The organism is Streptomyces sp. PL-25 (assembly GCF_058344915.1).
Genome location: NZ_CP136997.1, coordinates 4,548,473 through 4,604,332, shown reverse-complemented (window position 1 = coordinate 4,604,332; position 55,860 = coordinate 4,548,473). Strand labels below are relative to the sequence as shown.

The window sequence follows — 55,860 nt, the reverse complement described above, 5'->3', positions numbered from 1 at the left end:
ATCTCCCGGACGGCGCCGTGGCCGCCGGGGACGGTGGTGACGGCGCGGGCGGCGGCGCGTACGGCGTCATGGGCGTCGGCGACCGCCACCGGCCAGCCGACGAGGGCGAGGCACGGCAGGTCGTTGACGTCGTTGCCGACGTAGAGGACGCGCCCGGGGGCGATGCCCTGCTCCTCGCACCACTGCTGGAGGGCGAGGTCCTTGCGGTCGACGCCGTGCAGCACCGGCAGTCCGAGCTTGCGGGCGCGGGCGGCGACGACCGGGTTGCGCTCCGTGGAGAGGATCAGCATCTTCAGGCCGCTCCTGCGCAGCGCCGCGATGCCGAGTCCGTCGCCGCGGTGCACGGAGACGAACTCCCGCCCGTCGGAGTCGATCAGCACCCGGTCGTCGGTCTGGGTGCCGTCGAAGTCGAGGACGACCGCGTCGATGTCGGCGGCCGTCGGGAGCGGGCCCGCGGGCACCGCGTCGGCGTCGAACAGGGGCGCGAGGGCGCGGGCGCGGGCCAGGTCGTGCGGGTCGTCGATCTCCAGGACGCGCGCCGGGTCGGTGCGGACCGGCTCGGTGCGGCCGAAGAAGCGGTGCCGGTGGACACGGAAGCCCGCCGCGTCCATCGCGTAGGCGGCACCGGTCTCCAGCAGGTCCTGCGGGCGGTCCTGGCGGCGGGGGCGGAAGGACTTGTCGTGGTTGACGCCGTAGCCGCCGGTGGCGGGCTCGATGGTGACGGTACCGGCGCGCGGAGCGTCCGCGCCGTGCGCGCCCCCCACCGCGGCCGCGCCGGTGTACGCGGGATCCGCCCCGCCCGCCCCGCCCGCCGCGTCCTCGGCCGACCGCCACAGGAACCCGTGGAAGGCCGCCACGGTCACCGCCGTGTCCGCGCCGTCCTCGACGACCGCGCGGGCGACTCCGTCGATGTCCTCGCGGGTCAGGAACGGGCTGGTGCACTGCACCAGGAGCACCACGTCGACCGCCGCGCCGCGCAGCGCCTCGTGGGCGTCCAGCGCGTGCAGGACGGCCGCCTCGGAGGTGGCGGTGTCGCCCGCTATCGCGGCCGGCCGCAGCACCACCTCGGCGCCCGCCTCGCGGGCCACCGCGGCGATCGCCCGGTCGTCGGTGGAGACCACGACGTCCGTCACGAGCCGGGCGGCGCGGCACGCGCGCACCGCCCGTGCCACCAGCGGGACGCCGCCGACGGGGGCGAGGTTCTTGGCGGGCACGCCCTTGGAGCCGCCGCGCGCGGGGATCACCGCGAGGACGCGGTGCGCCGGGGCGCCCTGGCCCGCTTCCGGGTGGGACATGGCTTCTGCTCCTTGACGTGGGGCCGGGCCGTTCGCGTGCGGGACCGGACGGCCGGGGCGGGGGGCCGGGCCGTTCGCGTACGGGACCGGACGGCCGGGGCGGGGGGCCGGGCCGCTCACAGCTCGCCCATCCGCCGGATCACCGGTGCCACGCGCTGCACACCGTGGCGGTAGGCGCCGCGGGCGGCGCGGCGGAGGGTCCGCCGGACCGCTCCGGGCTCCCGGCCGGCGGCCGGTGCGCCCCGGCAGCGGCGCGCCGTCGGGCCCGAGGTGGTGGCGGGCGAGGAGGCCCGGCAGATAGCCGGGCGCGGTCGCGGGGGTGTAGTAGGGGGCGAGCGGGGGCAGCGCGCCGCGCTCGCCGAGCAGGCCGGCGATCTTCTCCCGGGCCTCGTCGAAGGCGGTGGCGTACGCGTCCTCGCCGGGGGTGCCGGGCCCGGCGGGGCGCGCCCCTCGGGGCGACGCCCTGCCGGGCCAGCCAGTCCTCCTCGGGCACGGGCCGGTACCCGGCATCCAGCCGGTCCCAGGAGGCGAGGCAGCCGGAACCGGTGAAGTGGTGGTTGCCGAGCGCCTCGCGCACCCCGAGGTCGGTGAGGACGGCGGTGGGTACCCGGCGGTGCAGCGCCTCCAGAGCGGCGGTGGAACTGACCGTCACCAGCAGGTCGGTGCGGTCCAGCACCTCCCCCATGTGCCCGTGGACCAGGCGCAGGTTGGGCGGCAGCGTGAGCCGGCGCGCCAGCTTCTGGTACGGCAGTTCCTCGATGTGGGTGGTGTGCTCGCCCGGCTTGGAGCGCAGCTTGAGCAGCACCTCGCGCCCGGGGTGCAGCCGGGCGTGCCGGATCAGCCGCTCCAGCAGGTAGGCGCGGTCCCGGCGGCTCTCCGGCACGGAGGGCTGCGCGGCGAACACCACGGTGTACGGGTCGTGCGCGCCGGTGTAGGGGGCGCCGCCGAGGAAGGGCAGGGCCGCCTCGGTGACCGCGGCCGCGTCGGCGCCCACACCCTCGTAGACGGCGCGGAAACGCTCCGCGTCCTGACGGGAGTTGGCGAGCACGAGGTCGGCGCCGTGCCGCAGCAGCAGGCCGTCGGTGAGCTTCTCGTAGACGACGCCGACATAGCCGGTGACGACCACGGGCCGCCGGGCGGCGCCCTGCCAGGTGTGCCGCAGCCCGTGCAGCACGGCCTGGACGCCGCCGCCGACGAGAGCGAGGACGAGCAGGTCGTAGGGCTCGGCTGCGGTGTCCTGCCGCAGCCCGTGCAGGAACTCGGCCGCGCTCACCTCGCGGAGCGAGTCGGCGCGGACGCCGACCTCCGTCAGCTGGCGGGGGGTAGGGGTGGCACGGCCCCGCAGGAGGTAGCCGTCGAGCCGGACGGCGGCGCCGGCGGGGGCGACGCGCTGTGCGGTGAGCGCACCCCATTTCCATCTGGTGTCAGAATCGGCGAGAACGGCGGCCCGGAGGGAGTTCGTTGCACTTGCTGCCACGACGAAAACGCTAGGAAGGCATTTCTAGATCCGGCCCAACCTGAATGCAACAAACAGTGAAGAGCACGTCTACGAATGCCGAATCGGCGCCGTGCGCGTGCGCCGGGGAGTCCGGTTCACACCATCGCCACAAGCCGTTCACCCCGGGGCGAACCGGCGGTCAGGACACGGGCGGGAGCCGCGCCCTAACGTCACACACGTGGTCAAGCTCTCCGTCATCGTGCCGTTCTACAACGTGCGGCAATACGCACCCGACACCTTGAAGAGTCTGCATTCGAACGCACGTGGAGATTTCGAATTCATACTCGTCGACGACTGTTCGAGCGATGGAACCCCGGATGTCCTCGCCCGTGCGGAACGCGAACTGCCCGGTGCGGTCCTCGTCCGGCGCGAGCGGAACGGCGGTCTGGCGACCGCGCGCAACACGGGGCTGGACCGGGCACGCGGCGAGTACGTGACGTTCCTGGACGGCGACGACTGGCTGGCCCCCGGCTACTACCCGCGGCTGCTCGCCGTGATCGAGGAACTGGGCTGCGACTTCGTCCGCGCCGACCATGTGCAGTGCGCCGGGCGGGCGCGCAGCGTGCACCGGGTGCCGCACGGCCGGCGCGGGGTGGTCCTCGACCCGCGGGCGGCGATCCTGCCCGCCGACCGCACCACGCCGGTCGACTACGCCTACGCGTGGGCGGGCGTCTACCACCGGCGGCTGCTGGAGCGGGGCCTGCTGCACTTCACGGACGGGCTGCGCACGGCCGAGGACCGGCCGTGGATCTGGAGGCTGCACCGGGAGGCGGAGTCCTTCGCCGTCTGCGGTCTGCTGGGCGTCCACTACCGGCGGGGCGTGGCCACCTCGCTCACCCAGATCGGCGATGTGCGCCAGCTCGACTTCCTGCGCGCCTTCGACCAGGTCCTAGAGGAGACCGCCTGGGACCGGGATGCGGAGCTGCTGCTGCCCAAGGCCGTGCGCACCTACTGCGCGATCCTCGCCCACCATCTGGGCTCCGCCGAGAGGTTCGAACCGCCGGTGGCACGGAGACTGAGGTCGCTCGGCGCGCGCGCCCTGCGCCGGATGCCGCAGGGCGTCCTGGACGAGGCACTGGACTCCATGGACGTCCGGCGCGCCACCCGGCTGCGCCGGCTGCGCCGCCGCCCGGCCGCCATCACGGGGGCCGCCGCGTGACCACCCGGATCTTCCTCGCCTCGACGCTGTACGGCGCCGCCACGCTCGCCGCCGCCCTCGACGCCGGCTGCTTCGGCCCGGCCGGCCGGCGCATCCTGCTCGTCTGCAACACCACGGCGAACCCGGAGACCACACCGTCCCTGGACGAACTGGCCGGGTTCGCCCGGCTGCGCCACCGGTTCGACGACGTGCTGTCCTGGAACGAGACCGTCTCCCCCGCCCACCCGGGCGGCTGGTCCCCGCGCCCGGACGACGTACCGCTGTGGGAGCGGCATCTGCGGCTGCTGTGGAACCTGGGGGACGACGACGTCGAGCTGGCCGTCGAGTCGATCCAGGTCGACCCGGCGCTCGCGGTCTGCCGGATCTTCACCGGCGCGCCGGTCACCGTCTACGCCGACGGCCTGATGAGCTACGGCCCCACCCGCAACAAGCTCGACCCGCTGGTGGGCACCCGCATCGACCGGCTGCTCCACCTGGACCTGGTACCGGGCCTGCGGCCGGTGCTGCTCACCGAGTTCGGCGTGGCGCCGGAGGTGATCCCCGCGGACGCCTTCGTCGAGGTGCTGGCCCAGCTCGCCGACGCCGCCCCGGAGCTGCCGGACCTGCCGGACGGACCGGCCCTGCTGCTGGGGCAGTACCTGGCCGCGCTGGGCATCCTCACCGCCGAGGAGGAGGAGGCCCTGCACGTGCGGATGCTGCGGGGCGCCGTGGCGCTCGGCCACAGCCGGGTCGTCTTCAAGCCGCACCCCTCCGCACCGGCCCACTGGTCGCGGGCGCTGGAGCGGGAGGCGGCGGAGCTGGGCGCCGAGCTGACGGTGCTCGACGTGCCGGTCCTCGCCGAGGTGCTGTACCAGCGGGCGCGGCCCGCGCTGGTGGTCGGCTGCTTCTCCACCGCGCTGCTCACCGCCTCCACGCTGTACGGGCTGCCGGTGGCCCGTACCGGCACCGGCATGCTGCTGGAGCGGCTGACGCCGTACGAGAACAGCAACCGGGTGCCCGTGACGATCGTCGACGCGCTGCTGCCCGACCTGGCCGACGCGGCGGCGGTGGCCGGGCAGGAGCCCGGCGCGGGGCCGGCCGCCCCGGCGGCCGTGGCGGCGCTGGCCGACCTGGTCCGGGCGGTCTCCTTCGCGATGCGGCCGAGGATCTGCCCGGAGCTGCGCGGGGACGCGGAGCGGTATCTCGCCGCCCACCCGGGTCCGCGCACCCTGCGCTACTTCAAGCGCCGCCGGCTGACCGCCCTGGGGCTGCCCGGCGTGGTGCCAAGGCAACTGGCGTTCATCCCGCGCAACAAGACCCTGCGACGGGTGGCCCGGCGGGCGCGGGCCCTGCGGCGCGGGGCGGGCCGCGGAGCCTGAGCCGGCCGGCCGCCGGGCCGCGCGAGCGGGTCCGGCGGGCGGCTACGCGCCGGCCAGCGACAGCTTGACCGCGAAGCCCAGGAACAGCGCGCCCGCCGCCGAGGTCGCCCCCGCCGACAGCCGCTTGCGGCGGCGGAAGGCGGCGGCCAGCCTGGTGCCGCTGAAGATCAGGGCGCTCAGATACAGGAAGCTGGCCACCTGGGCGAAGGCGCCGAGCACGACGAAGGAGAGAGCGGGGTAGGCGTAGCCCGGGTCGACGAACTGCACGAAGAAGGCGACGAAGAACAGGATCGCCTTCGGGTTGAACAGACTGACGACCAGGGCCCGGCGGAAGGGCCGCTCGTCGGCGGGGCCGCCCGCGTCCGGGCCGGCCTCGGCGGTGCGCTCGCGCCGGGTGCGCCACATGGCCCAGGCGGCGCGCAGCATCCCGATCGCCAGCCAGGTGAGGTATCCGGCGCCCGCGTACTTCACGATCCCGAACAGCAGGGCGTTCCCCTTGAGCAGGGAGGCGACCCCGGCCGCCGACAGGGTCATCAGCACGGTGTCCCCGCACCAGACGCCCGCCGCCGCGGTGTACCCGGAGCGGACGCCGCGCCGGGCGGCCACCGACAGCACATAGAGCGAGTTGGGCCCGGGGAGCAGCACGATGAGGACGAGGCCCGCCAGATAGGTGGGGAGATCGATGACGCCGAACATGGCTGGAGTGTCGCACGGCAGTACGACACTCCGGGAGATGTCCCGGGGGACGAGACGGGCGGCCCCGGCCCCCGCTCAGTACGCGTCCGGCGGCCTGTGGCTCCCCCACACCTCGCGCAGCGCGCCGCACACCTCGCCCACCGTGGCGCGCTCCCGCAGCGCCTCCTTCATGGGCGGGAGGACGTTGCCGTCGCCCTCCGCCACCCGCTTCAGGGCGGACAGGGCGGTGTCCACGGCCGGCTGGTCGCGGGCGGCGCGGAGCGCGGCGAGGCGCTGCGCCTGCCGGGCCTCGACGGCGGGGTCGACGCGCAGCGGCTCGTACGGTTCCTCCTCGTCGAGCCGGAAGCGGTTGACGCCGACGACGACCCGCTCCCCGGAGTCGGTCTCCCGCGCGATGCGGTACGCGTTCCGCTCGATCTCGCCCTTCTGGAAGCCGCGTTCGATCGCGGCGACCGCCCCGCCCAGCTCCTCGACCCGGTCCATCAGGAGCCGGACGGCCGCCTCGATGTCGCCGGTCATCCGCTCGATGGCGTAGGACCCGGCGAAGGGGTCGACGGTCGCGGTCACATCGGTCTCGTGGGCCAGGACCTGCTGCGTCCGCAGCGCCAGCCGCGCGGAGGTGTCCGTGGGCAGCGCGAGGGCCTCGTCGAAGGCGTTGGTGTGCAGCGACTGCGTGCCGCCGAGGACGGCCGCCAGGCCCTGCACCGCCACCCGGACGAGGTTGACCTCGGGCTGCTGCGCGGTGAGCGCCACCCCCGCCGTCTGCGTGTGGAACCGCAGCATCCACGACCTCGGGTCCCGCGCGCCGAACTCCTCCCGCATCACGCGCGCCCAGATCCGGCGCGCGGCACGGAACTTGGCGACCTCCTCCAGGAGCGTCGTCCGGGCCACGAAGAAGAAGGACAGCCGGGGCGCGAAGTCGTCCACGTCCATGCCCGCCGCGATCGCCGTGCGCACGTACGCGATGCCGTCCGCCAGCGTGAACGCGATCTCCTGCGCGGGCGAGGCTCCCGCCTCCGCCATGTGGTAGCCCGAGATCGAGATGGTGTTCCACCGCGGCATCTCCGCCCGGCAGTACCGGAAGACGTCCGCGGTCAGCCGCAGCGACGGCTCGGGCGGGAAGATGTACGTGCCCCGCGCGATGTACTCCTTGAGCACGTCGTTCTGGACCGTCCCCGTCAGCTTCTCCGCCGCCACCCCCTGCTCCTCCGCGACCAGTCGGTACATCAGGAGCAGCGGCGCCGCCGGGGCGTTGATCGTCATCGACGTCGACACCCGGTCCAGCGGGATCCCGTCGAACAGCACCCGCATGTCCTCCACCGAGTCGACCGCCACCCCCACCCGGCCCACCTCGCCCCGCGCGAGGGGGGCGTCCGAGTCGTGGCCCATCTGCGTGGGCAGGTCGAACGCCACCGACAGGCCCGTCGTACCGTTCGCGATCAACTGCCGGTAGCGGGCGTTGGACTCGGCGGCCGTGCCCAACCCGGCGTACTGCCGCATCGTCCAGGGGCGGCCCGTGTACATCGACGGGTACACGCCCCGCGTGAACGGGTATCCGCCCGGCTCCCCCAGTTCCACCGCCGGGTCCCATCCCTCCAGCGCGTCCGGGCCGTACACCGGCTCGACGGGCAGACCCGACTCCGACTCGCGTGCCATGGCGTGCCTCCGTGCGCTCCGTTTCCTTCCGTTCCACCTGCATTCCCCTGTTTCCCACCTCGCGCCGTGGTTCGCCACCGGGCGCGGGTGGAAAGACTGTCCGGTGGGGTGCCGCGGTCCACGGCGGCGGGCACCGCACACACCGTGGAGACAGCGGGGGGCCGTATGCGCAGCGGGGGCATCAGGAAGGTGGCGGCGGGCGTGGCCGCGGCCGGGGCGCTGGCCGGGGTGTTCGGCTGCACACCGGCCGAGGAGGGCTCCACCGCGGGCGCGGGCGGACAGCACCGCCCGCCCGTGCACATCGAGGTCCCGTCCACCCGGCCCGCCGGCGGCGGCGCGGGCGGCCAGGGCGGCCACCGGAGCGGCGGCGACAGCGGCGGGAAGGCCCGCGCGTCCGACGGCAAGCCCAAGGCCACGACCGGCTCCACCGGGTCCACGGGCGCCACCGGGTCGGGCGGGTCGGCGGGTTCCGGCGGGAAGACGCGGCCGGTTCCGGCCCCCGCCCCGCGGACCGACGCTCCCGTCCTGTGGTCGCGCGGCGACAGCGGCCTCGCCGTACGCAGGCTCCAGGCGCGGCTGCGCCAGGTCGGCTGGCTCGCCGAAGGACCCACCGGGACGTACGGCGACGCCACGGAGCAGGCCGTGCGCGGCTTCCAGGGCAAGCGTGGACTGCCGGTCACCGGCCGCGCCGACACCGTCACCTGGCAGCGGCTGCGGGCGATGACGCACGAGCCGGGGCAGTGGGAGCTGTATCTGATGGGCGGCCAGCCGGCCGGGGCGCCGGACGCGCGCTGCCTGACCGGCCGGGTGCTGTGCATCGACAAGACGACCAGGACGCTGCGCTGGATGATCGACGGGCGCACGGTGTCGACGATGGCGGTGCGGTTCGGCACCGAGGCCACGCCCACCCGGGACGGTGTGTTCAAGGTCTACTGGAAGTCACGCCACCATGTGTCGACGATCTACCACTCCCCCATGCCGTACGCGATGTTCTTCAGCGGCGGGCAGGCGGTGCACTACTCGTCGGACTTCGCGGCCCGGGGCTACGCCGGCGGTTCGCACGGCTGCGTCAACGTACGGGACGAGGCCGCCATCGCGCAGTTGTTCGCGCAGGTGAAGGAGGGCGACAAGGTCGTCGTGCACTGGTGAGGCGGGCGCGGGCCCGGAAGGATTCGTGGCGCGGGCGGGACCGGGGGAACGTGCCCCGCCCGCGCCGATGCACGAGCCGCGGGTACGGGGGGAACCCCGGCTCTGTGCGAGGGCCGATGACCAGTCGGCTCACTCACTACTGCGTCGGGGCGGTCGAAAACGTCACACCCTGCTGGGAGAATTTTTCCGGCATCGGTGAAACCCCAGGTCAGCGCGTTGCGAGAGGGGAAGCCGGGGCGGACGGCGCCGCCTCGCCCGGGGACGGCGCCGCGGTGGTCGAGCGGATCACGACGTCCCGGCGCGGATGATCGCCGCCCGGGTGACCGCCGGGATGGCCGCCGCCGGGGTGACCGCCGTGCGGGACCTCGCCGCCGGGACGGCCGCCGGTGCCCTCGGCGTGACCGGCGTCGTCGTCACCGCCGTGCCCCTGGTGACCGCCCCCGCCGCCTTTCCCGCCGCTTCCCCCTTTGCCGCCCTTGCCGCCCTTGCCGCTTTTGCCGCCCTCGTTGCCCTTGTTGTCCTTGCCGCCGCCCTTGGCTCCGCTGCCGCCGTTGCCGTTGCCGTCCCGGTCGTCCCGGCCGCTCTGCCCGGTGCCGCGGCCCTCGGCCGCCTTCAGCACACCCCTGCAGTACGTCCAGGCCCGCGCCGAACCGCCGGCCGCCCCGTCCAGCACGTGCCGGCGGCCCGTGTCCAGGGACTTGCCGTCCCGCAGGTCGCGGCAGGCGGCGAGCAGCCGGCCCCAGCGGCCGCCCGAGCGGCCCCGGTCGTCGTCGTGCCCGGCGGCGGAGCCCTGCGCGGTGCTGTCGTCGCCGGTGTCCTCGGCGCCGCCCGCGGCGGAACCGGCCGTGGTGCCGGGCGCGGCCGGGCCGCGGGTCTGCCCCGGCCCGCCGGCCACGGCGCCGGTGCCGGTCGCGGACGGCGAGGACGTGGGGCGGGCGGGGGCGGCCGGTGCGTGCGCGGACGCGGCGGGCGCGGGTTCGTCGCCGCCGAACGGAGACGGCAGCACCCCGGTCGTGGCCGCCGCCGCGACCCCGCCGAGCGCTCCCGCGGCCAGCGTGGCGGTCAGCGCCAGCCGGACGGGGCGGCCCAGGCGCGGGCCGGGGCGCCGGGGACGCCCGGCGCGGGTGCGGGTGCCGTGCCCCGGGGCCGCTCCGTGCGCGGCGATCCGGACGAGTCCGGCGTCGGCGGCCGGCGCCCCGGCGGACGCCACGGATTCCGCGGCGGACGCCACCCGTTCGGCGCGGACCTTGCGGAAGGCGGCCAGGGCGGCGGCCTCCCCGGGCAGCTCGGCGGGTGCCTGCGCGGGGTGGACGACGGATTCAGCGGCGAGCGCGTCCAGGGCACGCGCGAGCCGTTCGGCCTGGTCACGGACGGTAACGTCGACGGCGTCCAGCGGCTCTCCGCGGAGCAGGCGTTCCGCGCTGTCGCTGTCCAGCCATCGGTACTGCTCGTCGGCCATCACATGTCCTTCTGCGTCCGGGCGCGCGTATGCGTCACACCGGCGGACGTCACCGCGCGTCCCCGCGGTTCTCTCGGATGCGGCATCGCACCGAGCACGTCGACGGATTCCGGATCGCCGCCGAGCAGTTCGGCGAGCCGTCTCAGACCGCGGTGCGCGGCGGTGCGGACGGCGCCCGGCCGCTTGCCGAGCGTCTCGGCGGCGGTCTTGGCGTCCAGGCCCACCACCACGCGCAGCACCACCGCCTCGGCCTGGTCCTGGGGGAGCTGGGCGATCAGGGACAGCGCGCTGCCGGTGGTGAGGGACTCGATGGCCTCGTCCGCGGTATCGGACTCGGCGGCCCGTCCGGCGAGTTCCGTTTCGTCGCCGCCTATGGCGGGGCGGCGGCCCCGCATCCGGATGTGGTCGAGCGCGCGGTTGCGGGCGATCCGGGCGGCCCAGCCGCGGAACCGGTCGGCGTCCCCGCTGAACCGCTCCAGGTCGCGGGCGATCTGGAGCCAGGACTCGGACGCCACGTCCTCGGCGTCGGGTTCGCCGACCAGTGTGCGCAGATATCCGAGCAGGCGCGGGTGCACGGCGCGGTACACAGTCCGGAACGCGGTCTCGTCCCCGGTCTGCGCCGCAAGCACCGCGGCGGTCAGCTCCGCGTCGTCCCCCAGCACCCCGTGGTTCCTCGCTAGATCGAGCAGGATCGTCGCGGCAACGCGGCCGTCGAACATTGCGGTGATCATGCATCTTCCGCGCCGGGCGCGAAAGGCACGTTACGGCCTGAAACCGCCTGTCGTCCACGACCGTACAACGTGCAACCAATTCCTCCGAGAGTGAGGTGTGACAGAAAACGCACTCATGGCGCTGTAGGGAGTACGGGCCGCCGCGCGGCCCGTGCCGCGCGACGGCCGGGGTCTCTCCTGTGGGGGGTGGCGGCCCCGGCCGTTGCCTCGGCACAGCGGGCCGGGGGCCGGTCCGGACTTTCTCTTCGTCAGCGGCGACGCGGGCGCCAGTCGTCGCGGCGCCGGGTCCTGGCCGGACGCCGGACCCCTTGTTCCCAGGTCGCCCGGAAGGCGGCGAGCGCGCGCCGCTCGGCCTCGGTGCCGGGCGCGGGCCGCGCGCGCAGGGCGGCGGCGAGCAGCGCCTCGGGAGGCGTACCGGCGGGGCCGGGCGGACCTGCCGCGCCGGGTCCGCCGCGCACACGATGGCCGAAACCGCTCTCGCTCCGCTGTTCGCCCATGTCCGGGTCCGTCCGTCCTGTCCGGGTCCGCCGGGCGGACCCACCGCACGGTCCGTCGCGCGGCCCGCCGGTGCCGTTCACTCCGACTCCCCCAGCGGCCGCGGGCCGTCCTGCGTCACACCCGGCGCCCCGAGCCGTGCGGCGAGACGTTTCAGCCCGCGGTGCGCGGCGGTGCGCACGGCCCCGGGCCGCTTGCCGAGGACACGGGCGGCGGCGGGACCGTCGAGGCCGACGACGACCCGCAGCAGTACGGCCTCCGCCTGGTCGCGGGGCAGGGAGCGCACCAGTTCGAGGGCCCGCTGGGTGGAGAGCGACTCCAGTGCCTGTTCATGGGTGTCCTGCGGGGCGACCAGGGCCTCCGCGTCGGCGTCCTCCAGGGTCGTGGACCGGGGGCGCGCCCGGCGGCGGCGCAGATGGTCCAGGGCGCGGTGGCGGGCGATGGTCGCCGTCCAGCCCCGGAAACCGGCCCCGTCGCCCTGGAACCGGCCCAGGTCCCGGGCGATCTCCAGCCAGGCGTCGGAGGCCACGTCCTCGGCCTCCGCGCCGACGATCCCGCGCAGATAGCCGAGCAGGCCGGGCTGCACGATCCGGTACGCGACCGCGAACGCGTTCTCGTCGCCCTGCTGGGCCCGCGCGACCGCCGCGCCCAGTTCCCCGTCGGTCGCCCGCGCGCGACGGGGCTCCCCTGCCTGGCCCAACGCTGTCCCCGTAAGTGGCGAGTGCGAAGCGGGCACCGGCCGGGCCCGCCGTGTCACAGGACGGGCCGTGCCGTACGGCCCATGGTCATCAGCGCCGGGCCCCGCGGAAGTGTCACAGCCCGGCCGCCGGGCGGCCCGGCCGGGTCAGCCGCGGACGCGGGCCCGGCGCGAGAGGGCCGCCCGCAGCACCCGGCGTCCCTCCGTGGCCACGTCCCGGGCCCCGCGCAGCCCGCCGGGGCCGGGCCCGGCGAGGAGTTCCAGGACGGTGATCTGGCGGCGCAGCTCGGCCGCGACCAGCGGGGACAGTCCCTGGAGGCGGGCGCCGGCCGGGCCGGGCGCCCGCCGCACGGCGTCCAGGTCCCGCGGACCGGCCGGGTCGGGCGCGCCGTCCTCGGGCCGGTCGAGGAGCCGGTGGATCCGCAGCGAGGCGACCGAGCAGGCGTCGGCCCACTCCCGTACGGCGGCAGCGGAGGTGCGACCGGGCGGGGCCTCGTCCAGCATGCGGCGGGCCAGCAGCGCCGCCTCGTCGCCGGGGGCGGCGGGCGCCGCGGCGGCCAGGGCGGTACGGGCCCGCTCCAGCGGGCCGCCCCAGTCGCCCCAGTCGCCGCCCTCGTCCGTGAGCGCTCCCCACAGCGGGCGCAGCACGTCGTCGGCCTCGGCGTCGGCGCCGCCCAGCAGCGGGACGCACCGATCCAAACAGGCCAGTCCGCTGGCGGCGAGGCCGCGTTCGTCCGCCCGCACGATCAGTTCCACCAGGCTCATCCACGCCTCCCCCCGGCAGGGCCCCGCCCCCTGCGCCAGGCCGCACCGTCCGGTTTCGCGGGCGGCCGTCCGCAGTGTCACACGCCCCTCACCCGCCGTCGAGAGCCGGTGCGGAACAAAAGATTTCGGCCATCCTCCGGGACGCGGGGCCCGGCGGTCCGCCGGATACGCGGCGGGTGCGCGGCGGGTGCGCGGCGGGCTCAGCCCAGCCGGTCGGCCAGGGCCCTGAACTCCGTCCAGGACAGGGCCGGCCGCGCCGGGTCCCAGAGCTTCTGGGCGGTGGCCCGCAGCGGCATACGGATCCCGGCGGCCACCTGCTGCGGGGTCTGGGAGGAGGCCAGGTCGCACCAGACGGCGAAGACACCGCCGAGGATCTGGGAGTCGTAGCGGGCGGGCACGGCCTCGGTGCCGCGCAGCACGCGCGGCGTCCACTGCTCGTAGATCCGCTGCCCGGTCGGGTAGACGAAGGTCTGGGGCTGGCCGAGGACGTAGTACAGGAACTCGTCGTTGTAGTTGATCACCCGGCGCCCGGCGGCCAGGTACTCGGCCGGCTGCCGCGCCCCCAGCTCCTTGCCGGTCCAGTAGGCGACCTCGACGGTGTCGGACGGCCGCACCGAACTGCTGCGGTAGAAGCCGTCGTTCCAGGCGCGCACGGTCCGGCCGCGGGCGCGGACGGCGGCGGCGCGGTCGTTCAGCCAGCCGGTCGTCAGGTCGGCGACATTGCCGTCCGCGCCGTGGGCCCGGCGCGCGGCGGCGGCCAGCTGCGGGTAGGACGCCTCGGGGCTGCGCACGGTCAGCGCCTGGTACTCGTCGCCGCCCAGGTTCCACAGGCCGCCGGGGAAGAGGCCGGCGAACTCGCCGAGCAGGTCGTCCACGATCCGGGCCGCGCCGTCCTGCGAGATGTCGATCGCCCCCTTGGTCACCGCGCCCTGCGCGGTGCGCAGCCGCAGCTCCGGGTGGGCGGCGAGCACCGCGCCCAGATGGCCGGGCGAGTCGATCTCGGGCACCACCGTGATGTGCCGGCTCGCGGCGAGGGCGACGAGCCGCTCGACCTGCGCCTTGGTGAGGTGGTCCGGGGAGACGACCTCCGGGTGCGTGTCGGACTGGATGCGGAAGGACTGGTCGTCGGAGAAGTGCAGGCCCAGCTCGTTGTACTTCAGGTCGCCCAGCTCGCGTATGCGGTCCGCGATCCAGTCGGCCGGGAACGGCTTGCGCGCGATGTCCAGCATGAAGCCGCGCCGCGGCTTGGCGGGCGCGTCCGCCACGACGCCCTCCGGGGCGGTGCCGCCCGCGTGCACCTCCTGCTTCAGGGTCCGGGTGCCGTAGAAGACGCCCGCGTCGCCCGGCCCGCTGACGGTGACGCGCCCCTCCCGCACGGTCATCGTGTACGACTCCGGGTTGCCGTCCGTGCCGCCGCCCAGCTCCAGACGCACATCGCCCGTCCGGACGTCGTCGCGCTCGCCCGCGTACGCCAGGCCCAGCTCACCGGCGATCAGCCGGCCCTCGTCGGCCAGGGACGGGGCGCCGATCACCACCCGCTCGCCGCGCTCCGGGCGCCAGCCGGGCCCGCGGGCCGCGGTGTGCGAGCGGACCGCCGGGATGGTGCGCGGCGCCTGCGAGAGGGGATAGGTCCGGGCCGGGCTGGGCGCGGCCGGGTCCGGGGAGGAGGCGCCGGGCGTGGCGCGCGCCGCGCCCGCCGGGCCGTCGCCGCCGCCCGAGGCCCACACGCCGAGGCCGGCGCCGAGTCCGACCGTGACGGCGAACGCCCCGCCCACCAAGACCCACCGGCGCCGCGGCGCGGGGGCCGCGGCACGTCGCCGCCTGTGCTGACTCACCCGGCCAACCTACGGGTCCGGGCCGCTCCGACGGTCCACACACGGCGCCCAAACTCTCCCGTCCGGGTGAAATCCGGGCAGCGGCCGGACACATCCGGGCCGCTGCCGATAACGTGGCCGCACGACTCACGGCAGCCCCTGCCGACTCATCCGGAACGCCCGTCAGCCGGGCGCCCGTTCCCACGCCGAGGACCCACGCTGCGCGCGCAGAACCTGGAGCAGTTCAACACCGCCCCGCCCGACGAGGCCCGCCGCACCCTCCTGGCCTGCCTGCGCAGCCCGCGCTGGGCCCACCGCGTCACCGCCCACCGCCCCTACCCCGATCTGCCCGCCCTGCTGGCGGCGGCGGACGAGGCGGCCTACGACCTGGGCCCGGCCGATCTGGCGGAGGCCCTGGCGGCGGAGCCGCTGCCCGTCCTGCCCGAGGGCATATACCTCGCCGCCTCCACGGCGCTGAGCGCCGCGTACGCGGCCTACGACGCCAGATTCGGACACAAGTTCGTCATCTGCCTGGACGACGCCGCTCCCGAGGAGGCCCTGAACCGGGTGCTGGCGGCGATCCGGTCACGATTGGCCAACGATCCCGAGGAGGAACGGGTCACCGCCTCGGACGAACTGCGGCGCCTGGCGCGGGGGCGGCTGCTGCGCGCCGCCCGGGGCCCCGCGGCGGCGCCCGCCGGGGCCGCGCCGGTGCCCGGCCAGCCCCAGCACGGCCGCGCCCGGCAGTCCGCGCACCACCCGTCGCCCGTGGCCGCTCCGCACTGAGCCGTCCGTGCCCCTTTGCGTGCCAGTTTGATCACACCGGCAGGCCCGCTGTCAGCACCGCTCCCACACGTCGCTACGATGCTGGGGGCCGGTGGACCGTACCCGGCCGGGCCCGACCGACAGTGAAGCCGGCGCGGCCCTAGTCCCCGCTCCCGGAGGGTTCTTCCGTGCCGGCTGGAACGCTGTACCGCGGACGGGAAGGAATGTGGTCCTGGGTGGCTCACCGAGTCACCGGCGTCCTCATCTTCTTCTTCCTGTTCGTTCATGTGCTGGACACCGCGCTCGTCCGCGTGTCTCCCGAGGACTACGACAAGGTCGTGTCCACGTACAAGACCCCGATCGTCGCGTGCCTGGAGTACGGCCTCGTCGCCGCCATCCTCTTCCACGCGCTCAACGGTCTCCGTGTCATCGCCGTCGACTTCTGGGCCAAGGGCGCCCGCTACCAGAAGCAGATGCTCTGGACCGTCGTCGGCGTCTGGGTCGTGCTCATGCTCGGGGCCGTCTACCCCGTCCTGGGCCACGCCGCTCGAGTCGTCTTCGGGAGCTGACGCGCATGTCCACCACTGAAACCACCGCTTCCGGCGTCGGCCCGGTCGAGGGCGCCTCCTACAACGTCGACAACCCGGCGCCGCTCATCGAGGCGCCGCGCAAGCGCACCAAGAAGACCCCGAAGTCGACCCGGGGCAACTTCGAGCTGTACGGCTGGCTCTTCATGCGGCTGTCCGGCGTCGTCCTGGTCGTCCTGGTCATCGGCCACCTGCTCATCCAGCTCGTGCTGGACGGCGGTGTCTCCAAGGTCGGCTTCGCGTTCGTCGCGGGCCGCTGGGCCTCGCCCTGGTGGCAGGTCTGGGACCTGCTGATGCTGTGGCTGGCCATGCTGCACGGCTGCAACGGCCTGCGTACCGTCATCAACGACTACGCGGAGCGCGCGAACACGCGGCTGTGGCTGAAGGGCCTGCTCTACACCGCCACGGTGTGGACCATCCTGCTGGGCACGCTGGTGATCTTCACCTTCGACCCGAACATCCGCTAGGCACGGGGCTGAGGTAATCCACTCATGAAGATCCACAAGTACGACACCGTCATCGTCGGCGCCGGCGGCGCCGGTATGCGCGCCGCCATCGAGTCGACCAAGCGCAGCCGCACCGCCGTGCTGACCAAGCTCTACCCCACCCGCTCCCACACGGGCGCCGCGCAGGGCGGCATGGCCGCCGCGCTGGCCAACGTGGAGGAGGACAACTGGGAGTGGCACACCTTCGACACGATCAAGGGCGGTGACTACCTGGTCGACCAGGACGCCGCCGAGATCCTGGCGAAGGAGGCCATCGACTCGGTCCTCGACCTGGAGAAGATGGGCCTGCCGTTCAACCGGACGCCCGACGGGACGATCGACCAGCGCCGCTTCGGCGGTCACTCCCGCAACCACGGCGAGGCCCCGGTCCGCCGCTCCTGCTACGCGGCCGACCGCACCGGCCACATGATCCTCCAGACGCTCTATCAGAACTGTGTCAAGGAGGGCGTGGAGTTCTTCAACGAGTTCTACGTCCTGGACCAGCTGCTGACCGAGGTCGACGGCGTCAAGCGCTCGGCCGGCGTGGTGGCGTACGAGCTGGCGACCGGCGAGATCCACGTCTTCCAGGCGAAGTCCGTGATCTACGCCTCCGGCGGCACCGGCAAGTTCTTCAAGGTGACCTCCAACGCGCACACGCTCACCGGTGACGGCCAGGCCGCCGTCTACCGCCGCGGGCTGCCGCTGGAGGACATGGAGTTCTTCCAGTTCCACCCGACCGGCATCTGGCGCATGGGCATCCTGCTGACGGAGGGCGCCCGCGGTGAGGGCGGCATCCTGCGCAACAAGGACGGCGAGCGCTTCATGGAGAAGTACGCTCCCGTCATGAAGGACCTGGCGTCCCGCGACGTCGTGTCCCGCTCCATCTACACGGAGATCCGCGAGGGCCGCGGCTGCGGTCCCGAGGGCGACCACGTCTACCTCGACCTCACGCACCTGCCGCCGGAGCAGCTGGACGCCAAGCTGCCCGACATCACCGAGTTCGCGCGGACCTACCTCGGCATCGAGCCCTACACGGACCCGATCCCGATCCAGCCCACCGCGCACTACGCGATGGGCGGCATCCCGACCAACGTCGAGGGTGAGGTCCTGGCGGACAACACCACCGTCGTGCCGGGCCTGTACGCGGCCGGCGAGGTCGCCTGCGTCTCCGTGCACGGCGCCAACCGCCTGGGCACCAACTCGCTGCTGGACATCAACGTCTTCGGCCGCCGGGCCGGCATCGCCGCCGCCGAGTACGCCGAGGGCGCGGACTTCGTGGCGCTGCCCGAGGACCCGGAGAGCCAGGTCGTCGAGCAGATCGAGCGGCTGCGCTCCTCCACGGGCACCGAGCGGGTGGCCACCATCCGCCGCGAGCTCCAGGAGACCATGGACGCCAACGTCATGGTGTTCCGCACCGAGCAGACGATCAAGACGGCGGTCGAGAAGATCGCCGAGCTGCGCGCGCGCTACAGGAACGTGTCGATCCAGGACAAGGGCAAGCGGTTCAACACCGACCTCCTGGAGGCCATCGAGCTGGGCAACCTGCTGGACCTGGCCGAGGTCATGGCGGTCTCCGCCCTGGCCCGCAAGGAGTCCCGCGGCGGTCACTACCGCGAGGACTACCCGAACCGCGACGACGTCAACTTCATGCGCCACACCATGGCGTACCGCGAGGTCGGCGCCGACGGGTCCGAATCCATCCGTCTCGACTACAAGCCGGTCGTCCAGACCCGCTACCAGCCGATGGAGCGTAAGTACTGATGGCAACCCCTGTTCTGGACAAGGCGGACGCGGCCGGGCAGCCCGAGCCGGGTTTCGCCGACTCCCCCTACATCACCGTCACCCTCCGGGTGCGCCGCTTCAACCCGGAGGTCTCGGCGGAGTCCGCCTGGGAAGACTTCCAGCTGGAGATGGACCCCAAGGAGCGTGTCCTCGACGCGCTGCACAAGATCAAGTGGGACCACGACGGCACGCTGACGTTCCGCCGCTCCTGCGCGCACGGCATCTGCGGCTCGGACGCCATGCGGATCAACGGCAAGAACCGGCTGGCCTGCAAGACGCTGATCAAGGACATCAACCCCGAGAAGCCGATCACGGTCGAGGCCATCAAGGGCCTGACGGTCCTCAAGGACCTGGTCGTCGACATGGAGCCGTTCTTCCAGGCGTACCGGGACGTGATGCCCTTCCTGATCACGAAGGACACCAACGAACCCACGCGCGAGCGGCTGCAGTCGGCCGAGGACCGGGCGCGCTTCGACGACACGACGAAGTGCATCCTGTGCGCGGCCTGCACCTCCTCCTGCCCGGTGTTCTGGAACGACGGCCAGTACTTCGGTCCGGCCGCCATCGTCAACGCCCACCGCTTCATCTTCGACTCGCGTGACGAGGCGGGCGAGCAGCGCCTGGAGATCCTGAACGACAAGGACGGCGTCTGGCGCTGCCGCACCACCTTCAACTGCACCGACGCCTGCCCCCGCGGCATCGAGGTGACGAAGGCGATCGCGGAGGTCAAGCGGGCGCTGATCACCCGGCGCTTCTGAGGCGTACGCGGACCGGTGCGCCCCGCGCGAGGGCGCACCGGTCCCGCGGGCCCTGTTCCGTACCGGACGTCCGCGCCGTCGAGGCAACGGTGACGGACCGCGCCGCCGACGGCACGACTCACGCATTACTGCGAGTCTGCCTCGGGGTGTGGCGCCAGACGTCCCCCCGAACGGAACTCCGCGCATGTGGCCCGCTCCACCATCGCCTTCACCAGCCCGGCGAACAGCGGGTGCGGGCGCGTCGGCCGCGAGCGCAGCTCGGGGTGGGCCTGGGTGGCGACGAGGTAGGGGTGGATGTCGCGCGGGTACTCCACGTACTCCACCAGCCTGCCGTCAGGGGATGTGCCCGAGAACAGCAGGCCGGCCTTGCTCTCCAGCTCGGCGCGGTAGGCGTTGTTGACCTCGTAGCGGTGCCGGTGCCGCTCCTCGACCCGCTCTCGCCCGTCGTACGTCGCACGCACGAGTGAGCCGTCCGCCAGTACGGCCGGGTACAGGCCCAACCGCATCGAGCCGCCGAGGTCGCCCCCACCCGCGATGACGGGAAGCTGCTCGGCCAGGGTCGAGATCACCGGGTGCCGGGTCGCGGCGTCGAACTCGGTGGAGTCCGCCTCCGGGATCCCGGCCAGGTTGCGGGCCGCCTCGATCACGACGCACTGGAGGCCGAGGCACAGGGCCAACAGCGGCACCTTGTTCTCGCGGGCGTACCGGATCGCCGCCACCTTCCCGAGGACTCCCCGGTCGCCGAAGCCGCCGGGGACGCAGACGCCGTCCACGCCCGCCAGCTGTTCCTTCGCGCTCTCCGGGGTGGTGCAGTCGTCCGAGGCCACCCACTTGATCCGGACCCGTGCCCGATGCGCGAAGCCGCCGGCGCGCAGCGCCTCGGTGACCGAGAGGTAGGCGTCGGGCAGGTCGATGTACTTGCCGACCAGGGCGACGGTGATCTCGTGGTCGGGGTTGTGGACGCGGTCGAGCAGGTCGTCCCAGGTCGTCCAGTCCACGTCGCGGAAGGGCAGGTCGAGCTTGCGGACCACGTAGGCGTCCAGGCCCTCGGCGTGCACGACCTTCGGGATGTCGTAGATCGAACGGGCGTCCGGGCAGGCCACCACGGCGTCCTCGTCCACGTCGCACATCAGCGAGACCTTGCGTTTGATCGCAGGAGGCACCTCGCGGTCGCAGCGCAGCACGATCGCGTCCGGCTGGACGCCGGTGTTCCGTAATGCGGCCACCGAGTGCTGGGTCGGTTTCGTCTTCAGCTCGCCGGACGGCCCGATGTAGGGCAGCAGTGAGATGTGCACGACGAAAACCTTTTCCCGGCCCACTTCGTGGCGGAGCTGACGGACGGTCTCCAGGAACGGCAGCGACTCGATGTCGCCGACCGTGCCACCCACTTCCGTGATCACCACGTCCACCGTGTCCGTCGCCGGGCGACGGACACGACGCTTGATCTCGTCGGTGATGTGCGGGATCACCTGGACCGTGTCCCCGAGGTACTCGCCCCGGCGCTCGCTGGCGATCACCGCGTTGTACACCTGTCCGGTGGTGACGTTCGCCGAGCCGTCGAGGTCTCGGTCGAGGAAGCGCTCGTAGTGTCCGATGTCCAGGTCGGTCTCGGCGCCGTCGTTGGTGACGAAGACCTCACCGTGCTGGAACGGGTTCATCGTGCCCGGGTCGACGTTCAGGTACGGGTCGAGCTTCTGCATGACCACGCGCAGGCCCCGGGCCTTCAGCAGCATGCCGAGGCTGGAGGCGGTCAGGCCCTTGCCGAGTGAGGAGGCGACACCTCCGGTGACGAAGATGTGTCTGGTCGTAGTGGCTTTCGGCAGCGCGGCCAAGGAGGCTCCCGGGGGCATGGGCGGGCTTATGTGGGCGTACCGTTCTTGAGCGGGAGGCGCCGGACGATCTCGGTGCCGACGTCGGAGATGTGCGGCAGCACGCCGAGCGTGTCGACAACGAAGCGGTACAGATTCCCCTCGTCCTCTACGCAGACGTCCACGAGCAGGTTGTACTGGCCCGTCACGGCGGCGCAGAACAATACGTCCGGGCAGGCGGACAGGGCGCCGCCGACGGCTTCGAGACCGGCCGGGTGCACCTTCAGCCGCACCCGCGCCCGCACCGGCCGCCCCAGCAGGGTGGGGTCGACGACCGTGCGCAGGCGCAGCGCCCGGCGCTCCAGCAGCGCCGTGATCCGGCGGCCGGCCGTGGCCGTGGAGAAGCCGAGCTCTCCGGCGAGTTCGGTGAGGCTGACGCGCGCGTTGCGCTTCAGTGCTTCGACGACCTGGACGTCGCCCGGCGTGAGGTTGTAGGGCTGGGCGGGACCGGGCAAGGGCTGGACCAGACTCGCCCGCAAGCGCTTCTCCTCCTCCTCGGTCAGGACAGGGACGTACCACTCGGACTCGTCGCGGAACGTGCGCAGGGTGAAGTCGGCGCCGAGCACATCGACGTCGGGCAGGCCAGGGAGGCCGTCGGCCGTGGCGGTGTACAGCGCGGACCGGGTCTCCACCAGAAGTTCGCACCAGAGACGACCGGTTCCACCGGCCACAGCGTCGACGTTAAGGACCTCGGCCCACGCGGCCAATGCCGTGCTGGCGCTTTCCGGCCAGCCCGCGGCCCTCTTCAATCGCAGGTGGAGGGGGTGGCCGCGGCCCCGCAGCAGCGGGCCGAACTCGGCGGTGCAGTGCGTGACACCCGTGTCCAGGAGCCGTTGCACGCGCCGCGCAACGGCGCGCTCGTGCTCGCCGAGGATGCGCGCCACTTCCGCGACCCCGGCCCGGGGGCTGATCTGAAGTGCGGCCACGATCCGCCGGTCAAGTGCATCGAGACAGTCGGCCTCATCGATTCTGTCGGTATCCATCAGCATGGAGTCAATATGGCAGGATCTTTATCACCGAAGAAAGGTCTGTTGTCTGATTCATTCATCTAGGGCAGACTGTGCAGCCGTCGCCCACGGTGATGCGGCTTGCGCTTTTCGGATCCGACCTGGCTGTACGGCCCGAGAGGACAGAGCTTTTGGCACGCGAGAGCACCACCGCAGCAGTCCAGGACCACGTCACCTCCGATGAGTTCCGCTCCGTCCTGGGGCGGTTCTGCTCCGGCGTCACGGTGGTCACCGCCATGGGGCCGACCGGCCCCGTCGGCTTCACCTGTCAGTCCTTCTCCTCGCTCTCCCTCGAACCGCCCCGCATCCTTCTGTGCGTCAGCCGTACGTCGAAGAGCTGGCCCATCGTCAGGAACAGCGCATCCTTCTGTGTCAATGTGCTCGCCCAGGCCCAGCAGCCGGTCAGCGAACGGTTCGCGCGCTCCGGCGGCGACAAGTTCCACGAGATCGCGTGGACCCCGTCACCGGGCGGCGCGCCCCGCCTCGCCGACGCGACCGCCTGGATCGACTGCCGCCTGCACACCGAGTACGACGGCGGCGACCACCTGGTCGTCATGGCCGGCGTACGACGGGTGGACACGCCGACCGAGCCGCGTGCGCCCCTGCTGTTCTACCGGGGCCGGTACGCGCGTCTCGCCGACGCGTCCTGAACATCCTCCCGCTCCGTGCCCAAGGAGAGACCTCCATGTCAGTGACCCCTGCGTCCGACGAGTCCGCTGCCCTTCAATCCGGCCTCCTCGCCGGACTCGACGTCTTCGTGGGCGGGCCGATCCAACATGCCATCCTCGCCGACGGGTTCGTCGGCCAGTTACAGGATGCGATCACCACGGCCATCGGCACGGTCACCGAGAACGGCGCCAACGTGTTCTCCGCGCACGTCGTCGAGAAGTTCGGCGAGGAGACCGCGTCGTTCACACCCGAGCAGGTCTCGGTACGCGACTTCCGCTGGATGAGGAAGTGCGACGTGTTCGTGCCGGTGCTGCCCGTCCAGCGGGAGGACGGCATCCTGCGCCGCACCGACGGCACCCACGTCGAGCTCGGCTGGGCCACGGCCCTCGGGCGGCCCATCGTCCTCATCACCAAGCAACCCGTCGTCGAGTCCGCCAGCCATCTCCTGAAGGGGCTGCACCGCGTCGGGTTCGTCCAGCACATCGACTTCGACGAGTTCACGGAGAAGCCAAGCCTCCTCGTCGACGCCGTGCTGGGCGCCACCGAGCGCCAGCGCGAGGCGATCGGCGCGGGTCTCGTCGCCTAGGCATCCGTCCAACCCCCCACCCCGCTCACATTCTCCGGACGGAGTCACCGAGTGCGCGATACATCGATCCTCGGAATGCCGTTGACCGCCCCCGTGGTCGTCGGATCCGGGCTGCTCACGGACCAGGAACGCAATATCCGCCGGTTGCTGGAAAAGGGCGCCGGAGCCGTGGTCACCAAGACCATCCATCCCAATCCGCCTCAGGGCCTCGACGAGCGGATCCTGCGGCTGCCCGTCGGCATGCTGAACAGCACCACGTACTCCAAGCGACCGGTCAGCCACTGGCTGCGAGTGCTGCGCTCGTTCGCCGAGGACCGGCTGCCGGTCATCGCCTCCCTGCACGCCGACAGCCCCGATGAACTCGCCGCCCTGGCCCGGGACGTCGAGACGACCGGCTGCCGGGCCCTGGAACTCGGCATCTCCTGCCTCAACGAGGAGGACGGTCTGGAGGACGACAACCCCGACCGGGTCTACGCCTACACCTCCGCCACCCGCAGCCGCACCGGGCTGCCCCTGTCCGTCAAACTCGCCGTCGGCGAGGGTCTCCAGGACCGGGTCCGGGCCGCCATCGCCGGCGGCGCCGACGCCATCACCCTCAGCGACACCATCCCCGGCGCGGCCGTCTCACCCGAGACCGGCGACCTCGAACTGAACGGCGTCTACGGCTACTCCGGTCCTGGCCTCAAACCCCTTGTCCTGGCGGCGACGTGGCAGCTGCGCAAGCGGGGCATCACCCTGCCGATCATGGGCGTCGGCGGAGTGAACAGCGGCCGGGACGTCGCCGACTACCTGAGCGTCGGCGCAAACGTCGCGCAGGTCTACACCGCCCTGCACACCGACATGTACGACACCCTGGAGCGCATCCTCGGCGAGACCCGTGAACTCCTGGGCGAACCCCAAGGAGCGCCCTTATGACTCCACTGCTCACAGACTTGACGAGCAGCCAGGTCACGAACGCGGTGCGGGGACGGACGGTCGTCTGGCCGATCGGGGCGATCGAGCAGCACGGTCCGCACCTCCCGCTCTCCGTCGACCTGCTCCTCGCCGAAGCCGTCGCCGCCGAACTCGCCCACGCCCTCGATGCGTTCGTCCTCCCCGCGCAGGCGGTCGGCGCCCGCTCCCTGCCGCAGAGCGGCGGCGGACTGCACTTCCCGGGCACGCTCTACGTCGGCGGCGACACCCTCGTCCGCTACCTGGCCGAGACGCTACGGGCGCTCGTCGCGCTCCCCATGGCCCGTCTCGTGGTCGTCAACGGGCACTACGAGAACGAACCGTTCCTCTTCGAGGCGATCGACCAGGTGCGTGAGCGAGGACTCCTCGACGACACCGAGGTGTTCGCATTCAGCTGGTGGTCACTGGTCCGCGATACCTGGATCCTCGGGGAACTCCCTCGGTTCCCCGGCTGGCATGCCGAGCACGCCGGGGTCACCGAAACCAGCCTCATGCTCCATCTGCGCCCCGACCTCGTCACCGACGAGCGTCCCCACCACGACGCACCGCCCCGCGCGGGCGTCTACCTGCACCCGATCGACGTCGGACAGAGCACCAACCAGGGTGTCCTGTCGTCGACTTCCGGATCGAGCGCCGGTCTTGGCAAGAAGCTGCTGCGGCACATCGTCGAGGAGGCAACGGCGATGATCCGCGACGGCAAGGGGCTGCTCTTCGCCCAGACCCGGCCCGACCGCCGATCCGGAGGAAAGTGACCGTGAGCCGTCGACCCGGAGGAAGAGAGCAGTGACCAGCAAGTTCCACCTCGCCTGTATCTTCAACTTCACGCCGGACGACTGGCAGGGCCCCTTCGGCACCGGGGGCTCGCCCTGGGACGGGCGCTTCCACACCGAGGTCGCGCAGGCGCTGGAGCGAGCCTGCTTCGACTACGTGATCATCGAGGACAAGTTGATGGTCCCCGAGAGCTACGGCGGCACCTCCGAACGCGCCCTGCGGCAGGGCATGGTCGTCCCCAAGCACGACCCCGTACCGCTGGCCGCGGCAATGGGCCTGGCCACCTCCTGCCTCGGCATCGTCGCCACCCTCTCCACGATGGCGTACCCGCCCTTCATGACCGCCCGGCTGGCCTCCACCATGGACAGCATGCTCGGCGGGCGGTTCGGCTGGAACATCGTCACCAGCGCCGAGGACCTGGCGGCCCAGAACTTCGGCCTCGACAAGCTCCCGTCCCGGGATGACCGTTACGCCATGGCCGACGAATACGTCGACGTGGTGCGGCAGTTGTTCGACTCCTGGGACGCCGACGCCGTCGTCCTGGACCGCGAGAACGGCATCTACGCCGACCACACGAAGGTCCGGCCGATCCACTTCCGGGGCAAGTACTTCAGTGTGCGCGGCCCCCTCAACACCGTGCCGTCCCCACAGCACCGACCCGCGTTCACCCAGGCCGGTGCCTCGCCCCGGGGCCGGGCCTTCGCCGCGCGCAACGCGGACTCGGTGATCGCCATCGCCAACGGCGTGAAGGCCATGAAGGAGTTCCGCGACCAGGTGCGGGCGCACGCCGAGGCGGCCGGCCGGAACCCGGACGATGTCAAGGTGCTGTTCTGTGTCACGCCCACCCTGGGCGAGACCGAAGAGGACGCCCGCGAGAAGTACCGACGGGAGATCTCTTCCCCGCAGTTCATCCACGATGTCCTCGCCGAGACCTCCGCGCTCACCGAGATCGACTTCGCGCAGTTCGACCTCGACGAGCCGCTGCCGTATCGCCTGGAGACCAACGGCGAACAGGGCTCGCTGGACCAGCTCCAGCAGTGGGGCAGTGGGAAGACCCTCCGAGAGCTGGCCATGGACGCGGCCGGCGGGCTCGTCTCCTCGATGGAGCTGGTCGGCACTCCTGACCAGATCGCCGAGCAGATGGGGGCGGCCATGGAGGAGGTCGGCGGTGACGGCTTCATGCTGACGACACCCGTACTGCGCATGAACCGGCGCTGGGTCACCGAGATCACCGACGGGCTGGTGCCCGCACTGCAACGGCGCGGCCTCACCCGCACCGCCTACAGGCACGGCAACACCCTCCGCCAGAACCTCACCGAGTTCTGACCGGATGACACAGACGACACGACGGCTGGTCCTGGACGACACCGCCCAGGACCTGCTGTTCCGGAAGGCGTTCACCGCGGACCGGTTCACCGGCGACCCCGTGGACGACGACACGGTCCGCGCCGTCCACGACCTGGTCCGCGACGGCCCGACCGCCTTCAACCAGCAACCCCTCAGAATCCTCCTGTTGCGCTCGGCCGCCGGCCGGGCGCGGCTGGTCGCCCACCTGTCGAGGAGCAACAGGGAAAAGACCCTCAAGGCACCGTTGACCGCACTCCTCGCCGTCGACAACGAATTCCACCGCAGGCTTCCGGAGCAGTTCCCACAGTTCCCCGGTGCGATGGACCTGTTCACCCGGGACCCCGCTTTCAGAGAACGCTCGGCACTGCTGAACGGAACTCTGCAAGCCGCCTATTTCGTCATCGGGATCAGGGCGGCGGGTCTCGCCGCCGGACCGATGAGCGGATTCGACGAGGACGGTGTCAACCGCGAATTCTTCCCCGACGGCCGGCGATCCGTGCTGTTCGCCGTGAACATCGGCCGGCCCGTACGGGATGCACGCCCGCGCGGCCCGCGCCTGGCGTACGACGAGATCCGTACGACTCTGTGACGCCATGCCGCTATGACGGACGCCGGACCGTCTCCCGGTACCAACGTCCCCACTTGTCCAGTTCCTCGGTGATGGAGTCCAGGCTGTGACCGACGCCCGTCAGTGTGTACTCCACGCGCGGCGGTACCTCCCGGTGGACGGTCCGGGCCACCAGACCGTCCGCCTCCAGCTCCCGCAGCTGTCGGGTCAGCATGCGCTGGGTGATCGGTGGCAGCGCCCGTCGGAGCTCGCCGAAACGCAGCGTACCCGCCGCCAGCTGCTTCAGAATGGCCAGTTTCCATCTGCCGCCAAGAATTTCCATGGCGAACTCCACCGAGCAGCAATCGGGTGCTTCTTCGACATCGGAACGCACCGCTGACCTCCATTGGTATACCGATTTGAACCAGGGGACACAAATGATCGTACTTGCGGCTCGCGTTGATACGCGCGGAAACTGAGGATATGTTGAACAAGGACGCGCCCGCACCGGCACGGACACCGGAGGAGACCGCCTCGCCCGACCGGCGCTGGCTGGTCCTGGCCGTGGTCTCGGGCAGCCTGTTGCTGTGCGGGATCGACCTCACCGTGCTGCATGTGGCCGTGCCGAGCATGAGCCGCGACCTCCATCCCAGCGCCGCGCAGTTGCTGTGGGTCGTCGACGTGTACTCGCTGGCACTCGCCGCCCTGCTCGTGACGTGCGGGACACTCGGGGACCGTATCGGCCGGCGCAAGATGGTGCTGAGCGGATTCTTCGCCTTCGGTCTCGCCTCGACCGCCTGCGCGTTCTCCACCTCCACCGGCCAACTCATCGCCGCGCGTGCCGCGTTGGGCGTCGCCGCCGCGATGATCATGGCCTCGACGGTTGCGATCATCCGGGTCGTCTTCACCGACGACCGGGAGCGGGCCCTGGCGATCGGCATCTGGACCTCCGCGCACAGCGTCGGCGCGACCATCGGGCCCCTGGTCGGCGGGATCGTCGCCGAACGCTGGGGCTGGGGCGCGGTGTTCCTCGTCAACGTCCCCGTCATTGTCGTCATCCTGGCCGTGGGCGCCCGCGTCGTCCCCGAATCGAGGAACCCCGTGCCGCGCCACTGGGACGTGGCCAGTGTCGCACTCTCCGTCACCGGGCTCGCGGGCGTGGTGTACGCGCTGAAGCAGGCCGGCGAGCACGCCGGCGTGGACACCGTGATCGTGATCACGGCAGTCGGCGGGGCCGCGCTGCTGTACGTCTTCGTGCGCCGCCAACGCTGCCTCACGGAGCCGCTGCTGGACTTCTCCCTCTTCAACGAGCGCCGGTTCACCACCGCCACCCTGTGTGTCATCGGCTGCTTCGGCAGCTATGTCGCTCTGCTCTTCTTCCTCACCCAGTGGCTCCAGCAGGTCGGCGGCTACTCGCCGTTGCGCGCCGGGCTCGCCCTGATGCCGTTGGCCGCCGCCAACGCGGTCGGCGCGGTCACGGCGCCCTGGGCTTCCGCGCGCTGGGGCAACCGCCGCTCGCTCACCGGGGCGCTGCTTCTCTTCGCCGCCGCCTACGCCGCGATCGCCGCCGTCGGGGACACCGCGCACTACGGGGTGCTCCTGCTGCCGCTGCTGTGTGCCGGGTACGGCGCCGGGATCGTGATGACGCTGGGCGCGGACTCCATCATGAGCGCCGCCCAACCCGAGCGCTCCGGAGAGGCCGCCGCCATCCAGGAGACTTCCTTCGAACTCGGTGCGGGCCTCGGCGTCGCGTTCCTCGGTACCGCCCTGACCCTCGTCTACCGCACCGGTCTGCCCAAGGTGCCGGGTCTTGCCGCCGACGATCACGCCCACGCCGAGGAGTCCTTCTCCGCCGCCGAGGACACCGTCGCCCACCTGCCGTCACCCACCGCCGACGCCGTCATGAGGGCGGCCCGTCAGGCATACGACCGGGGGTTCACGGTCGTGGCGGTCATCGCGACGACCGTGCTGATCGCGACGGCGGCCCTGGCGGCGGTGATGCTGCGGCCGAAGGCGTCGAAGTGAGCGCGGCCAGAAGACCGTGTCCAGTGTGGCTAGGCGGTCGTCGAGCCGTGTATGGGGCGCGGTACGTGGAGTTGGATCGTGCCGCACGGACTGCTCTCCGCAGCCGGTCCGGCTGGACAGCCCGGCCATGGCCATGGTTTTCCGGACTCACATCCACGGTGCCGCCGGTGCGCCGGATGACGTCAGGCGCCGCGCGATTGCGGCGGCGCGGTGCTCCTTTCGGTGAGCTGCGGTGGTGCGGTGAGCCGGTGGCCGCGGCCAGAGCCGCCCACACGGCCCCCGGACTCACCGACAGCGTCCGGTACGGAACGGTACGGAACAGAGCCCGCGGGACCGGTGCGCCGGGCGGGTGACCTCGCGGGCCGCCGTGCGGGGTGGGCGCGCGGGCGGGCGGCCGGGCCGTACCTAACCTGATCACATGTCAGATGACGAGTCGTACGAGCTGCTCGGGTTCGACAACGTGCTGCTGGCCGTGGGTGATCTCGACGAGGCCGCCGCCTTCTACGGGCGGGCCGGGTTCACGGTGGCCTTCCGGCTGGACGAGGCGGGGATCGCGCTGCTGAAGGTCGGCGGGGAGACCCCGGGGATCCTGCTGCGCCGTCAGGAGGCGCTCGGGCACCGGCCGCCGCCCTGGCACACCCCGCGGCTGTGGCTGGAGGTCCCGGACGCCCGCGCGGCGGCCCGCGCGCTGGCGGCGGCCGGGATCGAGCCGCTGGACGCGCCGGTGGCGCAGGCGACCGGCTGGACCGTGGAGATCGCCGACCCCTGGGGCAACGTCCTCGGTCTCACCGACTACACCAAGCGCCCGGAGCTGGGCCGCAGGCCCTGAGCGGCTGGCCGCCGACGGCGCGCGGGCACTGGCTAGGCTCTGTCCGTGTCCGAGAAGAAGAGCCCCGGCGGCAAGAGCGTGACCAGCGGCGCGGGCCCGGCCCCGAGCAAGTCCGAGCAGACCCGCGCCCTCATCCTGGAGACGGCCATGCGCCTGTTCCAGGAGCGCGGCTACGACCGGACGACGATGCGGGCCATCGCGCAGGAGGCCGGGGTCTCGGTCGGCAACGCGTACTACTACTTCGCGGGCAAGGAACATCTGATCCAGGGCTTCTACGACCGGATCGCCGCCGAGCACCGGGAGGCGGTGCGCGAGGTCCTGGCCCGCGAGACGGGTCTCCAGGCGCGGCTGGCGGGGGTGCTGAAGGCATGGCTCGACGTCGCCACGCCGTACCACGAGTTCGCGGTGCAGTTCTTCAAGAACGCCGCCGATCCCGACAGTCCGCTCAGCCCGTTCTCCCCGGAGTCCGAGCACGCGCGCGTGGAAGCGGTCAGCGTCCACAAGGAGGTGCTGTACGGGGCGCGGACCAGGGTGCCGGCGGAGCTGCGCGAGGTGCTGCCCGAGCTGATGTGGCTGGCCCAGATGGGCCTGGTCCTGTACTGGGTGTTCGACCGCACCGAGGGCCGTGAGCGCAGCTACCGGCTGGCCGAGCGCGGTGCCCGGCTCACCGCGCGGGGGGTGTCGCTGGCCCGGTTCCGGGCCCTGCGTCCGCTCGTGCTCGACGTGCACGAGCTGTTCACGGACTTCCTGCCGGGGATGACGAAGGCGCTGCCGGATCCGGCGGCCAGGGCCCGCGAGCAGGCGTGACGGCCGCCGGGCGGCGGGCCGCCCGGCGGGTGCGGGTCAGATCCAGGTGAGCTTCCACAGGCGGAAGACGCCCGTGCCGTCCGAGAGGTACTGGCCGCCGCCGACGTCCTCGGTGGTGACGACGTACTCCTTCTGCTGCCACAGCGGGACCAGCGGGACGTCCTCGGCCACCTTCGCCTGGAGGCTGCGGAAGTCGGTGGCCGCGCGGCTGCGGTCGGTGTACTGCTGGCTGTCGGAGACGAGTGCGTCGACGGCCTTGCTGCTGTAGCCGGTGTTCATGCTGCTGCCGGTGCCGACGAGCGGGCCGCCGAAGGTGTCCGGGTCGGGGTAGTCGGCGACCCAGCCGACGGCCCAGGCGTCGAGCTTGCCGGAGGTGTACCGCTTCTGGAAGTCGGTCCACTCGTAGCCCTTGACGTCGACCTTGAACAGGCCGCTCGCCTCCAGCTGCTTCTTGATCTCCGCGGCTTCCTGGGCGCCCTGGCCGCGGCCCTCGCCGTAGCCGTAGGTGAAGCGCACCGGCGTGGAGACGCCCGCGTCCTTCAGCAGGTCGCGGGCCTTCTTGGCGCTCTGGGCCGGGTAGGAGTCGAAGAAGGACGTGGTGTGTCCGGTGATGCCGGCCGGGACCAGGGAGTACAGCGCGTCGACCGTGCCGTCGTAGACGGAGGTGACGAGCTCCTCGCGGTTGACCAGCCAGGCGATGGCGCGGCGGACCCGGGCGTCGTGCAGCGGCGAGGAGTCGTGCGTGTTGAGGTACAGGTTGCGGGTCTCGGCGCTGTCGGACACCGACACGCGCTGCTTGGGGTCGCTCGGGTTCAGCCCGGCGAGCACCTTCGGGGTCAGCGTGCGGGTGGCGACGTCGACCTGCTTGTCCTCCCACGCCTTGTCGAGCGCGGTGCCCTCGGTGAAGTAGCGCACCTGGACCGGCTTGGCGGAGCCGCTGATGGCGCCCTTGTAGGAGCCGTTGGGCTTCAGCTCGGCGCTCTTGTCCTTGCTGTAGCCGGTCAGGCGGTAGGGGCCGGTGCCGTCGGCGTCGTTCCCGGTGCGCAGCGAGTCCAGCGCGTAGCGGGTGTGGTCGACGATGGAGCCGGCGCCGGTGGCGGCCTTCAGCGGGAAGGTGGTGTCGGGCGTGGAGAGGTGGAAGGTGACGGTCATGCCGTCGGCCTCCACCGAGCCCAGGGTGGAGAACAGGGAGGACGGGCCGACCTGGGAGTTGATCTTCTTGACCCGGTCGAAGGAGTACTTGACGTCCTCGGCGGTCATCGTCCGGCCGCTGGGGAACTTGAGCCCCTCGCGGACCGTGCAGCGGTAGGTGCGCGAACCGCCGCCGGTGAAGCCGCAGTCCTTGGCGGCGTCCGGCACCGGCTGGGTGCCGCCGGGCTCGAAGGTCAGCAGCGACTGGAAGACGTTGCTGTACAGGGCCCAGGAACCGGCGTCGTAGGCACCGGCCGGGTCCAGCGAGGTGACGGCGTCCGTGGTGCCCAGGACGATCGCCTTGTCCTTGTCACCCTGCGACGGCAGGAGTTGCCAGCCGCCCACGCCGACCACCGCCAGAACCAGCAGTGTCAGCAGAATCCGCATGCGAACCGACCGCATCGGTGATGCCCTCCCCAGGCCCTTCGCGAGCCGCCGTGCATATGCCACACCCCTAAGGGCCGCGCACACATAATCACACGATGTTCACCTCGGGGAAGAGGTTCCAGGAAGGGATGAAAAGACGTTATGAAGAAGTGTTGTCGCTTTGTTTCACAGGATGTCCTCAGGCGCCCCTCAGAGGGCGATGAATGTACGTTTTACTCCTTTTCATCCGTCCTTCCGGGATGAAAGGTGATACGCCGCACACCTGGACGCCCGTCCCGGTTCCGGACGGAACGTCAGCCGCCCGGTCCGCCCGGCCCGTTATGACATCCGGCGCAGTGCGCGCAGCCCGCGCAACCCGAGACCCCCGATGACCGTCCCCCATACGAAGGAGACGACCGCCAACGCCAGGTGGACCCAGAAGTACGCCGTCGGATGACCGTCGTCGAACGCGAGCCCGCTGCTGTCCTTGACGAGATTCTTGACGAAAGTGATCCAGATGACCCAGCTCCACACCCCGAAGGCGAGCAGGAACCAGGAGACGGGGCGGCTGAGCTTCATACCCTCAGTATCGCTGCCGGGTGTCCGGGGCCGGGGGCGGGGTACGGCCGGGAACCGGCCCCGGGGTGGGGCGGCGGTGGACACGACAGGTACGTTTCCGACCGTGCCCGCACCCCCCAGGACCGTCCGCCGCTCACTGCTGGTCGCCTCCGCCGCCCTGCTGTCCCTCTCCGTGACCGCGCCCGCCGCGCTCGCCGCGCCCGCACCCACGGCCACTCCCCCGGCGCACATGTCCGGCGTGGGCGGTGCCCGGCTGGCCCAGCCCGGCACCCAGGTCGCCCTGGCCCCCGGGGTGCCCGCCCTGCCCAAGGAGCTGACCGCGCGCTCCTGGATCGTCGCCGACGCCGAGTCCGGGCAGGTGCTCGCCGCGCACAACGCGCACTGGCGGCTGCCCCCGGCCAGCACCCTGAAGATGCTCTTCGCCGACACCGTGCTGCCGAAGTTCCCCAAGACCCAGACGCACAAGGTCACCCCGGGCGACCTGGCCGGGATGGGCGAGGGCTCCAGCCTGGTCGGGATCAAGGAGAACGAGACCTACTCCGTCCACGACCTGTGGCTGGGCGTCTTCCTGCGGTCCGGCAACGACGCCGTGCACGTGCTGTCCGCCATGAACAACGGCGTGGCCCGGACCGTGCAGGACATGAACGCGCACGCCCAGGACCTCCAGGCGCTGGACACCCATGTGGTGAGCCCGGACGGCTACGACGCCCCCGGCCAGGTCTCCTCGGCGTACGACCTCACCCTGTTCGCCCGCTCCGGGCTCCAGAAGAAGGACTTCCGGGAGTACTGCTCGACCGTGCGCGCCGCCTTCCCCGGCGAGACCACCAAGAACAAGAGGGGGCGGTCCTCCCGGGGCTCCTTCGAGATCCAGAACACCAACCGGCTGCTCGCCGGTGACGCCGGGCTGCCCGTCTACCCGGGCATCGCGGGCGTGAAGAACGGTTACACCACCAACGCGGGCAACACCTTCACCGGCGTCGCCGAGCGCGACGGCAGGGTGCTGCTCGTGACGGTGATGAACCCGCAGAGCAGCGTGCACGACGAGGTCTACCGGGAGACCGGCCGGCTCTTCGACTGGGGCTTCAAGGCGGCCGGCAAGGTGCAGCCGGTGGGCACCCTGGTACGGCCCAGGAGCGCCCAGGCGGCCGGTGCGCAGCCGGACCCGAGCGCCCCGGCCGACGGCACGCAGGGCACGGCGAAGACCGCGAGCGCCGCCGGGAGCGGCTCCGGTGGCATGGGGATCGCGCTCGGCATCGCCGGCGGGGTGCTGGTGCTGCTGGCGGCCGGTGCCTTCCTGGTCAACCGCCGCTGGCCGCTGCCGGAGCTCATGCGGCGCCGTCCGCGCCCCTGAGCCGCCCGCCGGGCCCTTCGGCCGCGTCGCCGCCGCCGTCGTCCGCGCCGCCGGTCCCCGGACCGGCGGCGTCCCCGTCCGCCTCCGCCGCGCTGCCGGTCGCGGTCCAGGCGGAGCAGTACAGCACCAGCTTGGCCGTGAAGTTGATCCACAGCAGCAGCGCGACCGGGACCCCGAACGCGCCGTACATGCTCTTCGCCGCCACCCCTTGGATATAGCCGCTGAGCAGCAGCTTCAGCAGTTCGAAGCCGACCGCGCCGAGCAGCGCGGCGACCACCAGGCGGTGGCGCGGCGGCTCCACGCCGGGCAGCAGCGTCAGCACGTACAGGAGCACCAGGAAGTCGGCGAGCACCGCGACGGCGAACGCGATGACCCGCAGCACCACGCTGCCCGCGCCGTCCTCGCCGAGGCCCACCGCGCGCGAGGTCCAGCCGACGGCGGCCGAGGCGACGGTGGAGACGGCGAGCGTGATCAGCACCGCGCCGCCGAAGCCCACCAGGATCCCCGCGTCCTGGACCTTGCTCACCACCGGGTTCTTCTCCGGGTCCGGCAGCTCCCACACGGCGCGCAGGCAGTCGCGCATCTGGCCGACCCAGCCCATGCCGGTGAAGAGCAGGGCGGCACCGGCGATGATCCCGACGGTGCCCGCGTTCTGCGCCAGCGAAGTGATGTGCAGCTGGTCGCCCAGGCCCGGGAACTGCTGGGCGATCTTGCTCTCCATGGTGTGCTGCTGCCGGGTGCTGAGGGTGGCGGCGCCGATCGCGGCGGCCAGGGTCAGCAGCGGGAACAGCGCGATGAAGCTGACGAACGTCATGGCGGCGGCGAGCCGGGTCCATTTGACCCGGTCCAGACGTTCGTACGACCGCCACGCGTGCGTCTGCATCAGACGTGTCAGCCACGGGCCGATCACGGGGAGGTTCTTCAGCCAGTCCATGATCGGACTTGTGCCCGCTCAGGCGCCGCGTCAACACCGCGTTTCTACGACAGAACGCCCATAAGCGGACGATACAGTCGTCTGCCGTGAAGATCGCCCCCGGCGCGGCCCCCCGTCCCGCCTCCCGTCCCGCCCGTTCCCTGGCCCGGCTGGTCCCCCGGCTCACCGATCCGGGACCCGGCCGGCTGCCGCGCTCCGTGCTGGTGCTCGGCGGCACCTCCGAGATCGCGCTGGCCACCGTGCGGCGGCTGATCGCGCGCCGTACCCGCACGGTGTGGCTGGCGGGCCGGTCCGCGCCCGCCCTGGCCGAGGAGGCGGCCCGGCTGCGGGCACTGGGCGCCGAGGTGCGCACGGTCGCCTTCGACGCGCTCGACTGCGGCGCGCACGAGAGCGTGCTCGGCAAGGTGTTCGCCGAGGGCCCCGTCGACCTGGTGCTGCTGGCCTTCGGCGTCCTGGGCGACCAGGCGTACGACGAGCGGGAGCCGCTGAACGCGGTGCACGTCGCCCAGACCAACTACTCCGGCGCGGTCTCGGCGTCCCTGGTGGCCGCGCGCGCCCTGCAGAACCAGGGGCACGGCTCCCTGGCCGTCCTCTCCGCGGCCGCCGCCGAACGGGCCCGCCGCACCGACTTCATCTACGGCTCCAGCAAGGCGGGCCTGGACGCCTTCACCCAGGGCCTGGGCGACGCGCTGTACGGGACGGGCGTGCACGTGATGCTCGTACGCCCCGCGTTCGTGACGTCCCGGGCCACGGCGGGCCGCGCGGTGCCGCCGCTGGCGAGCACGCCGGGCGAGGTCGCCACCGCCGTCGAGCTGGGCCTGCGGCGGCACTCGGAGACCGTGTGGGTGCCGGGCGCGCTGCGGGCGGTCACGACGGCGCTGCGGCATCTGCCGCGCGGGCTGTACCGGCGGCTGCCGCTGTAGCGGGGCGGGCGCCCGGGGCAGGCGGGAAGGTGACGACAGGTCCTGAGGACCTGTCCTAGCGGGCGGGCAGGGTGCCGCGGTCGACGGGGGCCGCCTGCGGGGGCACCACCGCGCGGCCGCCGAAGGAGAACTCCCGCAACTTGCGCCACACCCCGTCGGAGCCCTGCTCGTGCAGCGCGAAACCGGTGCACGTCCAGGCGGCCTCGTACCCGGCCAGCTCCGCGAAGGCGCGGTCCATCGCGGCCTCGTCGATGCCGTGCGCGACCGTGACGTGCGGGTGGTACGGGAACTGGAGTTCGCGGGCCACCGGCCCGGAGGCGTCCCGGACCCGCTCCTGGAGCCGGGCGCACGCCTCGGCGCCCTCGACGACCCGGACGTACACCACCGGCGACAGCGGCCGGAAGGTGTCGGTGCCGGACAGCCGCATCGGGAAGGACCGCCCGGCCGCCGCCACCTCGGTCAGATGGGCCTCGACGGCCGGCAGCGCGGCCCGGTCGACCTCGGTCGGCGGGAGCAGGGTGACATGCGTGGGGATGCCGTGAGCCGCGGCGTCGCCGAAGCCCGCGCGCCGCTCCTGGAGCAGGCTGCCGTGGGGCTCCGGGACCGCGATCGACACACCGATCGTTACGGTCCCCACGTCGTCTCCTGTCGTCGTGCCGATGTGGTCTCTGCTCTGCTGTCCGTGCCGTCCCCGCGGGCGAGGGCCGGGCGGGCCCGTGCCGTCTCGTGCGCTCTCGCGTGTTCCCGGCCGTTTCGTCCCGGCCGTCCGGCTATCGACTGTACGGCCACGGCCCGGCGATGGGCAGGCGCAGCCGCAGTGATGTACGGCGCTTCGTACGGGACGGTCGCGAGCGGGAGTGCGCCTCAGTGCTTGGCCGGCAGGAAGCCCACCCGGTCGTACGCGTGGGCGAGGGTCTCCGCGGCGACGGCGCGGGCCTTCTCGGCGCCCTTGGCCAGGATCGAGTCCAGCGTCTCCGGGTCGTCCAGGTACTGCTGGGTCTGCTCGCGGAACGGCGTCACGAACTCGACCATGACCTCGGCCAGGTCTGTCTTGAGCGCGCCGTACCCCTTGCCCTCGTACTTCTCCTCCAGCGCGGGGATGCCCGTGCCGGTGAGCGTGGCGTAGATCGACAGCAGATTGCTGACGCCGGGCTTGGCCTCGGGGTCGAAGCGGATGACCGTGTCGGTGTCGGTGACCGCGCTCCTGACCTTCTTCGCGGTGGTCCTCGGGTCGTCGAGCAGGTTGATGAGGCCCTTCGGCGTGGACGCCGACTTGCTCATCTTGATCGACGGCTCCTGGAGGTCGTAGATCTTCGCCGTCTCCTTGAGGATGTACGCGGAGGGGACGGTGAAGGTCTCGCCGAAGCGGCCGTTGAAGCGCTCGGCCAGGTCGCGGGTCAGCTCGATGTGCTGACGCTGGTCCTCGCCGACCGGCACCTGGTGCGCCTGGTAGAGGAGGATGTCGGCGACCTGGAGGACGGGGTACGTGAAGAGGCCGACGGAGGCCCGGTCGGCACCCTGCTTGGCGGACTTGTCCTTGAACTGGGTCATCCGGGACGCCTCGCCGAAGCCGGTGAGGCAGTTCATGACCCAGGCGAGCTGGGCGTGCTCGGGCACATGGCTCTGGACGAACAGCGTGCAGCGCTCCGGGTCGAGACCGGCGGCCAGCAGCTGGGCGGCGGCGAGCCGGGTGTTGGCGCGCAGCTCGGCCGGGTCCTGCGGGACCGTGATCGCGTGCAGGTCGACGACCATGTAGAAGGCGTCGTGGGACTCCTGGAGGGACACCCACTGGCGGACGGCGCCGAGGTAGTTGCCGAGGTGGAACGAGCCTGCGGTGGGCTGGATTCCGGAGAGCACGCGAGGTCGGTCGTTGGCCATGCTCACCATTCTCTCAGGTAACGGCCCCCGATCCGGAACTGGTCCGCAACAGCCGCGGCCCGAATCGCCTGCTGTTGTGCAACAGCCTCACCGGACGGCCGCCCCCCGGCGTGAGGGGGGCGGCCGCGGGCCGGTGGTCAGCCGAGGTCGATCTCCGGGTAGAGCGGGAAGCCCGCCACGAGGTCGGAGGCCCGGTGGGCGATCTCCTCGGCGGTCTTGCCGTCCAGGACGTGCTGCGCCTTGGACGGGGCGCCCTTGGCGGTGGTGCCGGGCTCGGTCGCGGTCAGCACCCGGTCGATGAGAGCGGCGACCTCGTCCATCTCGGCGGTGCCGAGCCCCCGGGTGGCCAGCGCGGGCGTGCCGATCCGGACGCCGGAGGTGTACCAGGCGCCGTTGGGGTCGGCGGGGATGGCGTTGCGGTTGGTGACGATGCCGGAGTCCAGCAGCGCGGCCTCGGCCTGGCGGCCGGTCAGCCCGTAGGAGGAGGCGACGTCGATCAGGTTGAGGTGGTTGTCGGTGCCGCCGGTCACCAGGGTGGCGCCGCGCCGCGTCAGGCCCTCGGCCAGGGCGCGGGAGTTGTCGACGACCCGCCGGGCGTAGTCCTGGAAGGAGGGCTGCCGGGCCTCGGCCAGGGCGACCGCCTTGGCGGCCATCACGTGCGGGAGCGGGCCGCCGAGCACCATCGGGCAGCCGCGGTCGACCTGGTCCTTGAGGGAGTCGTCGCACAGGACCATGCCGCCGCGCGGGCCGCGCAGCGACTTGTGGGTGGTGGTGGTGACGATCTGGGCGTGCGGGACCGGGTCGAAGTCGCCGGTGAGGACCTTGCCCGCGACCAGCCCGGCGAAGTGGGCCATGTCGACCATGAGCGTGGCGCCGACCTCGTCGGCGATCTCGCGCATGATCCGGAAGTTCACCAGGCGGGGGTAGGCCGAGTAGCCCGCGACGATGATCAGCGGCTTGAACTCGCGGGCGGTGGCGCGCAGGGCCTCGTAGTCGAGGAGGCCGGTGGCCGGGTCGGTGCCGTAGGAGCGCTGGTCGAACATCTTCCCGGAGATGTTCGGGCGGAAGCCGTGGGTGAGGTGGCCGCCGGCGTCCAGGGACATGCCCAGCATGCGCTGGTTGCCGAAGGCGGCACGCAGCTCGGCCCAGTCGGCGTCGCCGAGGTCGTTGACCTGGCGGACGCCGGTCTTCTCCAGGAAGGGCGCCTCGACCCGGTCGGCGAGGACCGCCCAGAAGGCGACCAGGTTGGCGTCGATGCCGGAGTGCGGCTGGACGTAGGCGTGGCGGGCGCCGAACAGCTCCCGGGCGTGCTCGGCGGCCAGCGACTCGACGGTGTCGACGTTGCGGCAGCCCGCGTAGAAGCGGCGGCCCACGGTGCCCTCGGCGTACTTGTCGCTGAACCAGTTGCCCATCGCGAGCAGCGTGGCCGGGGAGGCGTAGTTCTCGGAGGCGATCAGCTTGAGCATCTCGCGCTGGTCGGCCACCTCCTGGCCGATGGCGTCGGCGACGCGCGGTTCGACGGCGCGGATCACGTCGAGCGCGGCGCGGAAGGCGGTGGACTCGGTGGACAGGGGCGCGGACATCTGGGGACCTCCGGACGTGGCGTCGGCGTTCACGGGACGGCCCAGGCGCACGGCACAGATGCTGCTCGGGCCGCTTCCCGATGGTCGGTCCCATCTTCGGGTCCCGGCGTCCCGCCGGGGCCCAGCGCGCCAGTCACGGCCCTCTGCCAGCCTACCGGCCGGTGCCGGGACGGACGCCGCGGCGTCCACCATGCGGGCGGGGCGCGGCGTCCGTCCGGGCGGGCGCGTGTCAGGCGCCGTCGGTCCCGGTCGTACCGGTCCCGGTCGTGCCGGTCCCGGTCGCTTCGGTGATGCTCCAGCGGCCGACCTCGCGGTAGGACGAGTCGTGGACGGCGGAGCCGTCACCGGGTTCGAGGGCGTAGTGGTGGAGGTTGCCGCCCCAGTAGCGCAGGATGCGGCCCAGTTCGCGGGCCCGCTCCTCGGGCGGCTGGGCCGGGTCCATCGTGACCTCCAGAAGGAACTGCACGTCCGTCGTCTCCCATCGGGTGGCGGGTTCGGGGGCCGGATCCGGTGGTTTCCATTGTTTCATTCAAGTGCTTCTTGGCACTTGGCGCAGACTGTCCGCAGGTGGGCCGGGCCGGCTGCCCGGAAAGTCTCAATCGGTGGGGAGGACTCACGTGGAGGACCGGGTGCGGATCGCCGCGCTGGCGCGGTCGGCGGGGGTGTCGGTGCAGCAGATCCGCGTCTACGCCGATGGCGGGCTGCTGCCCCCGGCCGGGCGCACCGCGTCCGGCTACCGGGTCTTCACGGCCGTGCACGCCGAGGCGCTGGCGGCGCTGCGGGAACTGGCCGCCGGGCACGGCTGGCCGGCCGCCCGCACGGTCATGCGGGCCGTGCACGCCGGGGACCTGCGGGCGGCGCTGGCCGCCGTCGACGCGAGCCACGGCGCCCTCGACCGGGAACGCGCCGGGCTGGCCGCCATGGGCGAGGCGCTGGTGTCGGTCCTGGCCGGCGGCGCGCTCGCCCCGGCCGCCGGGCGCCGCGCGCCGCGCATCGGGGAGGCGGCGCGCGCCGTGGGGGTGAAGCCGCCGGTGCTGCGGCTGTGGGAGGAGCGCGGACTGCTGCGGCCGGACCGGGAGCCGGGCACGGGCTACCGCCGCTACCCGCCCGCGGAGCTTCAGGCGGCGCACGTCGTGGCGCTGCTGCGCCGGGGCGGCCACCCGCTCGCGGCGGCCGGACCGGTCCTGGAGGCGCTGCGCGCGGGCGGCGGCCCGGACCGGATCCGCGACGAACTCGCCGCCCGCCGGGAGCGGTTGCACGAACGCAGCAGCCGCCGCCTGGCCGCGTCCGCGGCCCTGCACGGCTATCTGCGCACCCTCGGCCACCTCACCTGAGCCGCCTCACCTGAGCCGACGCCCGGCGCCGGTCCCGGCCGGTGCGCTCAGAGGATCACGTGCGGGACGAAGCGGGCGTACTCGTCCGTGATCAGACCGGACGACTCCCGGATGCCGAGACCGGCGGACTCGTCCCCGACGACCCAGGCGCCCAGGACGACGTGGTTGCCGTCGAAGGCGGGCAGCGGGGCGAGCGCCTGGTAGCAGCACGCCTCGTCCTCCGGGACGGACGCGGGCGCGGGCTCGGTGCCCGGCTCGTGCACCGTGACGCCCTCGCCCTCGCGGCCGAGCAGCGGCTTGGCCACGTAACCGCTGGTGTCGGCCAGTTCGCGCGGGCCGTCGAGGTAGGCGGGGAGCAGATTGGGGTGGCCGGGGTACAGCTCCCAGAGGACGGCCAGCAGCGCCTTGTTGCTCAGCAGCATCTTCCAGGCGGGCTCGATCCACAGGGTGGAGCCGGTGCCGCCGCCGTTGTCGAGGGTGTCCAGGACGTGTCCGCCGAAGCGGTCGGTGGTCAGCCACTCCCAGGGGTAGAGCTTGAAGACGCTGCGGATGAACCGCAGCCCGTTGTCCACGAACCGCTCGGACAGCGGGTCCCAGCCGATCTCCTCCACGGAGATCCACTCGGTCTCCAGGCCCGCCTGCTCGGCCGTCTCCTTGAGATAGGCGACCGTCATCAGGTCCTCGCCCAGCTCGTCCTCGGCGGAGTGCGCGAAGTGCAGCGGGGCGCCCGGCGGGAGCAGCTTCGCCTGCCGCTGCCAGCCGGCGACGAGCCGGTCGTGCAGGGAGTTCCACTGGTCGGCGCCGGGGAAGCGGTCCTCCATCCAGAACCACTGCGGGGAGGCCGCCTCGACCAGCGAGGTCGGGGTGTCCGCGTTGTACTCCAGCAGCTTGGCCGGTCCCGTGCCGTCGTAGCGCAGGTCGAAGCGGCCGTAGACGGAGGGGAGTTCGGCCCGCCGGTGCCAGGACTCGGCGACCGCGGCGGCGACCCGCGGGTCGGTGATGCCGAGGTCGGCGAACCGCCCGGTGGCGACGATGTGCCCGGCCGCGGCCAGGCACATGCGGTGCAGTTCCTCGACGACGTCCTCCAGCGCCTCCACCTCGGGCAGCGAGAAGACGTAGCAGCCGCTCTCGTCCCAGTAGGGCCGCAGCGAGTCGTCGGGGTGGCGGGTGAGCGGGTAGATCAGGCCCTGCGCCTCGACGGTCTGCTGCCAGCCGGTCCGGGGTTCGAGGGTGCGGCGTTCCATCTCCGGCCTCAGCCGCCGGACTTGCCGTGGCCGCCGCCGAAGCCGCCCCGGTCGACGCCGCCGTGGCTGCCGCCGGACACGGATCCGGAGCTGGAGCCGGACCCGCCGGAGCTCTTGCGCGGCTTGGTGAACGAACCGCCGGTGACCCAGCCGCTCTTCTTCTTGCCGCCGTAGTACCAGGCGCTGTTGTACGAGGACTTGGTGGTCTTGCAGTTCTTGTCCGCGACGACCTTGTAGCCCTTGGACAGCGAGTAGCTGCCGCGGTCCACGCACCGCTTGTCCGGGGCGGAGGAGCAGGAGGTGAGCGCGGCGGCCAGCAGCCCCATGCCCCCCAGGACGACCGTGCCCGACCGAAGCCGCCGTCGTGTGTCCGCCATGTCCCTGTCTCCCCGTCTCAGTCGTCGTGTGGTGCCGTGCCGGTACGTGCTGTCGTTGTTCACGGCCGGAACCCGGTGGCCGGTTCCCGGCCGTCGCGCGTCGGACAGCCTAGAGAGGGACGGGAACACCGGTGCGGGCGGCCCCGTGCCGCCGCGCTCGCCTAGAGTCGCTTCGTGCTCCTGGGAATGGTGTGCGCGCTCGGCGCGGCGGTGTGTTTCGGTACGGCGACGGTGTTCCAGGCGGTCGCCGCGCGGGCGGCGGCCGGTGCGGACGGCGTCCAGGCGGGTCCGGGCGGTGACGCGGCGCTGCTGCTGCGGGCGCTGCGGCAGTGGCGGTACCTGCTGGGCCTCGGTCTTGACGGGGTCGGTTTCGTGCTCCAGATCGCGGCGCTGCGCTCACTGCCGATCTACGCGGTGGGCGCGGCCCTGGCCTCCAGCCTGGCGGTGACGGCGGTGGCCGCGGCCCGGCTGCTGCGGGTGCGGCTCAGGGGCACGGAGTGGGCCGCGGTGGCGGTGGTCTGCGCCGGGCTCGCCCTGCTGGGGCTGGCCTCGGGCGCCGAGGGCGACAAGCCCGGTTCCGCCGCGCTGAAGTGGGCGATGCTCGCCGCGGGCCTCGCCGTGCTGGCGCTGGGCGCGGTGGCGGGGCGGCTGCCCGAGCGCGGCCGACCGCTGCTGCTCGGCCTGGGCGCGGGCCTCGGCTTCGGCGTGGTCGAGGTGACGGTCCGGCTGATCGACTCGCTCGCCCCGGCGACGCTGTTCACCAACCCGGCGGCGTACGCCCTGGTCCTGGGCGGCGGTGCCGCCTTCCTGCTGCTCACCACCGCCCTCCAGCGCGGCTCGGTGACCACGGCCACCGCCGGTATGGTGCTGGGCGAGACGCTCGGCCCGGCGGCGATCGGCGTGGTGTGGCTCGGCGACCGCACCCGGGACGGGCTGGCCTGGCTCGCGGTGCTCGGCTTCGCGGTCGCGGTGGCCGGGGCACTGGCCCTGGCCCGCTTCGGCGAGGCACCGACACCCGAGCCCGCACAGGACCAGGAACCGGCCGGCTCGGCCTGAACCCGCCCGGCACGACACCCTGCCCGGTCCCGGCCGGCCGGCCGCCTCCACCTCCGCCCCGGCGCAGGCCATCTCAGCCGTCCCCGACGCCCCAGCCGCGCCGACCGAGCCAGCCGCTGCGGCCGCCACGGCCGTTCCGGTCGCCACGGCAGCTCAGGCCCCACGGCTGCCTCGCACCGCCTGGCGCTGCCTCACCCGTCACGGACACCACGGCCAGACCAGCAGCCCCAGGCATCATGGCAGCCCCGAGCGCCACGAAAACTCCTGGCACCACGGCAACCCCAGCCGGATCGGCACCCGCCCCGCAGGCAGCCGCCCCGCAGGCACCCGCCCCCGCTCAGGGCAGCACCCGGCACAGTGCGTCCAGGGCCCCCGACCAGGCGTGGTCGGGCGGGGTGCCGTAGCCGACGACCAGGGCGTCCAGTGGGGGCACGGTGGCGTCCGCGTGGCGGAAGCGGGACAGGCCGTAGAGGGTGAGGTCCTGCCAGGCGGCGGCCTGCACCACCGCCTGCTCGGTGCCCGGCGGCAGCCGCAGCACGGCGTGCAGTCCGGCGGCGATGCCGGTGGGGCGGACCGCGGGGGCGGCGGTGGCCAGTGCCGCCACCAGGGCGTCGCGGCGGCGCCGGTAGCGCAGCCGGGCGGCGCGCACCTGGCGGTCGTAGGCACCGGAGGTGATGAACTCCGCCAGCGTCAGCTGGTCCAGCACTCCGCAGACCTCGGCGTGCCCCTTGGCCAGGACCGCCGCCTCGGCGAGGTCCGGGGGCAGCACCATCCAGGCCAGCCGCAGGCCGGGGGCCAGGGACTTGCTGGCGGTGCCCAGATAGACGACGTGGCCGGGGTCGAGGCCCTGGAGCGCGCCGACCGACTGGCGGTCGTAGCGGAACTCGCCGTCGTAGTCGTCCTCCAGGACCAGCCCGCCGGTGCGCCGCGCCCAGTCGGTGACGGCCGCGCGCCGGTCCGGGGGCAGGGCCACGCCCATCGGGAACTGGTGCGAGGGGGTGAGCAGGACCGCCCCGGTGCCGGGCGGCGGTGCGACGACCGTGCCGCGTTCGTCGAAGGGCAGCGGGCGGGTGCGCAGACCGGCCCGGGTCAGCAGGTCCCGGTGCAGGTCGAGGCCGTACGACTCGACGGCGACGGTGTCCGTGCCGCGCCCGCGCAGCACCTCCCCGAGGATCCGCAGACCGTGCGCGAACCCGGCGCACACCACGATGTGCTCGGGGCCGGTGCGCACGCCGCGCACCCGGGCGAGATACCCGGCCAGCGCGGTGCGCAGCTCGGCCGTGCCGCGCGGGTCGCCGTAGCCGAGGACGTGGTGCGGGGCCGTGGTGAGCGCGCGGCGGGCCGCCCTGAGCCATGCGGCGCGGGGGAAGGAGGCCAGGTCGGGGCTGCCGGGGCGCAGGTCGTACCGGGGGCGGTGCGGGATGCGGTGCGGGCCCGGCGGGGCGGTGGCGGAGGCGGCGACCGCCCGGTCGGCGACCTGGGTGCCGGAGCCCTGGCGGGCGGTGAGCCAGCCCTCGGCGACGAGGTCGGCGTAGGCGTCGGCGACGGTGTTGCGGGCGACGCCGAGGTCGGCGGCGAGGCTGCGGGAGGACGGCAGCCGGGTGCCGGGGGCGAGCCGGCCGGTGCGGACCGCCTCCCGCAGGGCGTCGGTCAGTCCGCGCCGCACCCCTGGACCGGCCGGTTCCAGATGGAGGTCGACGCCCAGAGTGGCCCATGTTCTCGCCATGGAAATGGACCATACTCCTGGGACGCTTCGCGCCTAGGGTCGAGCACATGAGCACGGAGACTGAAGCGGAATCCGCCGACACCCCCTACGCGGCCGAGCAGGCGCCCCGCCTGTCCTGGCACCAGTACGCCCCCGAGGTCTACAAGGCCATGATCCGCCTGGATACGGCCGCCAAGCGGGGGCTCGAACCCCGGCTGTACGAGCTGGTGAAGATCCGGGCCTCCCAGCTCAACCACTGCGCGTTCTGCCTGGACATGCACACCAGGGACGCCCTCGCGGCCGGCGAGAGCGTGGAGCGGATCGTGCAGCTCAGCGCGTGGGAGGAGTCGCGGCACTTCTACACGGAGAAGGAGCTGGCCGCGATCGAGCTGACCGAGGCCGTCACCGTCCTGACCGACGGCTTCGTGCCGGACGCGGTGTACGAGAGGGCCGCCCGGCACTTCGAGGAGGCCGAGCTGTCCCAGCTGATCGCGGCCATCGCGGTGATCAACGCCTGGAACCGGTTCGGCGTGACCACCCGGATGACCCCGGGCCACTACCGGCCGGGGGCGCACAAGTGAGCCGGACCCGGCTGCTGGACCCTGAGGTCTCGGGGGCGATGTCGGCGCTGAGCGCGGCGGCCAAGAAGGGGCTGGGCGATCCGGTCCTGGCCGAACTGGTCATGATCCGGGCCTCGCAGCTCAACCACTGCGCGTTCTGCCTGGACATGCATCTCGACATCGCCCGGAAGAACGGCGAGTCGGAGGACCGGATCCAGCTCCTGAACGCCTGGGAGGAGACCGAGGACCTGTTCACCGGGCGCGAGCGGGCGGCGCTCGCGCTGACCGAGGCGGTCACCGTGCTGACGGACGGCTTCGTGCCGGACGCGGTGTACGAGGAGGCCGCCCGCCACTTCGACGAGGCCGCGCTCGCCCATCTGATCGCGCTGATCACCGTCATCAACGGCTGGAACCGCCTGATGGTCGCCCGCCGTGTCCCGCCGGGAGGTCACCGGCCGTGAACGGCACCGAGACCTTCCGCGCCCTGCACCACGGGCGGCTGCCCGACGACCCCCTGATCCTGCCCGGCCCCTGGGACGCGGCCAGCGCCCGGGTCTTCGCGGAGGCCGGGTTCCCGGCGCTCGCCACCCCCAGCGCGGGCGTCGCCGCGTCCCTCGGGTACGCCGACGGGGACGTCCCGGCGGACGAGATGTTCGCCGCGGTGGCACGCATCGCGCGGGCCGTGGACGTACCGGTGTCGGCGGACGTCGAGGGCGGCTACGGGCTGCCGGCGAAGGAGCTGGTGGAACGGCTGCTGGAGGCGGGCGCCGTGGGCTGCAACCTCGAGGACTCCGACGGGGGTGTCCTCAAGGACCCGCGGGAGCACGCCGACTACCTCGCCGAGGTCCGCGCGGCCGCCGGCGACCGGCTGTTCCTCAACGCCCGCGTCGACACCTTCGTGCACGGCGACGGCGATCCCGGCCGGGCCATCGGCCGGGCCGGGCGGTACGTGGCCGCGGGCGCGGACTGCGTGTACCCGATCCTCGCCCCCGAGGACGCCCTGCCCCTGCTGCGCGCCGGTATCCAGGGCCCGCTGAACGCCCTGCGCCGCCCGGTCCCCGGCGCCCCTTCCCCCGCCGCCCTCGGCACCCTCGGCGCCACCCGCGTCACCTTCGGCCCGGGGCTCCAGCGCCGCACGGCCCAGGCGCTGCGGGAGATCGCGGACGGGCTGCTGCGGCAGGGACCCGGGACGCTTCCGCCCACGGGGTGATCCGGGTCAGCCCGCGAACCAGCGGACCGGCCCCGGGGCGAGGTTCTGGTAGGTGTGCTTGGTCTCGCGGTACTCGGCCAGGCCGGTGGGACCGAGTTCGCGGCCGAGGCCGCTCTTGCCGAAGCCGCCCCACTCGGCCTGCGGCAGGCAGGGGTGGAAGTCGTTGATCCAGACCGTGCCGTGGCGCAGCCGGCCCGCCACCCGGCGGGCGCGGCCCGCGTCGGCGGTCCACACCGCCCCGGCCAGGCCGTACTCGGTGTCGTTGGCGAGCGCGACCGCCTCCTGTTCGGTGCGGAAGGTCTCCACGGTGAGGACGGGTCCGAAGACCTCCTCGCGGACGGCCTTCATCTGGCGGTGGCAGCGGTCGAGGACGGTCGGCTCGTAGTAGAAGCCGGTGGCGGGCCGGTAGGCGGCGGGCTCGGGGCGTCTGCCGCCGCAGCGGGCCACGGCGCCCTCGGCGAGCGCGGCGGCCACGTACGCCTCCGTACGGGCGCGCCGCTCCTCGGAGACGAGCGGGCCGCACTCGACGCCGGGCTCGGTGCCGCGGCCCAGCCGGATGTGCCGGGCCCGCTGGGCGAGTTCGGTGACGAAACGTTCTTTCAAGGACTCCTCGACGATCAGCCGGGAGCCCGCCGAGCAGACCTGGCCGCTGTGCACGAAGGCCGCGTTGAGGGCCTGGTCGACGGCGGTGTCGAAACCGTCGTCGGTGGCGCAGGCGTCGGCGAAGACGACATTGGGGTTCTTGCCGCCCAGCCCGAGGACGACCCGTTTCACGGTGGCCGCCGCGGCACGGGCCACCTCGGTGCCCGCGGCCCGGCAGCCGGTGAACGAGACCAGGTCGACCCCGGGATGCCCGGCGAGCCGGGCGCCGGCCGTGCGGCCGGGCCCGGTGACGAGGTTGGCCGCACCGGCGGGCAGCCCCGCCTCGGCGAGCAGCTCGACGAGCGCGACGGTCGTCAGCGGGGTCAGCTCGCTCGGCTTGACCACGAAGGTGTTGCCCGCGGCGAGCGCCGGGGCGATCTTCCAGCTGGCCTGGAGCAACGGGTAGTCGCAGGACGTGATCAGCGCGCAGACGCCGGCCGGCTCGTGCCCGACGACGCTGTGGATGTCGGGCGAGCCCGCGTCCACGACCCGGCCGGGCGCCTCGGCGGCGACCAGGTCGGCGAAGTGGCGGAAGGCGTCGGCGACGCAGTCCACGTCGACCCGGCCCTCCTCCAGCGTCTTGCCCGCGTCCCGGCTCTCCAGCAGGGCGAACCGCTCGCGGTCGCGCAGCAGCAGAGCGGCGACGCGGCGCAGCAGTTCGGCGCGGGCGGCGACCGGAGTGCGCGGCCAGGCGCCCTCCCCGCCGTCGAAGGCGTGCCGGGCGGCCTCCACGGCGAGGTCCACGTCCTGGGCGCCGCCCTCGGCGACCACGGCGCACACGGTCGCGTCCGCGGGGTCGAGGATGTCGCGCGTCGCGCCGGAGTACGCCTGGCGCCACTCCCCGCCCATGTGCAGGGTGGGGTGTGCCGGGCGCCGGGCGGGATGCGCCGGGCGCTGACCGCCTCGTCCTTCCTCGTCCGTCTCGTCCGGTCCGACCGGCTTGTCCGGCACTGCCTTCCGCTCCCTCACCGTCGCCGGGGTGACGCGGATGCCACCCCCGGGGCCGGGGGCATCTGCCCTCTTCTCCCGGCTCCCATGCGTGATCGGCGGGCGAACGTGCCGCGTGTCACGGATCTTGGCCGCTTACGGGCACAAAACGCGCGGCGGGCTCCACCGGGGCGGGCGCGGCGGCGGGGCTCAGCCGGTGGGCGCCGGGCACACCGCGCCCGGCGGGCAGAACCAGCCCAGCGCCGTGGTGAGAGCGGCCAGCGCGCCGCCCCCGCTGTCCGAGTCGGGCCCGTAGGAGGCGATGGCGTAGACCTTGCCGTCGGCGGCCGCGAACCGCTCGTCGTAGACGTGCCAGGTGCCGATGTCCGGCTGGCCCTTGAGCGAGTCGGCGACGTACTCCAGACGCGTGCCGCTCACCCCGTCCGTCCGCACGTGGTCCAGGGCCAGCGCCCGGAAGCCGGAGGGCTTGGGTACCGCGTCGGAGAGGTAGAGCGTGAAGGAGGCGTCGGGCGAGTCCTCCGCCACCTGGTAGACCTGGATCCGCCGGTGGCCGGAGCCGCTGCTGTAGTTGACGATGTCGATGCCGAACTGGGAAGCGACCGTGTGGCGTTCCCAGCCGGCGGGCACGGCGATCCTGAAGCCCTCCGGGTCGTCCCGGACGGCGTACCCGGCGGGGGGCTCGGCCGTGGCCGCTTGCGTGGCCGGATCCGGCTCCTGGCCGCCGGTGCCCGTCTCGCCGGAGGCGTCCGTGGACCACGACGGCTCGGGCCAGGAGGCCGGGGTGGACATGTCCACGGCCGGCGCGGCCTTGTCGTCGTCGCTCCCGCCGCCGAGGCTCAGCGTCACCACCAGGGCGACGACGCCGGTCCCGGCGGCCGCGGCCGCCGCCGTCCACAGCCTGCGGCGGCCGTGGGCGCCGGGCACGGCCGGTGCGGACGGCGGTCCCGACACGGTCCACCGGCCGGTGGGCGCGTCCGGGTCCCGGACCGGTCCCGGCGCCGGCACGTCCGGTGCGTGGCCGGGCCGGGCGGGCGGCAGCGATGTCGCCACGGGCGCGCCCCGCCTGCCGTTCTCCCAGCGCTGGGTCTCCTCGTTCCAGTACCGGCCGCCCCCGTGCACCACCACCGTGTTCTCCTTCCCCCGTCCGCGTCTGCCGTCCGGGCGGGCCGCCCGGCAGGTCACATGCCGAGCAGTCCGGCCACCGATCCGGCCGAGGCGAAGACGGCCAGCACCGACTGGGCGTCGGCGAGCAGTTCGCGCAGCCGCTGCCGCCTGCTCTCGCCCGCGCTCCCGGTACGGGTGATCTCGTCCTCGGTGTCGGCCAGCGCCGCGTCCAGGTCCCGGCTCCGGTCGCTCGCCCGGACCCGTTGCAGATCGGCCCGCAGCTCCCGGACCGCGGCGAGCAGTTCCTCCGCCGCCGCATCGCGCGGGGCCGCCGTGCGGTGGCTCTCGGCGTGCGCGTGGCTGCCGATGGCGAACGTGCTGTGCGAGACGTCGCCGATGCGGACGCCGGGCTCATCAGCCGTGGTCATCGTGGCTGTTTCCCTTCTGCGGCGCGAAACCGCCGGTGGTCGCCGAGGATCCGGCCCGCGCGTGCGTGCCGATGGCGAACGTGCTCTGGGCGACGGAGTCGATGTGCACCCCGCCGTTGCTGATGTTGACGACCTTCTGCACGAACTCCCCGGTCTGGTAGCCGTGTTCGGACAGGGCCGTGCGGACGCCGTGGGCGATGCGGTCCTGGACGCTGCGCAGATAGCGGTCGACGTCCATCTGCTGGAAGGTCGATCCGGAGTCGGCGGCGCCCAGTTCCCGTACGGACAGCGCCGGGCCGTCGGGCAGGGCGTCCGCGTAGCCGCCGGTGAGCAGCTGCCAGGCGTGGCCCACCGCCCGGCACAGGGTGAGGAAGGAACTCGTCACCGAAAGGGGCACCTGCCCGGCGGCCCAGGTCGCCATGCCGAGCCAGCCGTTGGCGCGGAACCGGTGGGCCGTGCGGTCGGCGTCCTTGAAGTCCTCGCGGACCGGCATCAGCACATGCGGGGCGATCTCCAGCATGAGCATGCGCCCCTGGGTGTGCACCCGGATGTACACGGTGACGACCAGCTCCTCCTCCCAGCCGCCGACCCGCACCCGCAGGAAGTGCCGCCGCTTCTCGGCGCCCTCCTCGACGGCGCGGTCCCGGTGCTCCTCGAACGCCTCCCGGCTGTAGGGGGCGTCCTGCCGCAGGGACAGGCCCTCGGCGGGCAGGAACACGCACTCGTCCAGCTCCAGCCAGCGCAGCCGGTCGCGCACGGTGTGCCCCGCGTACTCCGGGGGCAGCCGCAGTCCCTCCAGGAGCGGCCGTACGGTGTCCAGGACCGTGCGGTTGCGCAGCGGGCGCGGTGTACGGCCCTCGACGGGGCGCATCTCGACGGCGAGCACCCAGGTGTCGTACGCCCGGCCCGCGCCGCAGAACGGGCGGGACTCGCGGTACATCACGAGCGGGGCGTGCTGTTCGAGCCGGATGCGTTCCTTCAGCCGCTGGAAGCGCGGGGCGTCGGCGCGCTCCGCCGGGTCGGAGGCGGCGTCCGGGAAGCGGTCCGGGGCCAGTTCGCCGCCGAGCGCGCGGGCGAACTGGCTGCGCTGGACGCCCGCGGCCACGGCGACCGCCAGGAACAGCACCAGCGCGAGCCACGCCTGGAGCGCCGTCACCCGGTCGTGGCCGCCGGCCAGCCGGGACAGGGCGGGCAGCAGGCTCAGCAGGAAGCTCTTGAAGCCGGTGGCCTCGTAGGTGTCCCGCTCGCTGGAGAAGGCGGCGACCACGGTGGCGAGCAGGAAGAGGGCGAACACCAGCCGGCCCAGCCAGCGCAGGGCGGCGGCCATGGCCCGGCGCTGCGCCGGTGCGCTCGGGTCCTCGCCGCGGGCGGCCACGCCCATCGCGAGCAGCAGACTGGGCAGCAGATACACCACCATCACCCCGCCGGTCAGCGGCCAGCCGACGATCCACAGCCCCACGATCCCGGCGGCCCACCCGACCTCCGTACGGCGGGCGCGCAGCGCGTGCGCGAGGACGCGGGCCGCGTCGAACCCGAGGGAAGGGGCCACCAGGCGCTGTTCGTTGAGGTGCAGTTCCTCGATCACGCGGTCCCGGTAGACGGGGTCCAGATAGGTCCCCGCGCACAGCAGCCGCGTGGCCTCGCTGGCGTGCGGCGGCACGGGCGGGGGCGCGTCAGGAGGCGCCGGATGCGGCTGTGGCGGCACGGACACGGTGTTCACGTGGCTCCCCCGAGGAGTGAACGGTCATCACTGCGCGTGACACTGATGGACCATCAGCATAGGGGGCGGGCGAGCCACAGGGGAAGCGAACAGTCAAGAGGACGCCGCAGTGGCGCGAACCACACCGTGTCCGCCGGGGACGCACGCGGGCCCCGCTCCGGTCGAACCGGAACGGGGCCCGTGCGCGGGTGCGGTGGCTCAGATGAGGCCGAGGGCGCGGACCGCGTCGCGCTCCTCCGCCAGCTCCTGCACGGAGGCGTCGATGCGGGCGCGGGAGAACTCGTTGATCTCCAGGCCCTGGACGATCTCGTACGCGCCGTCCTTGGTGGTGACGGGGAAGGACGAGATCAGGCCCTCCGGGACGCCGTAGGAGCCGTCCGAGGGGATGCCCATGGAGACCCAGTCGCCCTCGGCGGTGCCGTTGACCCAGGTGTGCACGTGGTCGATGGCGGCGTTGGCGGCGGAGGCGGCCGACGAGGCGCCGCGGGCCTCGATGATGGCGGCGCCGCGCTTGGCGACGGTCGGGATGAAGTCCTCGGCCAGCCACTTCTCGTCGTTGACGGTCTCGGCGGCGTTCTTGCCGGCGACCGTGGCGTGGAAGATGTCCGGGTACTGGGTGGCGGAGTGGTTGCCCCAGATGGTCAGGCGCTTGATGTCGGCGACCGTGGTGCCCGTCTTCTTCGCGAGCTGGGTCAGCGCGCGGTTGTGGTCGAGGCGGGTCATCGCGGTGAAGCGCTCGGCCGGTACGTCCGGGGCGGCGGCCTGGGCGATCAGCGCGTTGGTGTTCGCCGGGTTGCCGACGACCAGGACCTTGACGTCGTCCGCCGCGTGGTCGTTGATGGCCTTGCCCTGCGGCTTGAAGATGCCGCCGTTGGCCTCCAGCAGGTCGCCGCGCTCCATGCCCTTGGTGCGCGGGCGGGCGCCGACGAGCAGGGCGACGTTGGTGCCGTCGAAGGCGACGTTCGGGTCGTCCGAGATGTCGATGCCCTGGAGCAGCGGGAACGCGCAGTCGTCCAGCTCCATGGCCGTGCCCTCGGCGGCCTTGAGGGCCGGGGTGATCTCCAGCAGGCGGAGCTTGACCGGCACGTCCGCGCCGAGCAGCTGGCCGGAGGCGATACGGAAGAGCAGGGCGTAACCGATCTGGCCGGCCGCGCCGGTGACGGTGACGTTCACGGGAGTGCGGGTCATGGCGTTCTCCGTAGACAGCTGGCGGTCGGGGCGTCCCTGCCCCGGGGTGCGGGATCCCCGCGACCGGCCGCGGAGACCGGACGTCCGCCACGGTGATCGATCACGCGTACGGATGATCGATCTCTTGGCGTCAAGAGAGATCCAGCGGTCAGGCTATCGCGCATCCGGCATGCCGGATGTCCGGCCCCCTGTGGCCCGTCCCACAGAGTGAGCCGGTCACCGGCGGGGAACACGCGGGGAACACACGGGAGGCGGCCGTCCGTCCGGGAGAGGGAGAGACAGAACGGCCGCCGAATGGGGGTACCGGAGCACCGGACTCCCGTGGGGGTACGGTCCACGTGCCCCGGGCGGCGGGCCTCATGCGCACCCCACCCGGTTTCTTCTCCGGACCGGTGCGGCTCCTTCACGAACCGAGCCGAGCCGAGCCGCGCCGAGCCGCGCCACGCCGAGCCGCCGCCCCCGCGTGCCCGCTACTCCGTGCACCCCTTCTGCCCCGACGACAGCGTCACGCACGCCCGCGCGCCGGTGGCGTCCGCGACGGCCACCATCGGCGTGTACGCGATGCCGCCGCCCGTGGCCGGGACCGTGTCCCGCTCCGTGTGCGCGCCGACCGTGATCCGGATCTCGTCGCCCTGCCCGGCCCGGACGACCCGGCCCCAGGCGGCGCCGCAGATCTTGCTGTAGCGGACCTCGACGAGGGCGCCGCCGATGGTGACGCTGCGGTCCGTGGTGCCCAGACCGGCGCTGCTGCACCCCATCGCCTGGGCGTCCTTGCCGGTGCAGCCGTCGGCCACGCACTTCACGCCGGGCGGCGGGCTCGGCCGGGTGGTGGCCGACGGCGAGGGCGAACGGGCCGCGCCCGCCGCCTTCTTCCCGCCGTCGCCGCCCGTGAAGTACAGGACGCCGCCGATCACCGCGAGCGTCGTGAGCATGCCCGCGAGGAACATCGCCAGCTGGCGCCGGAAGCCGCCGCCGGAGGCCGGGGCGGGCGGGGCGGGCACGGGCGGTACGGCGTTCGCGGCACCCGCCGGGCCCGTGGCCGCGCCCGGCGGTCCCGGCGGCCCTGGCAGTCCCGGCGGGGCCACGGCCGGTGTGCCGCTGCCGGGGGTGGCGCTGTCCGGGCGGCGTACGGGGCCGCTCGCGCCGCCCGCGGCGGCGGGCACCGCCGCCGCGCCCCCGGCCGGACGGACGCCCATCGGCGCCGGACCCCGGTACCCGGCCAGGCCCCACGAGTTGACCTTCGGGTCCTTCTCTTCCTTCCGGTCCTTCTCTTCCTTCCGGCCCTTGTCTTCCTTCCGGTCCTTCTCTTCCTTCCGGCCCTTGTCTTCCTTCTGGCTCTTGTCTTCCTTCTGGCTCTTGTCTTCCTTCTGTCCCTTGTCTTCCTTCTGGTCCTTCGGCTTCTTCGCGCCCGCCCCGGTCCCCTTCCGTGCCCCGCTCCGCGCGTCCTCGCGGGCGTCCGCGTCCGACGCGGTCGGCTGCGGCGGCACGGTGGGGGACACGCCCGCCGGGCCCGCGATGCCCGGCGTGGGCAGCCTGGTCGCGGCGGTGGCGGTCCTGACGGCGGGCGACTCGGCCGTGGTGCCCTTGCCCGCACGGGCCCCGGGCGCGCCGCCTCGCGGGCCGCCGCCGCCCGAAGTGCCCTTCCCGGAACCGCGACCGGGCCCGGCCCCCGCGTCCGGCGCCGGTGTGCCGGGCGGCTCCTCCTCCAGGGCGACGCGGGCCTGGGCGACGCGGATGGCCTCCATGGTGCGGTCGTGGCGCAGTTCCGCGCGGCTCCAGGCGCGCTCGGCCAGCTCCCACATGGTGGTGAGATGGACCGGGTCGGTGCCGGTCACCTCGGCGAGGGCGATCACCGCGCCCTTGGGCGCCAGCAGCCGCCCGCCCAGATAGCGTTCCCAGGACGTCTTGCTGTAGCCCGTCCGGTCGGCGAGCGCGGCGACGCTCAGCCCGCTCCGGTCCACGAGCCGACGCAGCTGACCCGCGAACTCCTTGACCTGCGGGTCCAGTTCCTCGGGCAGGGCCTTCCAGCGAGGCATCGCTGCTCTCCCCCTCTTCTTTCCCCGGTACGTACCGGCTCTTCCCCGCACGGTGCCTGTGCGGTGCCCGTGCGGAGGACGCGGACACCCCGCCGTACGCGCTGATGGTCCACGCTAGCCCGGTTCCCGGACGGCTCCGACCGCCGCTCAGCCCAGCGCGACGGCGCCCACGACCGCGGTCACCAGCAGCGCGGCGAGCAGCGCGACGGCGTACAGCAGCAGGCGCCCGCCGGGCCGGCCGCGCCGCCGCTCGTCCAGCCCCTCGGGCCGGTCCCACCACGGCACGGTGGGCACCTCCTCGTAGCCCTCGCGCACCTCGCCGTCCGGCGCGTCCGGCGCGTCCGGCCCCTGCGGCACCGCGACCGCGACCGGCACGGACGCGGGCGCGGACGCGGGCAGCGGTGCGGCCAGCGGTGCCGTCCGGGGCCACACCTTGACGGCCATCTCCCAGCGCACGGTGTGCCGTTCGGCGTCCGCTCCGGTCAGGCCCGCGACCCGGCACAGGGCGGCGACCGCCTGCCGGGGCGGGGGCTGGGTGGCGTTGAGATAGCGCTGCCAGGACGACTTGCTGTACGCGGTGCGCGCGCCGAGCGCGACCAGGCTGAGCCCGGTCCCGTCCTTGAGCAGCCGCAGTTGCTCCACGAAATGCCGTACCTCCGGCGGCAGATCGTCCGGCAACGGCTGCCAGGCGCCCATCGCTCACCTCACCTCCCGGCGGCCACGGGGCCCGCCTCGCGGCGAGTGACGACGACGGCGCACCGGCCGGTTCCCACGCCGGTCATGGACATGGCTGTGGCGAAGCGCGGACACCGTAGCGGAACGGTCACTTCCGTGCCACAGCGCACAGACAGGCGTTGAACGCCTGTTCCCCGTGGAGCAGGGTTGATCCCGGCGGCGGCCCGTCCTTACTCGGGGGAGAGGATGGGCCGCCGTCACGCTACTCAGGA

The 55,860-nt window shown here is 73.1% G+C and carries 53 protein-coding genes and 1 pseudogene (1 of these 54 running past the window's edge); 24 read left to right on the top strand and 30 right to left on the bottom strand.

The features are described 5' to 3' along the window. Positions 1–1,295 carry the 5' portion of a cytidylyltransferase domain-containing protein gene (locus R4Z62_RS20910; protein WP_385496874.1) on the bottom strand. It extends 58 nt beyond the left edge of the window, so 1,295 of the gene's 1,353 nt are visible here — the first part of the coding sequence; its start codon is at positions 1,293–1,295; its stop codon lies off the left edge, out of view. Between the two features lie 116 nt (positions 1,296–1,411). Then, a pseudogene (locus R4Z62_RS20905) lies at positions 1,412–2,772 on the bottom strand (DUF6716 putative glycosyltransferase). A gap of 199 nt (positions 2,773–2,971) precedes the next feature. On the opposite strand from R4Z62_RS20905, the gene R4Z62_RS20900 reads away from it, so the two are divergent. Next, complete coding sequence (locus tag R4Z62_RS20900) at positions 2,972–3,952, top strand: glycosyltransferase family 2 protein (RefSeq protein ID WP_385496878.1); 981 nt, start codon at positions 2,972–2,974, stop codon at positions 3,950–3,952. After that, complete coding sequence (locus tag R4Z62_RS20895) at positions 3,949–5,310, top strand: polysialyltransferase family glycosyltransferase (RefSeq protein ID WP_385496880.1); 1,362 nt, start codon at positions 3,949–3,951, stop codon at positions 5,308–5,310. Before R4Z62_RS20900 ends, R4Z62_RS20895 begins: the two co-directional genes overlap by 4 nt. 42 nt (positions 5,311–5,352) lie before the next feature. Here the strand turns inward: R4Z62_RS20895 and leuE are convergent, their stop codons facing one another. Further along, positions 5,353–6,006, bottom strand: a complete 654-nt coding sequence (gene leuE, locus R4Z62_RS20890) for a leucine efflux protein LeuE (RefSeq protein ID WP_064534859.1) — start codon at positions 6,004–6,006, stop codon at positions 5,353–5,355. 75 nt (positions 6,007–6,081) lie between these two features. Further along, the gene (locus tag R4Z62_RS20885; RefSeq protein WP_385496885.1) at positions 6,082–7,662 is read right to left on the bottom strand and encodes an acyl-CoA mutase large subunit family protein; all 1,581 of its coding nucleotides are present in this window, start codon (positions 7,660–7,662) and stop codon (positions 6,082–6,084) included. Positions 7,663–7,827: 165 nt separating this feature from the next. On the opposite strand from R4Z62_RS20885, the gene R4Z62_RS20880 reads away from it, so the two are divergent. Next, a complete protein-coding gene (locus R4Z62_RS20880) occupies positions 7,828–8,811 on the top strand; it encodes a L,D-transpeptidase family protein (RefSeq protein ID WP_491521905.1) in 984 nt (327 codons plus the stop codon). Between the two features lie 208 nt (positions 8,812–9,019). Here the strand turns inward: R4Z62_RS20880 and R4Z62_RS20875 are convergent, their stop codons facing one another. The 6 genes from R4Z62_RS20875 to R4Z62_RS20850 form a co-directional block, all read right to left on the bottom strand. Beyond that, on the bottom strand, positions 9,020–10,270 hold the full coding sequence (locus R4Z62_RS20875; RefSeq protein ID WP_491520595.1) for an extensin: 1,251 nt from the start codon (positions 10,268–10,270) through the stop codon (positions 9,020–9,022). Then, positions 10,270–10,932 carry an RNA polymerase sigma factor gene (locus R4Z62_RS20870; RefSeq protein WP_355476363.1) on the bottom strand — a complete coding sequence of 221 codons (663 nt, stop codon included), beginning with the start codon at positions 10,930–10,932 and terminating at the stop codon, positions 10,270–10,272. Before R4Z62_RS20870 ends, R4Z62_RS20875 begins: the two co-directional genes overlap by 1 nt. Before the next feature lie 317 nt (positions 10,933–11,249). Then, positions 11,250–11,498 carry a hypothetical protein gene (locus R4Z62_RS20865; protein WP_216826775.1) on the bottom strand — a complete coding sequence of 83 codons (249 nt, stop codon included), beginning with the start codon at positions 11,496–11,498 and terminating at the stop codon, positions 11,250–11,252. A gap of 77 nt (positions 11,499–11,575) precedes the next feature. Further along, on the bottom strand, positions 11,576–12,196 hold the full coding sequence (locus R4Z62_RS20860; protein ID WP_064534850.1) for an RNA polymerase sigma factor: 621 nt from the start codon (positions 12,194–12,196) through the stop codon (positions 11,576–11,578). 144 nt (positions 12,197–12,340) lie between these two features. After that, positions 12,341–12,958, bottom strand: coding sequence for a hypothetical protein (locus tag R4Z62_RS20855; protein ID WP_385496892.1), 618 nt, complete (start codon positions 12,956–12,958; stop codon positions 12,341–12,343). 200 nt (positions 12,959–13,158) lie between these two features. Next, positions 13,159–14,793: a beta-N-acetylhexosaminidase gene (locus tag R4Z62_RS20850; protein WP_491520594.1), complete on the bottom strand. Its 1,635-nt coding sequence runs from the start codon at positions 14,791–14,793 to the stop codon at positions 13,159–13,161. A 198-nt stretch (positions 14,794–14,991) separates the two neighbouring features. On the opposite strand from R4Z62_RS20850, the gene R4Z62_RS20845 reads away from it, so the two are divergent. The 5 genes from R4Z62_RS20845 (at position 14,992) to R4Z62_RS20825 (ending at position 19,149) form a co-directional block, all read left to right on the top strand. Continuing rightward, positions 14,992–15,558: a 2-oxo-4-hydroxy-4-carboxy-5-ureidoimidazoline decarboxylase gene (locus R4Z62_RS20845; protein ID WP_237305558.1), complete on the top strand. Its 567-nt coding sequence runs from the start codon at positions 14,992–14,994 to the stop codon at positions 15,556–15,558. A gap of 167 nt (positions 15,559–15,725) precedes the next feature. Then, positions 15,726–16,106: a succinate dehydrogenase, cytochrome b556 subunit gene (sdhC, locus tag R4Z62_RS20840; RefSeq protein ID WP_078509667.1), complete on the top strand. Its 381-nt coding sequence runs from the start codon at positions 15,726–15,728 to the stop codon at positions 16,104–16,106. A 5-nt stretch (positions 16,107–16,111) separates the two neighbouring features. Next, complete coding sequence (locus tag R4Z62_RS20835) at positions 16,112–16,591, top strand: succinate dehydrogenase hydrophobic membrane anchor subunit (RefSeq protein ID WP_037887867.1); 480 nt, start codon at positions 16,112–16,114, stop codon at positions 16,589–16,591. A 24-nt stretch (positions 16,592–16,615) separates the two neighbouring features. Beyond that, complete coding sequence (gene sdhA / locus R4Z62_RS20830; protein ID WP_064534844.1) at positions 16,616–18,370, top strand: succinate dehydrogenase flavoprotein subunit; 1,755 nt, start codon at positions 16,616–16,618, stop codon at positions 18,368–18,370. Continuing rightward, on the top strand, positions 18,370–19,149 hold the full coding sequence (locus R4Z62_RS20825; protein ID WP_064534842.1) for a succinate dehydrogenase iron-sulfur subunit: 780 nt from the start codon (positions 18,370–18,372) through the stop codon (positions 19,147–19,149). The genes sdhA and R4Z62_RS20825 overlap by 1 nt, the downstream gene beginning before the upstream one ends. Before the next feature lie 125 nt (positions 19,150–19,274). Here R4Z62_RS20825 and pyrG read toward each other — a convergent pair whose 3' ends face one another. Next, the gene (pyrG, locus tag R4Z62_RS20820) at positions 19,275–20,981 is read right to left on the bottom strand and encodes a CTP synthase (protein WP_491520593.1); all 1,707 of its coding nucleotides are present in this window, start codon (positions 20,979–20,981) and stop codon (positions 19,275–19,277) included. A 26-nt stretch (positions 20,982–21,007) separates the two neighbouring features. Next, a complete protein-coding gene (locus R4Z62_RS20815) occupies positions 21,008–22,006 on the bottom strand; it encodes an Lrp/AsnC family transcriptional regulator (RefSeq protein ID WP_385496907.1) in 999 nt (332 codons plus the stop codon). A 149-nt stretch (positions 22,007–22,155) separates the two neighbouring features. Between R4Z62_RS20815 and R4Z62_RS20810 the strand changes: the two genes are divergently transcribed. Genes R4Z62_RS20810 through R4Z62_RS20785 form a run of 6 tightly spaced genes read left to right on the top strand, consistent with a single transcriptional unit; the run spans position 22,156 to position 26,937 of the window. Next, positions 22,156–22,674: a flavin reductase family protein gene (locus R4Z62_RS20810; RefSeq protein ID WP_355476124.1), complete on the top strand. Its 519-nt coding sequence runs from the start codon at positions 22,156–22,158 to the stop codon at positions 22,672–22,674. Positions 22,675–22,709: 35 nt separating this feature from the next. Next, positions 22,710–23,279: a nucleoside 2-deoxyribosyltransferase gene (locus R4Z62_RS20805; RefSeq protein WP_079159046.1), complete on the top strand. Its 570-nt coding sequence runs from the start codon at positions 22,710–22,712 to the stop codon at positions 23,277–23,279. 51 nt (positions 23,280–23,330) lie between these two features. Further along, entirely contained in the window at positions 23,331–24,194 is an 864-nt protein-coding gene (locus tag R4Z62_RS20800) for a beta/alpha barrel domain-containing protein (protein ID WP_355476127.1), read from the top strand. After that, positions 24,191–24,982: a creatininase family protein gene (locus R4Z62_RS20795; protein WP_355476129.1), complete on the top strand. Its 792-nt coding sequence runs from the start codon at positions 24,191–24,193 to the stop codon at positions 24,980–24,982. Before R4Z62_RS20800 ends, R4Z62_RS20795 begins: the two co-directional genes overlap by 4 nt. 31 nt (positions 24,983–25,013) lie before the next feature. Next, positions 25,014–26,327 carry an NtaA/DmoA family FMN-dependent monooxygenase gene (locus tag R4Z62_RS20790; RefSeq protein WP_491520592.1) on the top strand — a complete coding sequence of 438 codons (1,314 nt, stop codon included), beginning with the start codon at positions 25,014–25,016 and terminating at the stop codon, positions 26,325–26,327. Positions 26,328–26,331: 4 nt separating this feature from the next. Then, positions 26,332–26,937, top strand: a complete 606-nt coding sequence (locus R4Z62_RS20785; RefSeq protein ID WP_355476131.1) for a malonic semialdehyde reductase — start codon at positions 26,332–26,334, stop codon at positions 26,935–26,937. A gap of 10 nt (positions 26,938–26,947) precedes the next feature. Here the strand turns inward: R4Z62_RS20785 and R4Z62_RS20780 are convergent, their stop codons facing one another. After that, positions 26,948–27,289: a winged helix-turn-helix transcriptional regulator gene (locus R4Z62_RS20780; RefSeq protein ID WP_064534826.1), complete on the bottom strand. Its 342-nt coding sequence runs from the start codon at positions 27,287–27,289 to the stop codon at positions 26,948–26,950. Positions 27,290–27,378: 89 nt separating this feature from the next. Here R4Z62_RS20780 and R4Z62_RS20775 point away from each other — a divergent pair, with 89 nt between their 5' ends. The 3 genes from R4Z62_RS20775 to R4Z62_RS20765 all read left to right on the top strand — a co-directional run bounded on the left by R4Z62_RS20775 (position 27,379) and on the right by R4Z62_RS20765 (position 30,556). Then, the gene (locus R4Z62_RS20775) at positions 27,379–28,920 is read left to right on the top strand and encodes an MFS transporter (protein ID WP_064534824.1); all 1,542 of its coding nucleotides are present in this window, start codon (positions 27,379–27,381) and stop codon (positions 28,918–28,920) included. Between the two features lie 418 nt (positions 28,921–29,338). After that, positions 29,339–29,749: a VOC family protein gene (locus R4Z62_RS20770; RefSeq protein ID WP_064534822.1), complete on the top strand. Its 411-nt coding sequence runs from the start codon at positions 29,339–29,341 to the stop codon at positions 29,747–29,749. A 147-nt stretch (positions 29,750–29,896) separates the two neighbouring features. Then, positions 29,897–30,556, top strand: a complete 660-nt coding sequence (locus R4Z62_RS20765) for a TetR/AcrR family transcriptional regulator (protein ID WP_491521904.1) — start codon at positions 29,897–29,899, stop codon at positions 30,554–30,556. Positions 30,557–30,592: 36 nt separating this feature from the next. On the opposite strand, the gene R4Z62_RS20760 is transcribed toward R4Z62_RS20765, so the two are convergent. Then, on the bottom strand, positions 30,593–32,134 hold the full coding sequence (locus tag R4Z62_RS20760) for an ABC transporter substrate-binding protein (RefSeq protein ID WP_491520591.1): 1,542 nt from the start codon (positions 32,132–32,134) through the stop codon (positions 30,593–30,595). Positions 32,135–32,452: 318 nt separating this feature from the next. Beyond that, positions 32,453–32,692, bottom strand: a complete 240-nt coding sequence (locus tag R4Z62_RS20755) for an SCO4848 family membrane protein (RefSeq protein ID WP_018564945.1) — start codon at positions 32,690–32,692, stop codon at positions 32,453–32,455. 103 nt (positions 32,693–32,795) lie between these two features. On the opposite strand from R4Z62_RS20755, the gene R4Z62_RS20750 reads away from it, so the two are divergent. Beyond that, a complete protein-coding gene (locus R4Z62_RS20750) occupies positions 32,796–34,043 on the top strand; it encodes a D-alanyl-D-alanine carboxypeptidase family protein (RefSeq protein WP_491520590.1) in 1,248 nt (415 codons plus the stop codon). Here R4Z62_RS20750 and R4Z62_RS20745 read toward each other — a convergent pair. Continuing rightward, positions 34,018–34,977, bottom strand: coding sequence for a YihY/virulence factor BrkB family protein (locus tag R4Z62_RS20745; RefSeq protein ID WP_355476140.1), 960 nt, complete (start codon positions 34,975–34,977; stop codon positions 34,018–34,020). The two genes, R4Z62_RS20750 and R4Z62_RS20745, sit on opposite strands and share 26 nt — an antisense overlap. A 140-nt stretch (positions 34,978–35,117) precedes the next feature. Here R4Z62_RS20745 and dprE2 point away from each other — a divergent pair, with 140 nt between their 5' ends. Next, entirely contained in the window at positions 35,118–35,900 is a 783-nt protein-coding gene (gene dprE2, locus R4Z62_RS20740) for a decaprenylphospho-beta-D-erythro-pentofuranosid-2-ulose 2-reductase (RefSeq protein WP_491521903.1), read from the top strand. Positions 35,901–35,955: 55 nt separating this feature from the next. Here dprE2 and R4Z62_RS20735 read toward each other — a convergent pair whose 3' ends face one another. The 4 genes from R4Z62_RS20735 to R4Z62_RS20720 form a co-directional block, all read right to left on the bottom strand. Then, complete coding sequence (locus R4Z62_RS20735; RefSeq protein WP_491520589.1) at positions 35,956–36,537, bottom strand: 2'-5' RNA ligase family protein; 582 nt, start codon at positions 36,535–36,537, stop codon at positions 35,956–35,958. A 227-nt stretch (positions 36,538–36,764) separates the two neighbouring features. Further along, positions 36,765–37,778, bottom strand: coding sequence for a tryptophan--tRNA ligase (gene trpS, locus R4Z62_RS20730; RefSeq protein ID WP_037872751.1), 1,014 nt, complete (start codon positions 37,776–37,778; stop codon positions 36,765–36,767). Positions 37,779–37,915: 137 nt separating this feature from the next. Further along, entirely contained in the window at positions 37,916–39,361 is a 1,446-nt protein-coding gene (locus R4Z62_RS20725; RefSeq protein ID WP_491520588.1) for a glycine hydroxymethyltransferase, read from the bottom strand. A 229-nt stretch (positions 39,362–39,590) separates the two neighbouring features. Next, entirely contained in the window at positions 39,591–39,827 is a 237-nt protein-coding gene (locus R4Z62_RS20720; RefSeq protein ID WP_491520587.1) for a hypothetical protein, read from the bottom strand. A 136-nt stretch (positions 39,828–39,963) separates the two neighbouring features. Between R4Z62_RS20720 and R4Z62_RS20715 the strand changes: the two genes are divergently transcribed. After that, the gene (locus R4Z62_RS20715) at positions 39,964–40,695 is read left to right on the top strand and encodes a MerR family transcriptional regulator (protein ID WP_491520586.1); all 732 of its coding nucleotides are present in this window, start codon (positions 39,964–39,966) and stop codon (positions 40,693–40,695) included. Positions 40,696–40,742: 47 nt separating this feature from the next. Here R4Z62_RS20715 and R4Z62_RS20710 read toward each other — a convergent pair whose 3' ends face one another. Continuing rightward, entirely contained in the window at positions 40,743–41,939 is a 1,197-nt protein-coding gene (locus R4Z62_RS20710; protein WP_491520585.1) for a glutathionylspermidine synthase family protein, read from the bottom strand. An 8-nt stretch (positions 41,940–41,947) separates the two neighbouring features. Further along, positions 41,948–42,316 (bottom strand): hypothetical protein, encoded by a 369-nt coding sequence (locus R4Z62_RS20705; RefSeq protein ID WP_064534809.1) that lies wholly within the window; start codon positions 42,314–42,316, stop codon positions 41,948–41,950. Between the two features lie 186 nt (positions 42,317–42,502). Here R4Z62_RS20705 and R4Z62_RS20700 point away from each other — a divergent pair, with 186 nt between their 5' ends. Further along, a complete protein-coding gene (locus R4Z62_RS20700; protein ID WP_491521902.1) occupies positions 42,503–43,372 on the top strand; it encodes a hypothetical protein in 870 nt (289 codons plus the stop codon). Between the two features lie 337 nt (positions 43,373–43,709). Here R4Z62_RS20700 and pdxR read toward each other — a convergent pair whose 3' ends face one another. Beyond that, entirely contained in the window at positions 43,710–45,098 is a 1,389-nt protein-coding gene (pdxR, locus tag R4Z62_RS20695) for a MocR-like pyridoxine biosynthesis transcription factor PdxR (RefSeq protein ID WP_491520584.1), read from the bottom strand. Positions 45,099–45,145: 47 nt separating this feature from the next. On the opposite strand from pdxR, the gene R4Z62_RS20690 reads away from it, so the two are divergent. Genes R4Z62_RS20690 through R4Z62_RS20680 form a run of 3 tightly spaced genes read left to right on the top strand, consistent with a single transcriptional unit; the run spans position 45,146 to position 46,847 of the window. Continuing rightward, the gene (locus R4Z62_RS20690; protein ID WP_018564932.1) at positions 45,146–45,658 is read left to right on the top strand and encodes a carboxymuconolactone decarboxylase family protein; all 513 of its coding nucleotides are present in this window, start codon (positions 45,146–45,148) and stop codon (positions 45,656–45,658) included. Then, positions 45,655–46,098: a carboxymuconolactone decarboxylase family protein gene (locus R4Z62_RS20685; RefSeq protein ID WP_491520583.1), complete on the top strand. Its 444-nt coding sequence runs from the start codon at positions 45,655–45,657 to the stop codon at positions 46,096–46,098. Before R4Z62_RS20690 ends, R4Z62_RS20685 begins: the two co-directional genes overlap by 4 nt. Further along, on the top strand, positions 46,095–46,847 hold the full coding sequence (locus tag R4Z62_RS20680) for an isocitrate lyase/PEP mutase family protein (RefSeq protein ID WP_491520582.1): 753 nt from the start codon (positions 46,095–46,097) through the stop codon (positions 46,845–46,847). The genes R4Z62_RS20685 and R4Z62_RS20680 overlap by 4 nt, the downstream gene beginning before the upstream one ends. A gap of 6 nt (positions 46,848–46,853) precedes the next feature. Here R4Z62_RS20680 and R4Z62_RS20675 read toward each other — a convergent pair whose 3' ends face one another. From R4Z62_RS20675 to R4Z62_RS20645, 7 genes are all read right to left on the bottom strand, one after another. Beyond that, positions 46,854–48,338, bottom strand: a complete 1,485-nt coding sequence (locus tag R4Z62_RS20675; RefSeq protein ID WP_382844515.1) for an aldehyde dehydrogenase family protein — start codon at positions 48,336–48,338, stop codon at positions 46,854–46,856. 288 nt (positions 48,339–48,626) lie between these two features. Continuing rightward, positions 48,627–49,562, bottom strand: a complete 936-nt coding sequence (locus R4Z62_RS20670) for a serine/threonine kinase C-terminal domain-containing protein (protein ID WP_491520581.1) — start codon at positions 49,560–49,562, stop codon at positions 48,627–48,629. A 53-nt stretch (positions 49,563–49,615) separates the two neighbouring features. After that, positions 49,616–49,969, bottom strand: coding sequence for a hypothetical protein (locus R4Z62_RS20665; RefSeq protein ID WP_064534798.1), 354 nt, complete (start codon positions 49,967–49,969; stop codon positions 49,616–49,618). Then, a complete protein-coding gene (locus R4Z62_RS20660; protein ID WP_491520580.1) occupies positions 49,956–51,689 on the bottom strand; it encodes an AbeC-like domain-containing protein in 1,734 nt (577 codons plus the stop codon). The genes R4Z62_RS20665 and R4Z62_RS20660 overlap by 14 nt, the downstream gene beginning before the upstream one ends. Before the next feature lie 198 nt (positions 51,690–51,887). Next, positions 51,888–52,877 (bottom strand): malate dehydrogenase, encoded by a 990-nt coding sequence (locus tag R4Z62_RS20655; RefSeq protein ID WP_491520579.1) that lies wholly within the window; start codon positions 52,875–52,877, stop codon positions 51,888–51,890. A gap of 470 nt (positions 52,878–53,347) precedes the next feature. Continuing rightward, complete coding sequence (locus R4Z62_RS20650; protein ID WP_491520578.1) at positions 53,348–54,913, bottom strand: helix-turn-helix domain-containing protein; 1,566 nt, start codon at positions 54,911–54,913, stop codon at positions 53,348–53,350. A gap of 147 nt (positions 54,914–55,060) precedes the next feature. Then, positions 55,061–55,609, bottom strand: coding sequence for a helix-turn-helix domain-containing protein (locus R4Z62_RS20645; protein ID WP_491520577.1), 549 nt, complete (start codon positions 55,607–55,609; stop codon positions 55,061–55,063). Positions 55,610–55,860 lie beyond the last annotated feature (251 nt).

What these genes read in the sequence shown, in the direction of transcription:
- leuE (WP_064534859.1), bottom strand. Translation starts at nt 6,006, where the DNA reads ATGTTCGGCGTCATCGATCTCCCCACCTATCTGGCGGGCCTCGTCCTC.
- R4Z62_RS20885 (WP_385496885.1), bottom strand. Translation starts at nt 7,662, where the DNA reads ATGGCACGCGAGTCGGAGTCGGGTCTGCCCGTCGAGCCGGTGTACGGC.
- R4Z62_RS20880 (WP_491521905.1), top strand. Translation starts at nt 7,828, where the DNA reads ATGCGCAGCGGGGGCATCAGGAAGGTGGCGGCGGGCGTGGCCGCGGCC.
- R4Z62_RS20875 (WP_491520595.1), bottom strand. Translation starts at nt 10,270, where the DNA reads ATGGCCGACGAGCAGTACCGATGGCTGGACAGCGACAGCGCGGAACGC.
- R4Z62_RS20865 (WP_216826775.1), bottom strand. Translation starts at nt 11,498, where the DNA reads ATGGGCGAACAGCGGAGCGAGAGCGGTTTCGGCCATCGTGTGCGCGGC.
- R4Z62_RS20855 (WP_385496892.1), bottom strand. Translation starts at nt 12,958, where the DNA reads ATGAGCCTGGTGGAACTGATCGTGCGGGCGGACGAACGCGGCCTCGCC.
- R4Z62_RS20835 (WP_037887867.1), top strand. Translation starts at nt 16,112, where the DNA reads ATGTCCACCACTGAAACCACCGCTTCCGGCGTCGGCCCGGTCGAGGGC.
- sdhA (WP_064534844.1), top strand. Translation starts at nt 16,616, where the DNA reads ATGAAGATCCACAAGTACGACACCGTCATCGTCGGCGCCGGCGGCGCC.
- R4Z62_RS20825 (WP_064534842.1), top strand. Translation starts at nt 18,370, where the DNA reads ATGGCAACCCCTGTTCTGGACAAGGCGGACGCGGCCGGGCAGCCCGAG.
- R4Z62_RS20815 (WP_385496907.1), bottom strand. Translation starts at nt 22,006, where the DNA reads ATGCTGATGGATACCGACAGAATCGATGAGGCCGACTGTCTCGATGCA.
- R4Z62_RS20805 (WP_079159046.1), top strand. Translation starts at nt 22,710, where the DNA reads ATGTCAGTGACCCCTGCGTCCGACGAGTCCGCTGCCCTTCAATCCGGC.
- R4Z62_RS20795 (WP_355476129.1), top strand. Translation starts at nt 24,191, where the DNA reads ATGACTCCACTGCTCACAGACTTGACGAGCAGCCAGGTCACGAACGCG.
- R4Z62_RS20785 (WP_355476131.1), top strand. Translation starts at nt 26,332, where the DNA reads ATGACACAGACGACACGACGGCTGGTCCTGGACGACACCGCCCAGGAC.
- R4Z62_RS20775 (WP_064534824.1), top strand. Translation starts at nt 27,379, where the DNA reads ATGTTGAACAAGGACGCGCCCGCACCGGCACGGACACCGGAGGAGACC.
- R4Z62_RS20770 (WP_064534822.1), top strand. Translation starts at nt 29,339, where the DNA reads ATGTCAGATGACGAGTCGTACGAGCTGCTCGGGTTCGACAACGTGCTG.
- R4Z62_RS20765 (WP_491521904.1), top strand. Translation starts at nt 29,897, where the DNA reads ATGCGCCTGTTCCAGGAGCGCGGCTACGACCGGACGACGATGCGGGCC.
- R4Z62_RS20760 (WP_491520591.1), bottom strand. Translation starts at nt 32,134, where the DNA reads ATGCGGATTCTGCTGACACTGCTGGTTCTGGCGGTGGTCGGCGTGGGC.
- R4Z62_RS20755 (WP_018564945.1), bottom strand. Translation starts at nt 32,692, where the DNA reads ATGAAGCTCAGCCGCCCCGTCTCCTGGTTCCTGCTCGCCTTCGGGGTG.
- R4Z62_RS20745 (WP_355476140.1), bottom strand. Translation starts at nt 34,977, where the DNA reads ATGGACTGGCTGAAGAACCTCCCCGTGATCGGCCCGTGGCTGACACGT.
- trpS (WP_037872751.1), bottom strand. Translation starts at nt 37,778, where the DNA reads ATGGCCAACGACCGACCTCGCGTGCTCTCCGGAATCCAGCCCACCGCA.
- R4Z62_RS20725 (WP_491520588.1), bottom strand. Translation starts at nt 39,361, where the DNA reads ATGTCCGCGCCCCTGTCCACCGAGTCCACCGCCTTCCGCGCCGCGCTC.
- R4Z62_RS20710 (WP_491520585.1), bottom strand. Translation starts at nt 41,939, where the DNA reads ATGGAACGCCGCACCCTCGAACCCCGGACCGGCTGGCAGCAGACCGTC.
- R4Z62_RS20705 (WP_064534809.1), bottom strand. Translation starts at nt 42,316, where the DNA reads ATGGCGGACACACGACGGCGGCTTCGGTCGGGCACGGTCGTCCTGGGG.
- R4Z62_RS20700 (WP_491521902.1), top strand. Translation starts at nt 42,503, where the DNA reads ATGGTGTGCGCGCTCGGCGCGGCGGTGTGTTTCGGTACGGCGACGGTG.
- pdxR (WP_491520584.1), bottom strand. Translation starts at nt 45,098, where the DNA reads ATGGCGAGAACATGGGCCACTCTGGGCGTCGACCTCCATCTGGAACCG.
- R4Z62_RS20690 (WP_018564932.1), top strand. Translation starts at nt 45,146, where the DNA reads ATGAGCACGGAGACTGAAGCGGAATCCGCCGACACCCCCTACGCGGCC.
- R4Z62_RS20675 (WP_382844515.1), bottom strand. Translation starts at nt 48,338, where the DNA reads ATGGGCGGGGAGTGGCGCCAGGCGTACTCCGGCGCGACGCGCGACATC.
- R4Z62_RS20665 (WP_064534798.1), bottom strand. Translation starts at nt 49,969, where the DNA reads ATGACCACGGCTGATGAGCCCGGCGTCCGCATCGGCGACGTCTCGCAC.
- R4Z62_RS20655 (WP_491520579.1), bottom strand. Translation starts at nt 52,877, where the DNA reads ATGACCCGCACTCCCGTGAACGTCACCGTCACCGGCGCGGCCGGCCAG.
- R4Z62_RS20650 (WP_491520578.1), bottom strand. Translation starts at nt 54,913, where the DNA reads ATGCCTCGCTGGAAGGCCCTGCCCGAGGAACTGGACCCGCAGGTCAAG.
- R4Z62_RS20645 (WP_491520577.1), bottom strand. Translation starts at nt 55,609, where the DNA reads ATGGGCGCCTGGCAGCCGTTGCCGGACGATCTGCCGCCGGAGGTACGG.